The sequence below is a fragment of the Bradyrhizobium sp. UFLA05-153 genome (assembly GCF_054185185.1).
In genome coordinates this window covers 1-49,150 of the sequence record NZ_JBBIAM010000070.1, presented here as the reverse complement: position 1 = coordinate 49,150, position 49,150 = coordinate 1, and the positions used below count along the sequence as shown (strand labels likewise).

Below are 49,150 nucleotides of genomic sequence, written 5' to 3'. Positions count from 1 at the left end.
ACCCCATGGGGGTATAAAATCTCAAACACCAATCAGCCGACTCGGTCTAACCGAGGACAACCTCTTGAGGCTCCACATCTAGCTCTGCAGCACGTTGAGGAGGACCTGCGCGTAATAGAGCAAGGGCTAGAGCAGCTCCGACTGCCACGCGAGCACAAATCCGAAAGGTCGCGCGGGCGCGTTTAGGCATACGTCAACTCGAACATACCCGAACACACATCCTCCTGTTGGGGTAGCAAGTGTTCCAAATGGCGAACGTCCAGGGATCGGGAGCGGAACACTGTAGCCGCGGTTCATCTGCAAAGCTTGCGGCAGGCGTGGCGCGAATCCTGAGGGGCGGCAGTGAGCCGATCATGAGCATCTTCCCGATGCGCGATCGCGCTAGGGCTGGTTCATGAAGCTTACGCCGAACGTCCCTTCGCCAACCAGTAAGCCGCGCGCGCAAGCTCATCGAGCTCGCCACCGGTATCGAAGCCGTCCAGGACGGGATCCCACATCGAGAAAACCAATGCGCTCTTCCTACACGTTGAAAGGCAGCGGCCCGGAGTTCGGCGCAGGGATCAAGCACGCGGTCGAGCGCGATGGCTCGAGCTGCACGAAAGCGGGACTATGTCCGGCTCAATGCCGTAGATAACAAGCCCCCCAATGCAACGAATGACAGATCGGGGCTGGGGCCGCCCATTTGACGAGCCCATCAAAACTGGCGGCGACCTCGTGGCTGCGCGATGCCGGCGAGCACATTGCCGCGCTGCCGAAGAACGTGCACGACGTACCTGAATGGCCAGTTGCGATGGAAGATTGATCCTGACGGTGGCGGAGCAAGGTGGCCCAACGATGTTCGCCTGGATCGGCATCATGCGAGTCTTGGACCGCAGGAAGCCACCGCCCGATTCAGGACTACGACGCAAGAAAGCCAAGGCGTATTGGGTCGTCCGGTGACAGTCTTCGTTTACGTCAACACGAACATGACCCAGGCTATTGCCGATCCTCGTATCGCTCACATCGGGGATCGCCATGCCTCACCGTAGTGATCTCCTGGAAGTTGTTTTTCGGGTCACAGTGCAATAGCGCGTACTCCGACAGATACGGATATGCGACGCGCCAACAGATATTCACGCCCGCCGGCACCTCTCGCGGATACCCGCGTATCGTGTACATGCAGACATTGTTGAGGCCCGCATCTGACCTTTTGGGCGTCTCGGCCGTGCCTTGGGCATGAGCCTGGACTAGCGAAGCCAATGTGAAGAACGAGGCAGCGACAGCGCGCATTTTCGTCTCCTGTTGCTTTCAATGGCAGCAATCTGAGCTTAAGGCCCGGCTCGTGTCTGCACAAGGTATCCCTCTTATTACGACCTCAACATTCTGGTGGAGATTTGCTGCTACAAACCGACGTAACTTTAGTTCTGGCGCGGGACTGGATAGATACTTCACATTTTCGCTCTTGACCGGCGGGCCGCAGCGTCAAATGCCGCTGGGCGCCGGCCAATCTAGAATCGCAACACTCTATGGAACTTCTCGCTAGCCGTCGTTGTTGCTATTGAGACGGCTGCTCTACCCGCCGCTCCGAGCCGCGAGGAAGGAAAAATACCGAGCCAGAAGCTCGGCGTTTTCCGTATATATCCAGGCAGTTCCGTCCGACGTCGGTAGCAAAATTTTACCGGGATCGGCCGCACCAATCGCAACAAGCCGCTCGAGAATCGATGGGCCTTGGCTTTCCGGTGGTGCAGAACAGACGTGTGCCGCATGACGCGACCATGTCGCTGCGTCCAGGCGTTGGCTCTAAAGGACGCCGACGTCTATAGCATCTCGCGAGATAGCGGACAGCGGCGATCGTTCCACCAAACGAAGCAGGTGCTAACAGCACAGAAAGATCTTTGCTCGACACATTGTACCAATCTTCAAAATAGATTGGCCCGCCATCATGCGGTTGCCAAAGCCCGGCGGCCCGTGTCGAACACAACCTAGAACAAAGCGCGGGACTGGTGCCATCCGATTCGAGCCTAGCTTGCGAATCAGTATTGATCGGGCCCCCCACCATAAATTGGCAGCCCCACCACGATCGCGGGCTCCGACCACCGGTTCGATGCCCAGAACAGGAATTGGCTGACGCTATCGACCTGATCGTCGTGTCGGCCGTTGGGGAAGGCGAGGATCTCGCTGAGGAAATCGGCCAGCCAGGGCGCCTCGCGCGGCAGCAAGACCTGCCCCGCTTCGATCTTCGCCGACTGCGCCGCGAGCCGGTCCTGCTTGTCGCCCTTGGGCACGATCGCAATCGGATGGGGCATGCCGTACGGTGGATCATTCCTGAGATCCTGCAGCAGCGACAAGCCAAATCCGGCTTTCTCGATCAGGATTGTATCGGCGCCGAACTGGCGCGCGAGCTGTGGGATTTTGCGGCGCAGGTCGGGATAGGCAAGCCGGTCGCGAAAGACGTGGAGCAGATAGTAGCTGTTCTTGCGCTTGAGCCAGGTGGTGCCCACCGAGTAATCGTTGCTATCGCCAATCGCAGCCGCCACATCCCAACTCTGCACGATGCGGTCGCCAGGCTGTTGCACCGGGCATTGATCATAGACCAGGAGCCATTCGCGTTTGATGGCATTGCCGCCGTCAGGAACCGGCTGCTGCAGATATTGGGCGGCAAATCTCTGGCTGCCGGTCTCGCGCTGGACGGCTTCCAGCACGTGGGCGTCCTCACGCTTGGGCTGCAGCGGCTCGCCGCGGTGCCAGCGTTTGAACCGGTTCGGTCCGATCGCGATTCTGCAATCGTCCGGCGCGATGGCCGGCAAATTCAGGTGGTTCCAATTTTCGGTGCGGAGCAGGTGCCCGGATAAATCGTCAGGGTGCAGGCGTTGCATGACCACGATGATCTGGCCGTTCTGTTTATCGTCCAGACGCGACACTAACGTGCCTTGGTACCAATTCATGACCCGGCTGCGCGCCTTGCCCGAGAGGGCCTCATCCGCCTTGTGGGGGTCGTCAATGATGATGAGATTGGCGCCCCGACCCGTCAGTGTGCCCTCGACAGAGGTGGCGTAGCGGCAGCCGCCAAGCGTTGTCACCGCCTCAAGGCCGGTGTCCTTGGCAAGCCGCATGGCCGGAAAGGCGCGTTGGTACCACTCGGAGTCGATGACCATCTTGAATTGCCGGTGCAGCTCGAGGGCCAGTTCGTTGGAGTAACTGACGACGATGATGCGGCGTGTCGGATCATGGCCGAGCAGCCAGGCGACATAGGCGACCGACACGCAAATCGATTTTAGCGCCCGCGGCGGCATATTGATGATGAGGCGCTGCATCTTACCCTGCCGCACGAGCATCAGCTGGTGGGCCAATGCCTCTATGTGCCAATTCTCAACATAGGTCGCATCGCGCGCGATGGTGTTGAAGCACTTCCAGACAAACGAGTGGAAATCGGTCCGCAAGAGCACTGAGAAAATATCGCGTTCATGGAACATAGCTAACCTCGCGTCACCCGTTGGACGTATGCGTCGAGAATGGCTTGGTCGCTTGCATCAAGTGACTCGTCGACGGTTGCTTTTGGTTCGTCGTATTTTTCCCCGAGGCGGAGCAACTGTTCGAGGGCGCGCTGGTCTTTTGCCTGGAGAGCTTTGATGCGTAGCGTTTCCAGGCCCGCGCGCTGGGTCGTCATGTTGCTGGGGCGCCCATTCTTGGTGATTTTCACCGGCGTCTGCAGCGTTTCCTGAACATCGGTCTTGAAATTACGACTGCCCTTCGGGCGTCCCTTAGGATTGCCGGACTGTCCTGGCTTGAATTGGGAATGTTTGGGGGGCTTGCCGCGGCCTACCCCGTCGGATGATGCCCTTGTGGGGGCCACCGCGTCCACTTCGGTGGTGCCCGCCGTCTTCATGTTGCCTGAGTTTAGACGAATGCGCTTGATCATAATGAGTCTCCAGCCGATCGCTATGAATTTGACGCCGGGGCGCCGGCGGAAAAGGGCCGGCCGGTTTCGGCGTGATAGGCCGTTTTCCCGGTCAGGCGCTGCCAGCGTTGGATCGCCACGTCGACATAGCGCGGATTGAGCTCGAGCAGTCGTGCGCGACGGCCGGTTTTTTCAGCCGCAATCATCGTGGTCCCGGCGCCGCCGAACGGATCCAGAATGATGTCACCCGGATTGGAGCAGTCGCGGATGGCGTCAGCGATCATCGCAACCGGCTTGACGGTGGGGTGCAGGGAGAGTTTGCTCTTCGAGGTGCCGCTCAGCGCGCTCTGGCTCACATAATTCCAGACGTTGGTTCGGTTGCGCCCGTAACGACCAAGCACGATGTTGTTGACGTGCGGCGCGGTGCCGAGTTTATAGACGAAAACGAGCTCGTACTGCGAACGGTACAGCGAGCCCATGCCGGCGTTGCTCTTGCACCAGACACAAATGTTCTTGAGTTCGCTAAAGACGGCGTCGCCAGCGGCAAGCAATTCCGTTACGTGGCGCCAGTCCATGCAGACGTAATGGATAGCGCCGTCGCGGGAAAACTTCGCCACGTGACCCAAGGCTGTTTGCAGGAAGGTCTGAAACTCACAGGATGAGAGCTCGCCTCTTGCTATGGGAAAATCATGGTGGCTCGTCGCCTCCGACCGCGTTACATGGCCGCTGATCGGCACATTGTATGGAGGATCCGTAAATCCCATGCCGGCTCGCTCTGACCCGAGGAGTTTCGCAAAGCTCTCAGGATTAAGAGCGTCGCCACATCGTATAATGTGATCGCCACAGTTGAATTGGTCGCCGACCTGACATCCGGGAGCGGCCTGCCCGTCCACCGGCGGAAGCTCGTCCTCCTGGTCGAGCCCGCCATCGTTCAGCATGGCGTCGAACTCGCCAACGTCGAGGCCGAAGGTGACATCCAAATCGACCTTCAGGATCTCCTCGATCTCGAGCTTGAGCTCCTGGTCGTTCCACTCGGCGTATTCTGGGATCTTGTTGAGTGCTATCCTGAGCGCGCGCCGTTTGGCCTCGGACAGATCGGAGACACATACGACCGGATATTCGCGGAAGCCGAGCTGCCTTGCCGCGAGCACCAAGGCCCAGCCGTTGACCACCCGATCGTCTGGACCGATGAGAATCGGCAGCGCGACTCCGTAGGTTTGCAGGCTATCCACGATTTTCTGAATTTGTGTCGACGAATGCTGGCGGATGGCGCGCCCCAACGGCGGCTTTAGCTCGGCGAGGGCCTTGAGGGAGATCTTCAGCTCGCGAAGGAAAACGTCCGGTACTTGCGGCTTTTGTCTGATTGCTGTCGTCATTCAGTCGCTCCAATCCTCGCGATGGTGGTGTGTGGTCGATGTCCCGAGGATAGGCCGACGGGGTACATCGCGGGCGCAGCAACTAGTGCAATGCCGTAGTTGCCGCGGTTGCGGCGGGCCGCGCCGCCTCGACCGAATCGTGACCTGCGAGAAGCGGAGGCGCCTCTTTCGAATGCACGATCCGCGAGTGAGAGTGACTTGGCGCGCTGAGCTCGTCTGGCTTGCCCGCCCTTGATCAAACGGCTGGTGTGGCGCGGAGGGAACACTTTTTGACACGCGGTTTCGCATGTCGCTCGGCTGTAATCGCTCGTGGCGCTAGCCGACGAGCCTCTGGCGCGCGTGCTGGTCCCGATCCGCTGCGGGTGCTTCTCTGATTTTCTTGATCAGGAGTTTGCGGGTGGGGATTTGATCTTTGGTGTGCACGTTGCTCGCCAGGTTTGGCGCGCATCAGCGACAGATCCGGCGACCCATTTGGCGTGCCGCAACAAGGTAGTGCCAGGGCTGCTTTACTTGCGGCGGCCCGCGGCTCGCAAAATTGTGTCACGCCCTGACATAGGCAAGCCGTATTGCTTTAGCCATGTGATGACGCGGTCGACGAGACGATCGTTCGGCAGCTCACGCGGGGGCGGCACCCCGTCGGGCCAAAGCGTTTTAATGGCGATTTCTGCAGCCTCACGTTGGGGGCGTCCGCGATGTCTCTTTGCCGGTCGCACCGTCGGGCTCGCCGTTGGTCCAGCGCTGGACAACAATTTCGCCGTGACGTCGGTATTGGAAAGCTCGATTTGCTCCAAATGCCATGGCCCATGATGATAGCGCGGATGGTTACGAACAAACCAGGGCTTCGCCGGCCGTGAGTTCTCCCAATCGAAGTCACCTAGCTTGAGGTCGGTAGGAATTTCAAGCTGGTTGCCGCTGATGACTTCGGTTGATTTGATTGGTCTGATGGCATGCTTCCCCAACTTGGCGCGGATTCGAATGTCGCCGTCCGATACGGCGCCGCAGATATCGGATTGGGCTTGCTTATGCGAGCAGCCGGCTTTCACAAGCCGCTCGGCCGCCGCTGACAGACTTTCCCAGTGGGGTGTATAGGCCACAGCGACACTCGTTCATTCAGAGATATGGGAGACGACCCGCGCCGCGGGCTTGGATCCATGCTGGTACGACAAATCGAGAACTCAGAAGTTTAAGTGCCGGCGAGCCGCACCTTCCGGTCCGTCTCATTGTGGCCGCACGCGCCTCGGCATCGCTTTGCCTCCCGTGTCTGGGATGTGGCTCAAGCTAGCATGGCGGGCCATTATTGAAAGTCGGCAGATGCGGCGCGGCCACGGTCAGCTCCTGCTTCCAGCGGAACAGCAGGCGTGCCGCGATGCCATAGTGGCGGGCGACCTCCGACAAGCTGGCACCCCGCCGCATCGCCTCCTCGACGATCCGCCGCTTGTCCGCTTCGTTGAAAGTCCGCCGGTGTCCCTCGCGTGGTGGCGGGACCATCGGACCCGGTGGCTCGTTAGTCATATGACCAATGCTATGACTAAGCCTATGACTAAGGGTATGACCAACGCTCCCACGCCGATACAGCAGCTTCGGTGCCGGCGGCAGCGGCTCGGCTGTGAACTTCGCCCGCCAATTGCCGAACGCCTTCAGCGGAATCCTGTGCGCCTCACAATACTCGCGTTGATTCAACGTGCTCTGCTGCCACGCCTCATGGTGCGCCCGCCAGAACGCCTCGCCATATCGGACGCGGGACCTGTTCTCGTTCGCCATTCGGTTCTCCTCTCATGTGCAAATCGAGAGTGAGAACAGATCGCGTCCGCGTGCCGCGAAACAAGTGTGTGAGAAATGGACGCTTACATCGGGTCCGCGATTTCGCTGTTCAGGGCGTGCCTATTCCCTGATGCGATCCGAAAATTCCCTGTTAGGTGTTCGCACCTCCGCTGCCGCAAAAGCCAAGATTCCCCAGCCGTTTTCAGCATTTCTGGCAAGCCCCGCGGGCGCCTTGCCGAGGCCATTTCTCTGTAGAATTCCCTGCATAGCCGCGCCACCAGCCAATTCCCTGGTAACCGAGCGCTGCGCCGGGCGAGCAAGCCGCTTTGGCCGGGCCGGATCGCCTGACTGATCCGAAAACCAACAGCCCCTATTAGACGGCTTTCGTCCGCATCGATCGGGCCGAGCTGGCGGCCATGCCCAACATCCGGCTCTATCCCGGGATGCCCGCAACGGTGATGATTCCAACCGTTCAGCGAACGGCGTTCGAATACATCGTTGGGCCGCTCGTAACGTCGTTCAACCGATCGTTCCGGCAGAAATGAGAACGTGTTGGCGAACCACGCGACGAGTATGTGAGGATTGGACGCTCACGCGCTCACAACGGCTTTCCCTGCTTGGCGCGCGCGCAGCGGCGGCTGAAGCGTGTTGACGAGCGCTCCGCACTCGATCGTGCGCGGTCGATCTACGCTGCCTTGGCGGTCCTGACTGAGACAGCCTTCGCCGATTTCGCCGCCACAAGCGCGGCATGGTCCCGGATGGTCTGGCTGGCATAAAGCATGGCGAACGATGCAATCGCGTCGTCGAAGACTTCGCTCTTACCCATATAGCCCGCGATGGCGGCTGGGTCGCCGGATCGCGCATGTGCACGTGACAGTGTCCGGCCACAGAGTTGAGCATAACTGGAAAGCGCGTCCTCCTCGCTGATTTCGCTTATGCCGCCCAGTCTGCGATTTTTCAATGTTCGAAGATAGAACTGCCGCCCCGTGGTATCGTCCTGGGTTTGGCCGAGAAAGATATCGCTGGCGGCTTGCATCATCCGTTGCCCTTCAACGACGCGACGCCCTTGATGCCCTTTATACCTCATCTTGCTGCCGAGCCGCTCCAGCACGGAGTGCTGCGCCTGCTTGAGTTGCAGGAAAAGCGGTTCGTTATCTCCGGAGAGAAAAAGTCCGACGCAGCAAAATGTGCCGACGGAGCCGACGCCGACCGCCTTGAAGACGAGGTCCTTCATCGTGAAGCGGTCGAGCAATCGCAATCGATCTTGCGCAACGCCTTCCCGATATGCGGCGAACACTCTTTGAAAGCTCAGCCTGTGCCGGGCGTCGGCCTTGGGATTCAGGTGAAAGATCGTTGGTGGCTTATCCACGATCCGCATGTCGTCCTCGCCGACAAGATGCGGGAAGTTGTCGTCCTTCGACAGACCTTCGCCGCGCGCCTTGGCGACAACGCCGGCCAGCCTGCGTCTCAAGCTGCCGTGGGCGATCCGATCGATCTCTTTTTCCAGGTCGATTCGACTGTGCCATGTCTCCAGGGGAGACAGCTTGGCCAGCGTCGCCATATGCAACCGGTAGGCTGTGACGGTCGCTGCCGCATAGGCCCGGGCCTCCTTTTTAGGTGCCCCCGAACCCAGTGCTGCAATCGCGACGCTGGCGGCGAGTCGCTTCACGTCAACGGTGAAATCCACGCCAGGTAGCGTTTCATCAAAATCGTTGACGTCGAAGAGAATGTTGTTTTCAGGGGTCACGAAGGCGCCGAAGTTCATCAAATGGCTGTCGCCGCCGGCCTGCACCGGAATCCCGGCGGTCGGTTGACCGGCAAGGTCCGCTGCCATGACTGCGGCGGCTCCGCGCAGGAACGCAAACGGATCAGCGGACATGCGCGAATAGCGCTCCGGGACCAGCTCCGGCACTCGATCCTTGTCGCTTTCGGCCAGGATCGCGACGGCGTTGCGCGACAAATTCCCCTTTAACTCCGCGTGCGTTTCGCGCGGCGTTTCGAGGCGAAGCGCTTTACCCTGTTTGAACCGGTCGGAGCGCGAGCTAATTGGCATCATATGATTGCCTCCTTGGCTGACGGTGAACCCGTCAAAATCAAGAAGCTGACAGTACAATTTGACGCAGGGTGCCGCCACAGTCGAATGGCCGAGCCGGCCTTCCCCACGTCGTTCCGCCCCGGACTTGTCTGGTTCTGACGGCTAGACGGAACTCCGAAGACGCCCCTGCGATGTCGCTCTGTGCTGACGTGAACTGTTACTTCGCTTGGTCCGCACGGGCGCAAAGCACTTCACGGTGATCTGAGACTCGTGATGGAGCCTTGGCGCTATACTGATGTCGGGCAGGTTATCCGTGTTTTGCGGTCAAAGAACGTGTCCGAAAAGCCAAAAAGGGGCATGTTTACCGGAACCGGCCCGTGGATTGCGCTGGCAATCGCGGCGGGGCTGTTGCTCAGCATTGGCGAACCCACCTCGGCACAATTTTTCAATTTCGGCGGATTTCAGCAGCGGCCGCAGCCGCAACGCGGTGGCGGCTGGTTCGGTGGCGGCTGGTTTGGTAACGACGCGTATGATCCGTTCCAGCAGCGCGCGCCTCGCTGGGATAGACGGCAAACCCCACCGACCGTGCGCGAGGATTTTTCTAAGGCACCGTCGCCGGCGAAGCGCGACACCGTACCGGAGCGCAATGTGCTGGTGCTCGGCGACGCCATGGCCGACTGGCTCGCCTATGGGCTTGAGGACGCCTACTCCGAGCAGCCCGACATGGGCGTGATCCGCAAGCATAAGACGGTCTCAGGCCTCATCAAATACCAGCCCAAGGGGGAGTCGGCTGACTGGGCTGCGGCCGCCAAGGGCATTCTTGCCACCGAGAAGGCAGACGCGATCGTCGTTATGCTCGGCCTCAACGATCGCGTCGCGATCCGCGAGCCCGTCACCGAGAAGGACGACAAGAAGGCTGAGAAGAAAGGCGACAAGAAAGACGCTGGCGCCAAGCGTGACACCAAACTCGGCAACGCTGGCGCGGCCAAGGCGGACGACAAGTCCGTCGATACTGAAGCGTCGTCGGACGACGCCGACCATGACGCGCCACCGGCCTCAGCGCCCGAGAAGAGCGCGCGTTCGGCGAACGGCCTCTATGAATTCCGCGACCAACGTTGGATCGAGCTCTACAACAAGAAAATCGATGAGCTGATCGGCGTGCTGAAGAGCAAGGGCGCGCCGGTGCTGTGGGTCGGGCTGCCCGCGATCCGCGGCCAGAAGGGCACCTCGGACATGTTGTTCCTGGATGCGCTGTACCGGGAACGGGCCGCCAAGGCCGGCATCACCTATGTCGACGTCTGGGACGGCTTTGTCGACGAGGCCGGCAGCTTCCTGCAGAAGGGCCCGGACTTCGAAGGCCAGATCCGCCAGCTCCGCACCTCTGACGGCGTCTATTTCACCAAGGCCGGCGCGCGCAAGCTCGCGCATTATGTCGAGCGCGAGATCACGCGTCTCCTGACGGGGCCTTCGGTACCGATCGCGCTGCCGAGCGAGCCGGCGACACTTGACGCGAATGCCGTGCCCGGCCAGCCGGCGCCGCGGCCGCTGGCGGGACCGATCGTGCCACTGGTCGCCGCCTCCATTGCATCAGATCAACTGCTCGGCGGGCCCGGTTCGCGCCCCGCACCGGTTGATGCGCTTGCAGCCCGGGTCTTGGTTAAAGGTGAGCCTTTGACGGCGCCGGCCGGTCGCGCGGACGATTTTACCTGGCCGCGCCGCGAGTTCGGCGGCGAACAGGCCACAGGTGAGACGCCAGTGGCATCAGCATCGCCCGACGGCCTACGCGATGTCCACGCCCAGGTGAGGGCGCCGACGGCATGGCTAAAGCCGAAAAAGCCTCGCCGTTAGGAGACGTCACCCCGTGCGGTCGGACTATTGGCACGCTCAGGTTGTTGTCTGTCGGCTTCTGGCCCCTGGGCCGAAGATTGCCAAGACTGCAACAACTTCCGCATTTCAGAGGATTGTGTTGCAAAAATCCTCTTCCGCGTTGGGACCAATTTTCTAAGAGCCGGTGGTGTGTTTGGCGTTTGAGACGTGGGGATTGAGCTCGCCAACGTAGTGCCAGTAAGAACAGCAGACTATTGCTAAGCATCCCTTCGTTGACGGGAGCGCAGGGAGCCAGGCGCTCGCTGCGAGGCATTGAGCTTGCGATGCACGCTCCACTCGACGTGGCTCGTTGGGTGCCGTTTTGATCACAAGATGATTCACTGCGCCACAGCAGCGGACGGCTCCACGAGTTCGAGTGGTGGGCGAGGCTGAATGGCGCGGGCTGTAATTACCGCTCCTTGGCCCGCACAAATCGTCGGAAACGCTTGAACGCGGCCCCGGCATGAGGCGAGGCGCCTTCTCAGGTCAATCAGGACGTTCGCGCTCCGAAGCAATGGACGCTGAAGATCGCGTCAGCGTGCCGCGAAACAAGTGTGTGAGAAATGGACGCTTACGACGTTTACCGGATTCCCTGTTCAGGGCGCACTCATTCCCTGATCACATCCGAAAGATTCCCTGATATGCCTTCGCGCATTGGTTGGCCGCAAGAGCCGGGATTTGCAGGCGTTTTTTTGCATTTTCGCAGGCGCCCTTGGCGACTTTCAGAGGCCATTTCCCTGCAGAATTCCTTGTTACCAGGGAATGGCGTCTCATTGCCGATCCTTGCGCACGCCCGAGACGCGTAAGCCGGGCATTCTCATGGATGTCCATCCGGTTCCTCTCGTGGGGTGCTAAAGCTTCGACAACTTCAGCTTCCCCGCCCCGAGCCGGATGGGCAAAACCTATTGAAAGCTCGCACCTAGCTCTCCTGCCGGCGATGGTGCTGGAGGAGTGCGACCAGCTCCTGGAGGCTCTGTTCGAGGTTTGGGACCTGCAAAGATCCAGCATCCGGCTCAGGCCGATGAGTCTGGACCAAGTGCAAGTTTGCGGCGGAAGGCCTCGCGGGTTTCGCTGGCTTCGGCTCGTGAATGGATATGTCCTGAAACGAGCGTGTGATGTCGTGGTTCGTCCGAGGCCTTTTGGACATTGGCGGTTCAGGCGCAGCATGTCGCGCCCTCGTGCTTTCATCCGGCGACTGCTTGGGTTTGAGCGTAGGCGAAATGTAGGGTTGGAATTTCAGGTATTCGGTGTGTCGTTTGCGGGAGATCAGCTCGCGCGTGCCGTAGCCGGCAGCGAAGCCAATCGCGAGCAGAACAAATATGATAAGGAGCCCTACCATCAACTATACGCGCGCTCTCACGATTCTGCCCCAAAGCCAGCCTGCTGTCGTCTATTTCCTGTAATTGACTATTTGAAGGCACTTGTTTGCCGTGTCTGTGTTGGGCTGCGCTCGTCTTGAAATCGTGGTTTGATGTGTCGGCGCTGTCGATCGACAGACACTCCAACCTGGCCGGCGTCGTTAAGTAGCAAAACCACGAAATGCCGAGATCGCCGATCTTGTTGCTACAATCTCCAGGTTCCGCCATGTGCTCTGAGCTATCGCTATATTGAGTTTGGCCGTCAGCGCGATTGGCGGGCGTTGTTCTTGTTGCGCAGCTCAAAGGCCGACGAGCTTGCTGGCGCCCGGGTACCCGGTCGCGATCACGTGGAGTCCAAGCCCGTTGCATCGTCCTGAAGGAGCTTGCTGCGACACCTGCAGCCAGCGGTGTACCAGGTCTGGCTTGTCCAGGTCGCATCGATCAATCTTGCGCAGACAGTCTGTGCGCGCGGTTGCGCCCTGCCATGGCGCTGGCACGCAAGTTCGCGCTAGTCTCAAGGCCAGAGCTTCTCTGGGATGAATGGCCATGACCGATAATACTCACACAATCCGAAGCGGCGCGCTGACGGCGACCATCAAGGCGCAAGGCGCCGAGCTGTGCTCGCTGAAGCACGAGACGGGCGTCGAGTTCATCTGGCAGGCGGGGCCGGAATGGCCGCGCCATGCGCCGCTGCTGTTTCCGATCGTCGGCCGGCTCAAGAACGACGAGCTGCACCATGGCGGCAAGACCTATCGGCTGACCCAGCATGGCTTTGCGCGCGACCGGCGGTTCACCTGGCTCGAGCGATCGGCATCGCGTTGCGTGCTCGAGCTCACTGACGACGCGGCGACGCGCGCGCTCTATCCCTTCGCGTTCCGCCTGACTGCGACCTGCACGCTTGATGAAGCCGGTCTCGACCTCGCCTTCACGATCACCAATACCGGCGAGGACACCTTGCCGGCCTCGCTCGGCGGCCATCCCGCGTTCAACTGGCCGCTCGCGCCCGATATGTCGAAGGAGAGCTATGCGCTCACCTTCGCGCAGGACGAGCCGTATCCCATCCGCCGGCTCGAAGGTGGACTGCTGCGTGACGCGACGGAGCCGAGCCCGGTCCGCGACAAGGTGCTCGGCCTGTCCGAATCCCTGTTCGCCGCAGACGCGGTGATCTTCGACCGCCCGAACAGCACCTCGGTCCGCTACGCTGCCGGGCAGGGAGCATCTCGGGCATCTTGGGTGGAGATGTCCTGGAGCGGCTTCCGCGAGCTCGGCGTCTGGTCCAAGCCAACGGGCGCGCCGTTTCTCTGCATCGAGCCGTGGCGCGGCACTGCGAGCCCTGTGGACTTCGATGGTGCGTTCGATGAGAAGCCGGGCGTGATGCATATCGCGCCCGGCGCGGAGGAGACGCTGTCGTTCCGGATCCGGGTTGGGACCATGTAGCAGGCCGAGGCTTCAGCGGCCGCGCGGCTTCGCACGTGCTAGGCATTCGTGCGGTGTTCTCTCACCGCTGATATTGTTTGCGCGCGCCGAGGCGCGTACTATCGCGCCATGTTCGCTGGGGCTTTCGAATGCATTGTGAACGAGGGTTCACATCGCGACGCATTGCGTTGCGAGCGCATTTGCGCGGCTGGCTGCGTTCACCATTTCGATGACGTCGAACGTTCAGGGAAAGGCTGACGCCATGGCCGGCTCCGTATCCCAGGACTTGCGATCGCAAGACGCGCGTCGCCCGGACCGCATCGTCGTCGTCGAGGACGATCCGGTGACCCGCGCCATGCTGGTTGGCTATTTCAGCGAGAACAATTTCGATGTGGTCGGCGCCGGCTCCTGCGCGGAATGCCGCCAGGCGCTACGCGTCCGTACCGATCTCGTCTTGCTCGACGTCCAGCTGCCCGACGGCGACGGTTTTGAGCTTGCCAAGGAGATCCAGGCGCTCAGCAATGCCGGCATCATCTTCGTCACGCGCCGCGACACCGACGTCGACCGCATCCTCGGGCTCGAGATCGCCGGCGATCATTACGTGACCAAGCCGATCAACCTGCGCGACCTGCTTGCGCGGGCGCGCAGCGTGCTGCGGCGGCGCTCGATCGATCGCAAGGCGGCGCGTAACCACAACTCGATTGCTTTTGGTGATTGGATCATCGATCTGATGCGCCGCGAGCTGATGGACGGCGACAGCAAGCCGGTCGCGCTGACCCGCGCCGAGTTCGATCTGCTCGCCGCCCTCGTCGGCGCCGACGGCCGGGCGCTCAGCCGCGACTATCTCATCGAGGTCGTCAGCAACCGTCAGACCGACGTCGACGTGCGTACGGTCGATGCGCTGGTGGCGCGGCTGCGCCGCAAGCTGATCGGCAGCGGAACGCCGGTGATCGCAACCGTCACCGGCGTCGGCTACAAACTCGCGATCAGCGAGCGACTCTAGGCCAAGCGGCTGCAACGCTAGCCCATCCGCTTTGTGGCCAGAGCCGGCGCCGTGCCGTTGAGCGCTTGCTTGTGCACGCAAGCGACGGTGGAACCGGCGGCGCGGTTGTCCTCAACAGTTCTTGAAATGTAAGGTGGCTCACACCCCCGGGCCGGCAGATCGGGCCATCGTTTGCAGCGTCGATGGCAGCGGGCTTTGCCGCGGCGTCGATCCACCAGCCCATGGAGGCAACATTGAGCCACGCTGCAGACAAGGAAGATATCGTCCGCAAATTCCTGGCATCGCGAGCGTTCGACTTCGTCGCGTTCGGAAAGTTCGTCGCCGAGAACGGCGCGAGCCCTGCCAGCGGCCGCGACGGCGAATTCGGCTTCGTCATCGGTCACCGCGTCATCCGCTACTGCATTCCGCCCCAGGTGGAGGTGACCGAAGAGATCGATCCGGCCGTTCTCCGCAACGAAGTCACCCGCCGCTGACGCAGGCCTGATCGCCTAGCGCAGCTTTGGAGTCCACCGCGGCGCGTCAGCTCCGCGATCACCCACCGGGAGGCGGACATGCAGCACCCACAGGAAAGCAAGGTCGCGCTGGATCACAGGCGCGACGTCGACCTCGCTCAGGATCTGGACTTTCGACCGGACCTGCGACGACGTTTGCGGCTGGCGATGCGGATCGCCGCGCGCACGGTCCAGTTCCTCGGCGAGGACGGCTTTGACGGCTCGGATCTGCCGGAGGGCAATTTCGCCGCAGAGAAGCCGCTCGCGGAAACGGCCATGCTGCTCCACATCGCAGGCCGGCACGCCCCGCATCCCGGCATTCGCCACGCGATCGACGCGCTGCTCGCCGAACTCTTGCCCCACGCCCGCTCGCGGCAGATGCACTGGGACGTTGCGCGCTATCCATCGGTCTGTCTTCAGCTCGCGACCCCGCACATCATCCTGAGCACGTTCGGTCATCCCGACGACGCCTTCGACACGCTGCTCGCGCAAAGCTGGTCGGCGTCCGCGCGGCCGGGCCACGAGGTGGTGCCCTATCGCGAGCTCGAGATCGGCTGGTTGTTGTCGCTGTGGCTCGACGATCCACCCGGACCCGACTTCGCGCAGGTCGCGCGCAAGACCGCGCTCGGCAACGCAATCGATCTGCTCAACGGCACGCGCGAGGACGCCTACGCGCATACCCATGCGGTGATGTATTTTACCGATTTCGGCAGCTGGCAGCCCAGGCTGCCGCGGCCGCGTGAAGAATTCCTCGATGAGTCGGCGGCCGTGCTTGCCCGCGCGCTGGTGGTCGAGGATTACGATCTTGCGGCCGAAGCGCTGATGGCCTGGCCGCTGCTCTCGTCGGCCTGGAGTCCTGCCGCCGCGTTCGGCTTCCGCGTCGTGGCCTCGCTCGAAGACAAGGTCGGCTTCCTGCCGGCGGGACGATCGTCGGCGAGCCAGCTTCTGCGCCTGAGCGGTCACGACAAGACCAAATGCGCGCTCGCGACGTCCTATCACACGGCCTACGTCATGGGCATGCTGTGCGCGGTTGCGCTCAAGGCCGGCATGGCCTCGCCGTTCGCGATCGCCGGCCCGTGCTATCCGGATATGCTCGCGGCAGATCTCTACGCGCGCATTCCGAAGACCGGCGCGCATTGGGAAGAGGTGTTCGAGCGCCTGGAGGCGAACGAGCAGGCCGCGCTCGCACCCTTCCTGCTCGACGTCGCGCTGATGCAGGCGAGCCGCAGGAGCGATGCTGCCGAGATGGCCGATCTGCTTCACGTCGCCGTCACCCATGGCATGGCCAACACGACGCTATGCGCCCAGGCCGCCGAATTCCTGGCACGGCTCGGTGCACTCGTCGGTGGACGCTAGAGCATGATCCGGACCCGAAGGGCCGCGTTAGCGCAAAGTGCCAAGCGGTTTTCCCTCGCGACAAACGCGGAACGCGTTTGCGCGGAGATCATGCTCAAACAAGAATCCAAAGCGCGATGACGATTGATCCGATCTCATCGCGCTTTAGAAGCGTCAGCGCGCGGATGCCGCCTGGCCGCCCGCGAGCCGGTCGTCGACGGCATAGAGGCTGCAATCGGTCGCCCATTTGCCGCAGGCCGCGAGCGCATCGCGCTGCGCGTCGTCGGTCGTGGCGCGGCCGGAACGCCAGCCGAAGGCGCCTTTGGATGCGACCGCGAACGCCTTGTGCGGATTGATGCTGGCGAGATAGCGCGAAAACTCGTCCTTGCCCGAGCCGGAGAGCTGCCCGGGCGCCGGCAGCGGATCCGGCGGGCTCAACGTTTCGCGGCTGTCCAGCCCGCGCTCGCGCAAGAATGCGTCGACCAGCGGCGTCCACAGCGGGCGCGTCACGGAGGAATAGAGATAGTGGCCGTCATCGCCATAGGCGGGCGCATCGACGAACTTGGCATTGCCGCCGCCGCTGCGGAACGCGTCGTAGAAGCGATGCGCCAGCACTGGCGCGAAGAACAGGTCATTTGCGGCATAGACCCACAGCATCGGTAAGCGCGAGGTCTTGCCGAAGGTCGCGAAGGCCTGCACGAGGTCATCCGCATTGCAGACGAAATTGTCGCTGGACGAGCCGCGGCCGCCGGCAAAGTTGATCGCGCCGACGAGCCCGGGCGGTGCCTGCGCGGTCAGCGCCACCGTGGCAAGCCCGCCCGCGGAATGGCCGACCGCGATCATGCCGGCCGTCGTGACGTCGCTCCGTCGCGCCATCGCATCGATCGCGGCGCGTAAGTCGGCGACCGCAACCGCGGTGGCCGGCAGATAGGCGGCACGGGCGCAGGGGCCAAGGCTGTCGACCCGGTCGCCGGCCGAAGTGCCATAGCCGCGTCGCAGCACGATCAGCGCGGCAAATCCGCGCCGGGCAAACTCCAGCGCGATGGCATGGTATTTGTGCGCCGACATTGTCGCGCGGTCGTCGAAGTCCCGCGGCGTGCCATGGCTGAGCAGGGCAAGCGGATAGCGCCTGGACGCAGCGGGCCGCACCAGGAAGGCCTCCAGCCCCTGCGGCCCCGCTGCCGCCATCGGGATGCGGAGATCCTCGGTGTAGAACTCGGCAGCATTCGCGTGGGCCGCTACGCCCGCGATGGCGAGCAGGCAGAGCACGGGCACAAGCCGGCGCGCGAGGTCCATGGGCGGGATGATTCTCCGTGGCCGCGCGAGACCATAGCAGAGCCGCACGATCCGGCGAACGGGCGTTCACCGGATTTGCCGGCCGCCTGCCAGCTTCAATCGCTTACTTCAGCGTCTGAAGATAGGCGATGACGTTGCTGCGCTCGGTGGGGTCCGGCAGCCCCTTGAAGAACATCTTGACGCCGTGGACGTCGCCACGGGGATCGGCGAGGTAGGTGTCCAGGGCGCCCGGTGTCCAGACCTCCTTGTTGGCCTTCATCGCCTCAGAATAGGCGAAGTCGGGGACGGCGGCCGGCTTGCGTCCGACGACATTCCAAAGACTTGGGCCGACCTTGTTCACCCCGATCACGCTCGCATGGCAGTTTGCACAGGTTCGCTCGAAAACGGTCTTGCCGGCGGCCGGATCGCCCTCCGCGGCGAGAGCTGACGAGGCGACGCTCGCCAGCATGAGCGCGAAAATCTGACGTCCAATCATAATCTGCTCCCTTCGGGACCTGCCGGTGAAACTCCCGCAATTCTCGGCACTTCAGTGATCAAACGGGAAGCAGCGTGCCGATATGGCGTGGCAGCGTCTTTGTCCTGCATCAACCGACATCCGGCACCAAAGTACGAGATCGCCACTGCCGGTGGATCGTCCCGTGGCGGATGGGCGTTGTCGGTTGGTCGTTGGCTGGTGCGCCGCGCTGACGGGTCCGGCAACCGGCTTGGCGACGGCCTGACCGATGGTATGGTGTTCTAGGCTGTCGTTTGAAAGTGCGAGGAGTTGCAGTGGCAGAAGTCGATCCCGCGGCGGGTAAGCCGGTTGCGCCGAGCGCGCTTGCCAATGTTCCAAGGCTTGTCACGGCCTATTTCGCCAACAAGCCGGATCCGGCCGATCCGGCCCAGCGGGTGGCATTCGGAACGTCAGGCCATCGCGGCACCTCGCTGAAGAATTCGTTCAACGAGGGCCATATCCTCGCAACGACGCAGGCGATCTCCGACTACCGGCGTGAGAAGGGGCTGACCGGTCCCTTGTTCATCGGCATCGACACCCATGCGCTGGCCGAGCCCGCGCTGGTCAGCGCCATCGAGGTATTCGCCGCCAACGGCGTCGACGTCATGGTCGACCAGGCCGGCGGCTACACGCCGACGCCGGTGATCTCGCACGCGATCCTGTCCTACAACAAGGGGCGGACGAGTGGCCTCGCCGACGGCGTCGTCATCACGCCGTCGCATAATCCGCCGGAGGACGGCGGCTACAAATACAATCCGCCACATGGCGGTCCCGCCGACACCGACGTCACCGGCGTCGTCGAGAAGCGCGCCAACGCCTTGCTTGCCGACGGCCTGAAGGGCGTCGCGCGCATGGACTACGCGAAGGCGCTCAAATCCTCCTCCGTCCACGCGTTCGATTTCGTCACGCCTTACGTTGCCGATCTCGGCAATGTCGTCGATCTCGCGCTCGTCAAATCGGCAGGCGTCAACATCGGCATCGATCCGCTCGGCGGCGCCGCCGTGCATTACTGGCATCCGATCATCGAGCGCTACGGCCTGAAGGCGACGGTGGTGAACGAGGCGATCGACCCGACCTTCCGCTTCATGACGGTGGATTGGGACGGCAAGATCCGCATGGACTGCTCCTCGCCCTATGCCATGGCGAGCCTGATCCACATGAAGGACCGCTTTGACGTCGCCTTTGCCAACGACACCGATGCGGATCGCCACGGCATCGTGACGCCAACCGGCGGCTTGATGAACCCCAACCATTATCTTGCGACCGCGATCGCGTACCTGTTCGCGCATCGGCCGCACTGGGGCAGGGATGCCGCGATCGGCAAGACCGTGGTCTCGAGCTCGGTGATCGATCGCGTCGCCAAGAAGCTTGGCCGCAAGCTGGTCGAGACCCCCGTCGGCTTCAAATGGTTCGTCGATGGCCTGGTCACCGGCTCGTTCGGCTTCGGCGGCGAGGAGAGTGCAGGGGCCTCGTTCCTCAAGCGCGACGGCACGGTGTGGACCACCGACAAGGACGGTATCATCCTCGGCCTGCTCGCCGCCGAAATCCTGGCCAAGACCGGTCGCGACCCGAGCCAGCTTTTTGCGGACCTCACTGCCGAGCTCGGGGTGCCCCATTACGAGCGCATCGACGTCGCCGCCACCGCCGCCCAGAAGAGCGTGCTGAAGTCGGTAACCCCCGAGCAGCTCGGCCTGAAAGACCTTGCCGGCGACCCCGTCCGGGCCACGCTGAGCAAGGCTCCCGGCAATGGCCAGCCCTTCGGCGGCATCAAGGTCGAGACCGATTACGGCTGGTTCGCAGCCAGGCCCTCCGGCACCGAGGATGTCTACAAGATCTACGCCGAGAGCTTCCGCAGCACCGATCACCTGCACCGCATCCAGCAGGAGGCCCAGGCCGGGCTGAAGAAGGTGTTTGGGGCGTAACTCCCTAGACCGCGAGCCTCGCTCCCACCACGGCGACGCTGTGCTCCCTCTCCCGCCTGCGGGAGAGGGCCGGGGTGGGGGTGTCTCGCCGTTGGGATTATCCGAGATTTGCGGAGAAAATCCCTGGGCGGAGAGAGCCCTCACCCGTGCCTTCGGTACGACCTCTCCCGCAGGCGGGAGAGATCACACTGAGCCTGCGGCCAATCCATGCAACCTGTATACATGAAACGGCATAGAGGTATTTTAAAACCTCCAATTTTTCCGCTTTGCGTGCTATTGTATACATAACGTATTCATAAGCCCTTGGGAGAGAGAGCCGTGACAAAACCATTCCCGATGAATGCCTGGTACGCCGCCGCCTGGGACGCCGAGGTGAAGCAGGCGCTGCTGCCGCGGACGATCTGCGGCAAGCATGTGGTGATGTACCGGAAGGCCGATGGTGGCGTGACGGCGCTCGAGGACGCCTGCTGGCACCGCCTGGTGCCGCTTTCCAAGGGCCGGCTGGAAGGCGACACCGTCGTCTGCGGCTATCACGGCCTGAAATACAACGCGCAAGGCCGCTGCACCTTCATGCCCTCGCAGGAGACCATCAACCCGTCGGCCTGCGTCCGCGCCTATCCGACCGTCGAGCGCCATCGCTTCGTCTGGCTGTGGATGGGTGATCCCGCGCTGGCCGATCCTGCGCTGGTGCCGGACATGCACTGGAACGACGATCCGGCCTGGGCGGGCGACGGCAAGACCATCTACGCGAAATGCGATTACCGCCTCGTGGTCGACAACCTCATGGACCTCACGCACGAGACCTTCGTGCACGGCTCTTCGATCGGCAATGACGCGGTGGCCGAAGCGCCGTTCGACGTCACCCATGGCGAGAAGACGGTCACGGTGACGCGCTGGATGCGCAACATCGAGGCGCCGCCGTTCTGGGCCAGGCAGTTCGGCAAGCCCGGTCCCGTCGACCGCTGGCAGATCATCCGCTTCGAGGCGCCGTGCACCGTGACGATCGACGTCGGCGTGGCGCCGACTGGGACCGGCGCGCCCGAGGGCGACCGTTCGCAGGGCGTCAACGGCTTCGTGCTCAACACCATCACGCCCGAGACCGAGAAGACCTGCCACTATTTCTGGGCCTTCGCGCGCAACTATCGCCTTGGCGATCAGCGCATCACGACCGAGATCCGCGAGGGCGTCACCGGCATCTTCCACGAGGATGAGCTGATCCTCGAAGCGCAGCAGCGCGCGATGGATGAAAATCCGGATCGCGTCTTCTACAACCTCAACATCGATGCCGGCGCGATGTGGTCGCGGCGGCTGATCGACAAGATGGTCGCGAAGGAAAACGGGCCGCAACATCTTCAGGCCGCGGAGTAGGTCATGGCCGAGCGCGAGGTCGATCGCTCCGTCTCGCAGACCGTGAAGGCGCAGCTCGCGCTGCGCGACCAGATCCTGTCGGGGTCCTTGCGTCCCGGCGAGCGCATCTCCGAGCTCCAGGCGGTCGAGACCACGGGCGCCTCGCGCACGCCGGTGCGCATGGCGCTGGTGCGGCTGGAAGAGGAGGGCCTCCTTGAGGCGATCCCCTCCGGCGGCTTCATGGTGAAGGCCTTCTCCGAGCGCGACATCCTCGATTCCATCGAGCTGCGCGGCACGCTGGAAGGGCTCGCCGCACGCTTTGCCGCCGAGCGCGGCGTTTCCGCGCGCGAGCTCGAGCCGCTGAGGGAGTGCCACGCCGCGATCGACGAGCTGTTGCGCCAGGTGCCGATCTCGGTCGATGCCTTCTCGTCCTATGTCTCGCTGAATGCGCGCTTCCATGCGCTGCTCACCGAATTGTCGCGCAGCCCGCCCTTGATCCGGCAGATCGACCGCGCCTCGGCGCTGCCGTTCGCGTCCCCAAGCGGCTTCGTGATGGCGCAATCGGCGCTGCCGGAGGCACAGCAGATTTTGATCATCGGGCAGGAGCATCATCGCGTCGTCATCGACGCCATCGAGAACCGGGAAGGCGCCCGCGCCGAAGCCATCATGCGCGAGCATGCGCGGCTCGCCGTGCGCAATTTGCGGCTTGCGCTGCGCAACCGGACGCATCTGGACCTGCTGCCGGCGCTCGCGCTGATCAAGTCCGCAACCGAATAGGGGAGTGCCATGCGATTCATCGAAACCTGGACTCCGGCAACGCTGGTCGAGACCCGCGAACTTTCGCCCAGCATTCGCGAATTCCTGATTCTGCCGGATCAATTCGACGGTGCTGCCTATCCGGTCGGCAGCCACATCAACGTGGCCGTGACCATCAATGGCCAGCCGGAGACGCGGTCCTATTCGCTGGTCGGCGAGGCCGATCCCCGTGGTTTCAGGATCGCGGTGCGCCGTGCCGAGGATTCCCGCGGCGGCTCGCGCTACATGTGGTCGCTTCAGCCGGGCGCGCGGCTCGACGTTACGATGCCCTCGTCGCTGCTGTCGGTCGACTGGAGCCGCAAGCACTATTGCCTGGTCGCCGGCGGTATCGGCATCACGCCGATCGTCGGTGCCGCGCAGGCGCTGGTCCGTCGTGACGCCGGCGTGACGCTCCATTATGCGGTGCGCTCGCGTCAGGATGCCGCCTATATCGATCATCTCACCGCGCTATTGGGCGACCGTCTGGTCGTCCATGCCAGCGACGAGGGAGGGCGGCTCGATCTCGACGCGCTGTTCGCCGCACTGCCGCGGGACGCACTGGCGCTGTTCTGCGGCCCGATGCGCATGCTGGATGCCGCGCGCCATGCCTGGCTCGGTGCAGGGCGCCCGCTCTCCGATCTGCGCTATGAGACCTTCGGCTCCAGCGGCTCGCTGCCGACGGAGGCGTTTCGCGTCCGCCTGAAGGGCTCGGATGTCGAGTTCGAAATCCCGCGCGAACGCTCGATGCTGGACGTGCTCAACGCCGCCGGCCACGAGGTGATGTACGACTGCAAGCGCGGCGAATGCGGCCTGTGCGCGATCGACGTCGTCGACGTCCAGGGTGAGATCGACCATCGCGACGTCTTCTTCAGCGATCATCAGAAGCAGGAGAACCAGAAGATCTGCGCCTGCGTGTCGCGCGCCCGCGGCACCATCACCGTGGATACGCTGCACCGGGCGGACGCGATCTGACGCGTGTACATATAAACGCAACTTTGCCCCTTCGGCGCTCACGTCTGCTTAGCCCCCAACAGCGGCGCGAGAGCGAACAATCCGGGACCGCGGCTTTGGGGCCAGGAGCGGTTATTTCAAGCAAGTAGAGAGCGAATTAGCTTGCTATGCTTTGAGTCCTTTAGCACTCTCTGGGAAGGAGGCCGAGGCATGAAAATAATGACCGTCGCGTGCACTCTCGGAACGGCCCTAGTGCTGTGTAGCTTGGGGACGTCTGGTGCTGCAGCCCAAGTGCGGAAGGCCCAAGTCGTTCGCGAACCGCGGCAGAGGCTTGTCGTCACGGTGCCCGTGTTAAGGCCAACTCCTTGGGATTATTATATTGTTCCACGGTATCGCTATCGCCCTCAGGACGACCGGGTCGATCCAAACGGACCGCCACCAAGTCTTGGCTCATCCGTCCCGCCGCTGGCGTCGGATCTGCGCTTCTATGAGGGGTGGCCATACTACTGGTGAACAAGGATCGCGCCGAGGAAGATTGCATTCTGGGTGATGTGGTGATCGGCGACGCGGAACTGAATGGGAACGCCGGGATACAACCGCGTATCGTGATGCTGCTTAGTGGGTTCTATCTCGAGCGCTCGACCGCCGCAGTTTGCACTGGATAGCGGGCATAGAGCGTGTCGACGCGGTCCCGCCACATCGCGACGAACGCGCCCGAGGTGAGATGATCGACCGACTTCCATTCGCGCTTGACCACCGGCAGCGTGTTGCCCCAGATGGCGCGCTTGCACCATCGCTCGCCCTTCGCCGAGCCCTCCTGAGTTGCGCACATCGACTTCCACGCAATCCGCTGCGGATGGCTGATGTGTTGGGCGGCTCCTTCCCAGCCCTGCTGGTGGATCAGGTAGAGATCGGAAAACGTCGGCTGCTTGTGCGTTATTACTTCGAATAGCGCAGCCTCGGTGATGAACTTGTAGGCGGCGCCCATGGCGTTGTCGCGAGGATTGAGGATGTCGCCCGATCCGTATTTGCCGAACTCATACTTGCTCAGCTGGAACAGGCCGATATAGGAGCCGGTGCGTTGCTTGGGATTGAAATCGGATTCGATTTTGGCGACCGCCTTCATGAAATTGGCATCTATACCGAACGCCTTGGCCGCGTGTTCGATCTCTTGGATGGGCGTTCCGAGCGGAACGCCGCTCAACGCCGACAGGGCGATCTTCGCGGGTTTGTCCGGCGGCGGGATTTCCGAGTAGACGTAGTATTTGAGATACGACGGTTCGCCTTCGTCCGGATTGGGTGAGGCAGCGCGCGGACGGTCCTGCTGTGGCGTTGCCGAGTTCTCGGGCGGCGCTGCCTCAAGGCTGGCGACCTGCAACATTGGCTCTTGCCGCGGCGTACTGGTTGAATCGGACGGCATCACCGCGTCCGGCGCGGCAGCGCTGAATCCCGCCGCGACGATCGCATTAGCCGATGATCTCGTATCGAACTTGGTCTCGATGACCGGCGTCGGAAACGCTGCGCCGGCATTTGTCAGGACCGTCGTCACATTCAGCGGGATGGCGCTGAACGCATCGGCAACTCTCGCATTCGGCGTTGCGATGCTCGGGCGCGATACCGCGATCGGATGAATCGCGGCAAGCGAAGTCGCGGTCAGCGCGCCGGCAATGCAGCTTGCGTGCCAAATCTTCAATGTCGCCAGCCGCGCGGCCGCGGTCCCCCCGTTCAAATCCCCAACTTGGTACGCAGGTTAAGGAGGCGAAGGGAAGACAATATGGCGCACTTGTGGCGCAGATGCGGTCAGTCTCGGCCGTGTCGCCAAGATGTGCCTAAATTGGAAGTTGCTGTCCTGATGCGCCTCCTGCCGAGGAACAGGACGGGCGCCATGTCGCGTGACCGTCGCTAAACAACGCATCTTCGCGCGTTAGCGCGTCGAGACCGACGCCGTCCGGTTTGCCGCCGACGGAACATCACAATGGCTTAAGCACAGTGGCTTAAGCGCTGTTCGGTTTGGGCCAATCGCGCGCTGCACCAGGAGGCCTATTCGATCACCTCGTCGGCAATCAGCAGAAAGTCGCGATTGGCCGTCAAGCCGAGCGCCCTAGCCGTCTTCAGATTGATCACCAGCTCGAGCTTGGTTGGCTGCTGTATAGGCAATTCAGCCGGCTTTGCGCCTTTGAGGATACGGTCCAGATAAGTTGCGGTCGCGCGAGACAGACCGGGCAAGTTTACGCCATACGAGACAAGGCCTCCGAGGTCGACTGCTTCCCGCGCCGCATACATCGCCGGCAGGCGATTGTTTGCCGCGAAGGTTACGATGCGCGCGTACTGGCTGAACAACATCGGACTGGGAAACACAATGAGAGCATCAGCACGCTCTGCAGCCATCGCTGCGAAGGCACCGTCCAGATCAGCAGGACGATCCACCGGCACGAGTTGAAGTCTCGTTCCCAGGGATTGGGCGGCGCTTTCGATCTCCTTCAACATGCCGGCCATTGTGTGCTCGCCGTATGCACGGGGGTGCCACAGCACGACAACGCGAGAAAGACCCGGAACGATTTCCTTAAGCAGTTGTAGCCGCTTCGACACCAGTTCGGGGCCGAGAAATGTCGTGCCTGTTACATTGCCTTTCGGCCGCCCCAGGCTTGAAGCAAGCCCGTCCTCGACGGGATCGGCCATGCCTATGCCGACGATCGGGATTGTCGAAGTCGCTCGCCTCGCCGCGCGGACAGCCGGCGTGCTCAAGGCGACAATTGCATCAACTCGCTGCTCAACCAATTGCTGCGCCAGCTCGTTGAGCTTGGTCGCATCACCATCCGCAAATCTCCGGTCGAAGCCAATACTCTGCCCTTCGATATAGCCAAGCTCGCGCAGCGCCGGCACGAACGCGTCGAGAGTTGTCAGACTTGCGCCGGACTTGTCGCCGCGGCCAAACGACAGGACTCCTATCCGGGAATTCTTCGCCTGTTGGGCATGTGCCGCGAGCGGCCAGGTAGCAACTGCGCCTCCAAGAAGTGTGATGAACTCGCGCCGCTTCATCGCCGCACCCACGCTGTCAGTGCCGGTCACGTTCCCGCCGGGGTGCGAAAGACTTTCAAAAAGTCCCAGGCGGGCCCTGTTGATCATGGCAATCCCGACGATCGGAATGGTACTCGTCGCATGCTTTAAGATGACGGCGCCGATCGCAGGCGTTCCGACCAGCACGTCGGGCTTCGCTGTACCAATCTAAACGCACTACAAGTATCTGCCGTGAATGTCGATGGTCGAACGCACACCGATGTGGCAATAATTTGCAGCTAACCACTCCTCAGCGCAGGTACGGCCCACGTCGCGCAGATAGGTGAGAAACTCCCAGTCTGCATTGAACTTGGAGGCGACGCCGAGGTCTTTCATGAACGATTCCGCCTCTATGGCATGAATCAGCATCGTCTTTATCTCGTCGCGCAGCGCGCCTCTGCTAACGAGCTTGTTGGCGAAGGCAATTGCTCGCATCTCGCGCATCAGCGACGAATTGAAGCTGATTTCGTTCAATCGGTTTAATATATCGCTCGCCGTGCGAGGAATCTCCCCACGCACAATTGGATTGATGTGAATAACGATGACGTCTGTGGATTGGCAGCCATAGATCAGCGGGAAGATCGCTGGGTTGCCCATGTAGCCGCCATCCCAATAGGCTTCGCCATCGATTTCAATAGCCTGAAAGAGCTGCGGAAGGCACCCGGACGCGAGAACGGCCGAGACGGTGAGCTCATGGTTCTCAAAGATCTTCACCTTTCCAGTGCGGACGTTTGTCGCACAAAGGAACAGTTTGACGACATTCTCCCTGCGCAGTCGCTCGAAGTCGACGGTCTTCTCGAGCACGTCACGCAATGGGTTATAGTTCAATGGGTTAAACTGATAAGGTGACAGCAGTCGTGTCATCATGTCGAAGAACATGAAGGCCGGCGATCTCTCGATCGAACGAGTTTGCGACAGACGATCGAAAATGGAGGGCCGCAGCGGTCCGCAGGCCGCAGCTTCGCTGATGCGGCGCCAATATTCGGCGAGAGTGAGTTTTGCGCCTTCGCGGCCGCCTATCGTCAGGCCGTACGCCATGACCGTGCCGTTCATGGCGCCAGCGCTGGTAGCGCAGATCCCCTCGAACGACATCCGCTCATCTTCGAGCAGGCGATCCAAAACGCCCCAGGTGAAGGCGCCATGCGCACCGCCACCCTGTAAAGCAAGGTTGACCGTCTTGCTCGCCGTATCCATCAGCGCTTAGCCCCGACCACGCTGTGCGCGCCGCCTGGCAGCGTCATGAACTCGCGGCGTTTCACTGCGCAGTCCCTCCACTTCTTGCGAGTGATAGGATATCACAGGTCGATACGGCAGGAGACGGCCCGCTGCGAGATTTCGGGCCGGGCTATGACTGCTCTGGGGCATTCGCGACTGAGCCGGGCGGTGCTCGCTACCAATCGATATCCGCTTCGGTCCCGATAGCTCCAGCATATGAGCAAACGGAGCAATGACGCGAGGGGCCAACAACAGACGACCAGTGCAGGACAGGTTTTCGTTCGAAAACGCTACGTCGGTCACATCATGACCCCGGGCATGAAACAACGAATTTCGATCCGCCGCAGGTTGCCGCCGAGCGCCCAATAGTAGATGGGCCAGACCATGGTGCGAGCGGCGCGGTTCGGCTCCTTGATCACGGCCTCGTCCGGCACGTCCCACCATTGGCGCTCGATGCGCACGCGGTAGTGACCCTCTCTCACCTCCCAGTCGATGTCGGATAGCGCCTTGCCGTCGGCGTCGGAACAGCATGGCCCCTTGCCACTTTAGAGGCTCTCGAACCAGCTATCGAGTTCGGGACGGCTATGATCGTGTGCGTTCGCCGCGAAGTGCCAGACCAACAGCACGATCAAAGCTCTGATGGCGGTCATCAAAAATATCTTCGTCACTGCAATCTCCTTTGAAAAGAGATTTGCGCCACGACTTCCGAAATGACCTAGTTCAAACCGCCCGGGTTCTCTGATGTGAACCACTTCACATGTTGCGCCAACTCCAGACTAGCTGGGCGGCTCCTGAATTCCCCGGCTGTTGTTACGTCTGGGGTGCGGACACTAGGGTTCAAGCGGCGCGGTCATTGGACGCACCAGACGTCAGGTTCGGGTCAAAATGCGAAGAACTCAACGTGAGCAACTCTCGTCCGCTTCATGACGCTGAGCGGACCTCGGCAAGGCATATTGCCGCTTCGCTGATGGGCCAATAGCAGGCGACTCGGTGTGCCCCGGCGTCCCACGGCCATCAGGTCAAGGTTACCTTGCCGGTTTGATCGATCTAAGGCTGCTTTTCGAACTTCCGCATCGACGCGACGTGTCTGACCCATGGCTGAGCGGAGCGAGACCACCACTGCGTACGGGGGACGATCAGGTCGCGTTGACGAATGGAGCCCACACGGATGGCGTAAACCTTGGGGCCTGCTCCGACGGCCGTCGCGTAGATATGTGTTCCACATTCCGGGCAAAACGCCTGTGGCCTCTTGTTTCCGCTTTCGGCGGTCTTGACGTAGATTTTCGGTTCGCCCGAGAGCAACCTGAAAGCGTCTTCCCGCGTGAAGGCGTGCACGCGGAACGCGGAGCCGGAGAATGTCTGGCAGTCGGTGCAATTGCAGAGCAGGGTTTTGTCCGGCTCGATGTCGGCTTCAAATGTAATGTATCCGCAGTGACAACTCCCATCGATTTTCATCGTATCCTCCGCAGCGCGTTCATGCGCAACCTAAGGCTACCAAGCGCATCGATTGTCCGGACCTCGCTGAGCCGTGCGGTCACTTCGCCGATGGGCCATTTGGAGACCTCCTTAAGGTCCATTTGGTTTACGCTTCAGAGAGGATCATGCAACTCGTTGTCTAGGGCGACTTCGCACAGTCGATAGGCTCCGATCCCGACCAGTTGTGGCCTGAGCAACGGTTGCAGTTCGACGGGCTGGAGTCGGTTGTGCCATGGCGTGCCAAAGAGGGCACTGCGGACGGCGTCAGTGACGAAAATCCCGTTCTCCTCGCTCGTCAAGAGCTTGCTCGATGCACTCTGCAATTGCGAGGCAACCCAGACATCGCGACCATAGAGAAAGGAGCGGAATGCGTAGAGTGTGCCTCGGTGCAACCCGATACCGATCGTGCAGTCGAACTGCTCCACGGGCCGGATTGCCTCCCACTTACGGATCGAGCGCTCTGCCCCCGCCATGGCCTGCGCGGCATCGGCAAATGTTATGCAATAGGAATCACCTAGGTTGAATCGAACCGTGCCGCCGAATTCTTGTGCCGTCCCGTAGGTCACCCCATCGAGCATGTCGAGGATGCGCTCAATTTTGGCGACAGGCCCGGCATCCATGATCTTGCCGAAGCCGTGAAGATCTAAGAAAAGAATGTAGATTTCAGGAATAACGCGTGTGCGATGCCGCTGTTCGATGCGGTAGATCGGCATCGGTTCGACAAACCCCTTCAATGCAAAACTCTCAACGAGCGCGGTCTGGATCTCCGCCGATGTTAGAGCGAGTCGGGCTCCGGCCGTGAGGTAGATTTCGTCGGGCGGCGTTAGCGCTTCGACGCGGGTGACGAGGGCAAAAACGTCCCCGATGAAGTCGTCGTCCTGAACGGCGATATCCCCGAGTGAATTACGATGCGAATCGAGAGGCGATCGTGACCTCGGTTTACTTGGGTCAGTTGCAGCTCTTCCTGCACTGCTATCGCAGCTTTGGCCGCACCAGTGACGCTGAGGAATTCGAGCCAATAACCGTCTCCAGCGGGTTTGATGATACGGCCGCCGTGCTCGGCGGCACGGCGCGCCAGAAGCGCGCGATGTTCACCCAATAGCGCCTGGAGATCGGCGGTCAGAAGTTCACGGAAGCGTGACGTCGAGCCGCTGATGTCGGTCTTCATAACGACGGTGGTTCGAAGGGGATTCATCGTCGGATGATCCTGTGCGCAGAGAGCAGCCTACGACAATTCATCGTCGTTTGGCAGAGGAGTGGCGCGAGACCCGCGCGCACGGTCGCACTTCGCTGATGGGCCAATTTGGGAAGCTTCCGTTTCATCGATGCCAAGTGAAGACCCCTAAGGGGCCTCAACAAGAATATACCCGCGGTTCTCAACCGTATCGAATGTGCGCATACCCTTAACGAGGGTTGCAGCTGGCATCCACACCCAGCCAGCGCTCGCGGGGTTGACGTCAAGGACAAGGAACGAGTCGGATTCAGTGTCGTATGCGCCAAGCGGCGAGATGTGGCCAGGGCCCTGTTGTCCTACAGCCTTGCGCTGGTAGGCGACGATCACATAGTCACCCCGACGTTTGAGGTTTTCAACCAAATCAGTCTTAATGTCCTGCTCAGGCTTGCTGTCATCAACGATGACAAGCCGGGTCGTAAGACCATTCGCCCTTAGCATCTCATCGAGCTGACGAACCTGATATCCGAAATCCTGAATCTGCTTTCCATTGATCGTCACCGGTTCGCCGAGAACTTGCGCGCGTGTCTTTTGACCTTTGGTGATCACGTTGTCCTGTGTGAAGCGAGGGATTGAGGGATCGTAGCCGCTCGGAATGTATTTAAGATCTTCTGAGTGTAATCGGCTCCGGTCCCGCGGCAGATCAGGGCTCCGACCTCGAACGGCGTTGAGCACAATTGCCGCAGACGCGGGTCCACAGAAGGCTCCGTTGGACTCGGCTTCAAACTGATTGGCAAGGGCCGGAAAGTCCACCTTGGCGGTTGAGCGGGCCAGTCGCGCAAGCCCGTCGTCCGACGAGAATGGCACAAGATCCCGCGAAATGGTCGCTGGTGCGTTGTCTAGTGCAAATGCTGCCGGAAGTTGCGTAGTCGTCAACAGAAGCGCGAGTACAATTCGGGCAAGAGGTGACATGGTCAGCTCCTATTTCCTGCAAGCCCGACGCAATCTAATCTAGCGGATCCCAAGTTGGATACGGCAAGAATATTGCCGGGATTGCGTGCATGCCGCCCGGAGCCTGAATGTCCGAGGTTGTGGTCAAAAGCGGAAGGTTCAGAACGAGCCAACGTTTTGCCAGGCTTGCGGTAGCGATTGTTTGCCCCGGGTTGTGAGCGCGAGGTCCTTCTCCGGATTAATCGGTGGACCTCATCCTGAGGAGCCCGCTGGAAGCGGGCGCGCTCGGGGCACCATCACGGTGGACACCGGGTGGATGCGATCTGGATCAACTAATGTAAGCTTGAAGGTTCGCGCCGATATTCAACGAACGGCTGCACTGTTCGATGGCTTCTTCAAGTTGACGGAGGTGCAGGTGCGCAATGCAGAGAAGCCGCGCCGTGATGTTGTCCTGCAAGACGGTCAGATTTGTTCGGTCGCCGTCGAACCGATCTGACCAGATGTCGTGGGCGGTCTGAAGATCGGTTAGCGTTACGTTGATCCGCACCTGGTCTCCGTTGCGTCTCACCGCGCCGTGTACGGCCCAGCGGATACCGAGATCCGTCCCGACCTGCTTCAGATCAATCGACTTGTTCTTGTAGGTAAAGGCGGTCTCGCGTCCAATAACGAAAGTGGCTGGCGTTCGTGCGAGACCGGTCGTCAAATCTGTCGTGATGGCGTCGACAAAGCGCTCCTGCTCTCGATCGTTGTTGAGATTGGCGAAGGGCAACACGACGAGAGAGAGACGAGTCGCGATCTCGGGCCCGACTGTCGGTTGCCCCTGGATCTTTTGAGCTTCCCGAACTACGTCTGTACGGATCGTCTTCCAGACATTCCAATAACCGATAAGGCCGCCGGCAATTGCGCCGATGGTGGCAACCGACGCCAGCGCCCCGCCGACGAGCTTCATACGACCTCTGAGCTGACCCAGCCAGTCATGGAATCGCCGTTTGCTTACTGCTCTTTCAGCAAGATCTGGGACCGAAACCGCTGTGCTCCCTGCCGCGCGGGCAAACTTTGACGGTTCTGCGAGGGAGACCACCGCCGTTCTTGGGCACCGATCCTCTTCGTGTATGGCGCCCACGAAACGAAAACCCTTTCGTGGAAATGTTTTGATAAGACGTTGTTGCTCGCCGGAGTCGCCGATCGCGCGTCGGACGGCGTTCAGCCGGGTCGTCAGTGCCGAGTCAGATACAATCCGACCATTCCAAATCGCGTTTATGAGATCGTCCTTGCTGACGACGCGATCCCTGCTGCGGATCAAATATTCGAGCAGATCGAGAACCTGAGGCGGCGTAGGCACAACATCGGGCCCGCGCTGCAACTCGCGCTTGTCGGTGTCCAACGCACAGTCCTCGAAGAAATAGCGCATGGCACCATTCCCCAGGCTTGCCCTCTATCCCCCGAGAGCGCGGCCGCGATCGTGCGGCGAGATTAGGCCGGAAAGGAAAATGTAAGCCGAATATCAAATCCACAAATATGATCTCTTTCACACATGCGGGCGCAATCCTCAGGAGGACGGAGAAAAACGCAAGGTTGGCTCTACGCCGCGTGGGTCGCCCTATGCTTCTTCGGGCCGAGCAGCGCCAGAACCTGCTCGGCCGAGGCGGGGCGGCTGATGAGATAGCCCTGGACTTCGTCGCAATTGGTCTGGCGCAGATATTCGAGCTGATCAACCGTCTCGACGCCTTCGGCGACCACGCCGATATTCAAGTCCCGCGCGAGGGAGATCACCGACTTCACGATCGCGGCGCAGTCCGGCTGCGCCAGCATGTCGCTGATGAAGGACTGATCGATCTTGATGCGGCTGAACGGCAGCTTGCGCAAATACGTCAGCGACGAGAATCCGGTGCCGAAATCGTCCAGCGCCACCGTGACGCCGAGTTGCAGCAGCGCGTTCAGGATCGACGACGCCGAACCGTATTTCGACAGCAGCATCGATTCGGTGATCTCGATCTCCAGCCGGTGCGGGGCGACGTTGGCCTCAGTCAGTGCCTGCACGATGGTCTGGAGAATGCCCGTGTTGTGGAATTGTGCCGCGGAGAAATTCACCGCGACCCTGATATGGTCGGGCCACTCCGCCAGCGTCGCGCAGGCGCGCCTGATGACCCATTCGCCGATCTCGTGAATGAGGCCGGTTTCCTCGGCGATCGGAATGAACTCGCTCGGCGGCACCAGTCCGCGCACCGGATGCTTCCAGCGCAGAAGAGCCTCGAAGCCGGTGATCCGGTTTTCCCTGAGATTGAGGAACGGCTGAAAGACCAGGAACAGCTCGTCCCGTGCGACGGCGAGCTCCAGATCCGATTGCAGCGCCTTGCGGTCGCGCGCCGACTTGTCGTCGGCGGCCTCGAAGAAGCAGATCGTGCCGGGGCCGGCCTTCTTGGCGCGATAGAGTGCGGCATCGGCATGTTTGAGCAGGTCAAGCTGCGTGTCGCCGTCCCGCGGCGCCAGCACGATGCCGACGCTGGTGCCGCCAATGATCTCGCGGCCCTCGATCAGGAACGGCTTGGCGAAGGCCGTGACGAATCGCTCCGCGATCCCCAGGGCGTCCTCGGCCCGGGTGAGATTGGCCATGACCAGCGCGAACTCGTCTCCGCCGATGCGCGCGACGTGCTCGGCCGCCCGCGTGCAGCGTTGCAGGCGGCTGGCGACCTGGACCAGGAATTCGTCGCCGGCGGGATGGCCGAACTTGTCGTTCACCTCCTTGAAGCGATCGAGGTCGAGCAGCAGCACGGCGAACTCCTCGCCGGACAGGGCCAGCCGCTTCAGGGCGGCATCGAGTGTCTCGTTGAACGCGAAACGGTTGGGCAGGTGCGTCAGCGGATCCTGGCGGACCGACCGCTCCGCCTCGAGCTGCCGCATGATGCGTCGCATGAAGGTGAAGGAATTGACGAACACGCCGCGCAGCAGCACGGATCCGTAGACCACGACCAACACGGCCATCAGCAGATAGGCGGGATCACCGCCGCTGCCGAGACAGATCCCGATGCCGAGGAAGAGGGGAGTCGTGAATGCGATCGCCGCGATCGGGATGGTGGCGAACGCGAAGGCGCCGCCGGCCAGCATGCCGGCGCACAGACAAGTGATGACGAGCTGGCCGCCGGTGGAGGCGTTGGCGAAGAACGCGACCGGCACGATGCCCCAGGCGGAGCCGAGGATGAAGGCGTTGCGCACGAGACGGTGCATGGCGCGACGGGATACGAATTGCGGCTTCGTGATGCGGCGCGCGCTGTGGGATTGCACGCCGAACAGGATCGCAGCGCCCGCGACTGCACTCGCCCAGACCAGGGCGAACTTCCAGTCCGGCGAATGCCAGAGCGCGATGGCAAGCACGGCCGCATTGCAGGCATTGGCCAGCATGATGCCGACGGAATAGCCGAGCACGAGAGCCATCTGCTCCGCGCGGATATGTCCGGCGACAGCGTCGTCGGTTGCGGGTCCGCCGAACGCGGCGAGATCGCCGGCGAACAGCTTGGTCAGATAGGACGTCAGTCGGGACCGCATTGCAGAGCCTGCAGGCATGGGCCGTTCATATTCGGCTCAAGGTCGGAGAATTCGCTGCAAACCTTTGACGAACTATGAATTTATCGCCCGCGCCGGGATCGCTGCGGCACGATGTGCATAGGGAACCGCCGGTATCGGTAACAAATCAATACAAATGCCGCCGTCCCCGGTTCCCGCGCGCGGCATCAGCGCGCCAGCTGCTTCGGATCGTAGAAGAAGCGTTCCTCGATCAGCTCATTGCCGCGCCAGGTCTGCCACGCAATCTCCTCAAGCGTGCGCGTGACGCCTTCGGCATTGGTGAAGGCGAATTTCCAGCGCGTGGCGACATTGTCTCCGGCGATCAGGCTTGGCCCGAGGCGCACGGCCTTGACCTCCTTGAAGGCAGCCAGCACGCCGCGCTCCTTGGCCGCGAGCTTGTCGCGGCCGACCATCGGCTCGGCCTGGTTTTCATGGGTGGCGGCGTCGGCTGCATAAAACCGCTCGATCGCCCCGACGAAGTCGCCGTCCTCGAGGTGCTTGGCAAACGCTTCGACAATCTCACGGCTCGGCATGGCAGCACCTCACGACTATAAACCGACTGATAGTCGGTAAATACCGACCGTCAGTCGAAAAGTCAACTGGCAGCAGTTGCGGAATTCGACTACAGCAGGCGTTATGGCAAAGCAGGCGGAACGGCGGGCCGCGACCACCGAGGCGATCCTGACGGTGGCGCGCCGCCTGTTTGGGACGCAGGGTTTTGTCGCCACGACCATGGACGACATCGCCGACGGCGCCCGCGTCGCCAAAGGCGCGGTCTATCATCACTTCAAGACCAAGGAGGCGGTATTCGCCGCAGTGTTCGACGAGGTCTCGCGCGACCTCGTCGCCGAGATCAACCGCGCCGTCCGCGCCGAGAAGGACGTGCTTGCCGCGATGGTCGCCGGCACGCAGCACTATTTCGCCGCGACCGCCAAGGGGCCGACCGGCCAGATCATCCTGCGCGACGGCCCGGCCGTGCTCGGCTGGGAGCGCTGGCGCGAGATCGACGCGCAGCATTTTGGCGGCGAGATGCCGCGCGCGCTTGCTGCCGCGATGGACGCGGGCCTGATCGCGCGGCAGCCGATCGAGCCACTGGCGCGGCTGCTGCTCGGCGCGGTGACGGAGGCCGCGGTGGCCTGCGCCGGAAGAGCCGACATCGCCAAGGCGGGCGTAGAATATGCCCGCGCGTTCAAGTCGCTGATCGAGGCGCTGCGTCTGCGGCAATGAGTGTGCTATGGACCTTCGATCCGAAACGCCCACAACAACAATAAAAACCGGAAAAGCATGACCGCCCAACTGCAATCCGCCCATTCAAACGATCCCGAATTCGACTACGTCATCGTCGGCGCCGGCTCGGCCGGCTGTGTGCTCGCCAACCGTTTGTCGGCGAACGGCAAGCATTCGGTGCTGCTGCTTGAAGCCGGCCCGAAGGATTCCAACATCTGGATCCACGTGCCGCTCGGCTACGGCCGCCTGTTCAAGGAGAAGAGCGTCAACTGGATGTACCAGACCGAGCCGGAGCCCGAGCTCAACGGACGGCAAGTGTTCCAGCCGCGCGGCAAGACGTTGGGCGGCTCGAGCTCGATCAACGGTCTGCTGTACGTCCGCGGCCAGCACGAGGATTACGACCGCTGGCGCCAGCTTGGCAACGCCGGCTGGGGCTATGACGACGTGCTGCCCTATTTCAGGAAGGCCGAGAACCAGGCTCGCGGCGCCGATCAATTCCACGGCACCGGAGGACCGCTGCCGGTCTCAGATCTGATCCTGTCCGATCCGCTGTCACAAGCCTTCATCAAGGCGGGGGTCGAGACAGGCCTGCCCTACAATCCCGACTTTAACGGCGCCTCGCAGGAAGGCGTCGGCCTGTTCCAGACCACGACGCGCAAGGGCCGCCGCGCGTCCACGGCTGTCGCCTATCTCGGCCCCGCGAAGAACCGCGGCAATCTCAAGATCGAAACCTTGGCGCTGGGCCAGCGCATCCTGTTCGAGGGGCGCCGCGCCGTCGGCGTCGAATATCGCCAAGGCTCGGCCTTGCGCCGCGTGCGGGCGCGCAAGGAGGTGCTGGTCTCCAGCGGCGCCTACAACTCGCCGCAGCTTTTGCAGCTCTCCGGCGTCGGCCCGGCCGACCTCCTGCGTAAGCATGGCATCGATGTCGTGCTCGATGCGCCGGGCGTCGGCCACGATCTCCAGGATCACATGCAGGTCCGCATCGTGATGCGCTGCTCGCAGCCGATCACGCTCAACGATGCCATCAACCATCCGATCCGACGTACGCTGACTGGAATACGCTATGCACTGTTCCGCCAGGGCTGGCTGACGATCGCGGCGGGCACTGCGGCCGCCTTCTTCAAGACCAGTCCGCGTCTCGCCACGCCGGACATCCAGGTGCACTTTCTGCCGTTCTCGACCGACAAGATGGGCGAGAAGCTGCACGATTTTTCCGGCTTCACCGCCTCCGTGTGCCAGCTCCGCCCCGAAAGCCGCGGGAGCTTGCGGATCAAGAGTGCTGACCCGACGGTGCCGCCGGAAATCCGCGTCAACTACATGTCGACCGAGGCCGACCGCACCACGAACGTCGAGGGCCTGAAGATCCTGCGCAAGATATTGCACGCGCCGGCGCTAAAACCCTTTGTGGTGGAGGAGGTCGATCCCGGCCTCAAGGTCGCGACCGATGCGGAGCTCCTGGAATTCTGCCGCCAGCGCGGCAGCACCATCTATCATCCGACCTCGACCTGCCGTATGGGCAATGATGCGCTCGCCGTGGTCGATCAGCGGCTCAAGGTGAGGGGGATCGAGGGCTTGCGCGTGGTCGACGGATCGATCATGCCTGATCTCGTGTCGGGCAATACCAACGCGCCGATCATCATGATCGCCGAAAAGGCCTCCGACATGATATTGGAGGATGCGCGGTAATCCGCGCAAAAGGGGAGCATACGGCTTGGCTATTCGATTGCGGATCGGCACGCGCAAGAGCGCGATGGCGCTGGCACAGACGGAAGAGATCGCGCGCCGCCTGACCGCCGCCGTGCCCGATATCGACGTCGAGATCGTCAAGTTCGACACCACGGGCGATCTCGACCAGACCAGCAAGCTGTTACCCCATGGCGGCAAGGGCGGCGCCTTCGTCGCACAGATCCGTGCCGCGGTGCTGTCGCGCGAGTTACAGGCGGCGATGCATTCGCTCAAGGACATGCCGGGCAACGAGGACACGCCGGGCCTCGTGATCGGCGCCACGCTGTCGCGCGACCCGCCGAGCGATGCCCTGGTGCTGCGCGATGGTGTTATGCTCGATGCATTCAGACAGTCGCGCGGCAAGGGTTTCAAGATCGGCACCAACGCCGTGCGTCGCGCGGCCTATGCGCGGCGGCTGTTTCCGGACGCCGAGGTGATCCACTTCCGCGGCGCCGCCGACACGCGCGTGCGCAAGCTCGATAACGGTGAGTTGCAGCGGTTGCCGGATGGTGGCGCGGTCGGTCCCGCCGATGCGCTGATCATGGCGCGCTCGGGGCTCGATCGCGTCGGCCTTGCGAGCCGGATCGCCTACGAATTCTCGGCTACGGAGATGTTGCCTGCGGCAGGGCAGGGCATCGTTGCGGTGGAATGTGCAGCGCAGGACTGGCAGACGCGGCGCATCCTGTCTGCGATCGACGATCCCACCGCGCATGCCTGCGCTGATGCCGAACGCGAGGTGCTGTGGGTCCTCAATGGTCACTGCAATTCGCCGGTGGCGGGGTTCTCGACGATCGACGGCGATCAGATGTCGCTCACCGCATCGGTGCTCGATCTTTCCGGCAACACCATCATCGAAGCCTCGCGCGCCGGTCCCGCGAACCGTCCGCGCGAGCTCGGCCGTGCGGTCGGGCTCGATCTGCTGGCCAGGGGCGCGTCCGAGATCATCGAGCGCAGCCGGCCGCGCTAGGCCGCCGCAAATCGATCATCGGCCCGAGCGTAGGATCGTGCTCCTGTTTTGCCCGACGCCTCAAATGCCCTGGGCGCGGCCGGAGCGCCTGGCCGGCGGGGCCGTTCTACTTTGCATGGGGTTGTTTTCGAGCATTTTGCAAAGCACGCCCCGCCGCCGTCGGGAGGGAACGGACGGAGCGTCGATGCGTCAGCCGCGCACCCGCTTCAGCATCTGGTCGACATGGGCGATTGGGGTCTCCGGCTGGATGCCGTGGCCGAGATTGAAGATCAGCCGGCCTTGTCCGAAATTCGCCAGCACCTCGTCGACGGCGCGTTCCAGCGCATCGCCGCCGGTGATCAGTACCAGCGGATCGAGATTGCCCTGCACGGCGACGCGTGACTGCACGCGCTCGCGGATGAAGGCGGGCTCGGCCGTCCAGTCGATGCTCACCGCGTTGACGCCGGTCGCTTCCACATAGCCCGGCAGCAGCGCGCCGGCGCCGCGGGGAAAGCCGATGATCTTCGCATCCGGCGCCTTGGCGCGCACGCCCTCCACGATGCGCCGCGTCGGCTCGACCGACCAGCGCGCGAATTCGGCCGGCGGCAGCACGCCCGCCCAGGTGTCGAAGATCTGGAGCGCATCCGCGCCGGCAGCGAGCTGCCCGAGCAGATAGTCGACGGAGTTGCCGACCAGCGTATCGATGATCTTCGCGAAGGCCTCCGGATGCCGGTAAGCCATCATCCGCGCCGGCGCCTGGTCCGGCGTGCCCTGGCCCGCAACCATGTAGGTCGCGACCGTCCAGGGCGCGCCGCAGAAGCCGATCAGCGCGGTCTTCGGATCGAGCGCGCGGCGCACGATGCGCAGCGCCTCGAACACCGGCTCGAGCTTGCCGAAATCGGCGCGCGGCGACAGCGTCTTGACCTTGTCGGGATCATCCAGCGGCTCCAGCCGCGGACCCTCGCCGATCTCAAAGCGCACGGAACGGCCGAGCGCGTAGGGAATGACAAGAATGTCGGAGAAGATGATCGCCGCATCGAAGCCGAAGCGGCGGATCGGTTGCAGCGTCACCTCGGCGGCGAGCTCCGGCGTGAAGCAGAGATCGAGGAAGCCGCCGGCCTTGGCGCGCACCTCGCGATATTCGGGCAAGTAGCGGCCAGCCTGCCGCATCATCCAGACCGGCGGAACGGCCTGCCGCTGGCCGGAGAGCACGTCGACGAAAGGCTTTGCGGAGGAGGGTGGCACGAATGATCCCTGGGACATGTTGCGGTTCCTGATACACCGCCGCTCCCGCCGGGCCAAGCGGAACAGAGGAACCCCTCGGCAGGCGGCGACGTTGATCGGCCAATGGAGGATCTCATGGCTGAGAAATTCAACCCCGCGCCGCACGATAAGCACGCCGACGATCCACGCGAGGCGCTCGCCGCCGATCGCGAAACCCATGCCAGGCTCGATGCCGGTCTGGTCGATACCTTCCCGGCGTCTGATCCTGTCAGCGCCGCCCAGCCGACGCCATCGAAGGCCGATGCGGAGGCGGACAGCCATTCGCTGTGGGACAAGGTTAAGGCGATCTTCAGCTAAGGTCTCGTGCGGTCCGATACCCCCTCGACGCGCTAACCTGCCGTTAGCGATCAGATGATCGCGAGCACCGTAGGACTACGTAAATCGGCGCAGTTTGAGGCGAATTGCGCTGCGCTTTTCAGGATTCGATAACAGAAGCGGCGGAATTTCCGGGCATCGGAGAATCCTGTTCGCATGAACGTCATGAGCTATAGAGCCGGCTTGAGCCGCCTGCCCTTGCGGGCGGCGGCGTTCGTCGTGCTCACCTGCACGGCCATCCTCACCATCAGCGGCTGGCGTGAATGGAGCTCGCGCGACGCGCTGCTGCGCGGCACCGAGACGGAAATGGCGAACCTCGCGCGATCGCTGACCCAGCATGCGGAGGACAGCCTCGATCTGCTCGATTCCGGTGTCGTTGGCGTCGTCAGCCGCCTGGAAATGGACGGCACGGACCCCTCCACCATCGCCAAGCTTCGCAACCTCCTCGAAGTCCGCAAGAAGGCGATCGAGCGCATTCACAGCCTCGCCATCATCGACGACAACGGCAACTGGCTGACATCCGCCGGCGCCGTCACCTCCACGCTCAGCGACGACGAGTTCTTCAGGCATCACAAGTTCTCGCCGAAGCGGGAGGCCTATGTCGGACGCCCGATCAAGAGCCTGGTCGACGGCGAGTGGGTGGTCACGCTGTCGCGCCGCTTCAACAAGCTCGACGGCAGCTTTGGCGGCGTCGTGCTTGCGACCATCAGTGCGAACTATCTGTCACATTTCTACCAGCAATTCCTGATCGGTCGGAACAGCTCGATCACGCTGGTGCACGGCGACGGCATCATCATTGCGCGCGACCCCAGCAATGACAAATTCGTCGGACGCAGCGTGGTCGACGGGTCGCTGTTTCGCCAATCGAAGCTGCAGCCGAGCGGGGCCTATAATTTCAGGTCGCTGCTGGATGGCGTCGATCGTGTCAGCTTCTACAAGCGCAGCGGCCGCCTCCCGCTGCTCCTGATCGCGACCGTCGATCGCGATGAATTGCTGGCGCCCTGGCGGGCGGCAGCCATTTCGCGCATGCTGTATGTGCTCGCGCTGGTGTTGCTGATCGCGATCATCGGCGCTGTGCTGGTCCGGCAGTTGCAGCGCGGCCAACGCATGGCGACGGCGCTGGTGGAGAAGGAAGCGCATTTCCGTCTGCTGGCTGAAGGCTCCAGCGACATGGTTACCCGGATCGGGCTCGACGAGCGGCTCCGCTACGTCTCGCCCTCCAGCGCGCGGGTCGTCGGCTGGCGCGCCAATCAACTGATCGGCACGCCCGCGCTCGCCGGCATCCATCCGGAAGATCTGCCGGAGATCCAGGCGATCGTGGACGCGCTGAAGCGCGGCGAAAGGGAGGAGGCGCGGGTCACCTATCGCAATGTGCACCGGCAGAAGTCCGAGATCTGGCTGGAATCGACCATGCAGATCACCCGCAAGGTTACCGGCGAGGTCGAAGGCGTGGTCGCGATCTCACGCGACATCACCGAGCAGAAGAACCTGGAAAACATGCTGGAGACGCTCGCGACCGAGGACAGTCTCACCGGGCTCGCCAACCGCCGCTGCTTCGATGAGCGGCTCGCGGAAGAATGGGCGAGGGCCTATCGCGACCGCTCGAGCGTTGGTCTGTTGATGATCGATGTCGATCACTTCAAGGCCTACAACGACGAATATGGCCATCCGGCGGGCGATGCGTGCCTGCGCACCGTGGCGAAGATCATCGCAACGGAGGCCCAGCGCGTCAGCGATCTCGCCGCGCGCTATGGCGGCGAAGAGTTCGCCGTGCTGCTGCCGAACATCGATGCGGCCGGCTGCGCCCGGATCGGCGAGCGGATCCGCCAGGCGATCCGCGCCGCGGGGCTCGTACATAGCTGCAATGAATCCGCCGGCTGCGTCACCGCCTCTGTCGGCGGTGCGACCTGCCGCCCGTGGCTGGAGCGAACCGGTGGGCCGGGAACGCTCGTCGAGGCCGCCGACCGTGCGCTCTATGGCGCCAAACAGGACGGGCGCGACCGGCTGGTGATGTCGGTCGAGGTCTTCAATCTGCTGCCGATGGCTTCAGGGCAGTAGAGCATGATCCGGACCCGAAGGGCCGCGTTAGCGCAAAGTGTGAAGCGGTTTTCCCTCGCGACAAACGCGGAGCGTTTGCGCGGAGATCATGCTCGAACAAAAACCTAAAGCACGATGACGCTTCATCCGAATCGCATCGCGCTTTAAAGCCCGCCCCTCAGTAATGCGGCGGGCGCTCGTTGCCGGGGCCGGGCGCGTTGGCTTCGGCCTCCTGGAGACGCTCGCTCAGCGCTGCGATCTGCCGCGTCAGCGTATCGATCTGCTTCCACTGCGCGGTGATGGTCTGGTTGAGCTGCTCGATGGTGTCATCCTGATAGGCGAGCCGTGCTTCGAGCGTGTCGATGCGTTCGCTGAGCGTCTCGATCTCATTCATCGGCGGAGGCGTCCTTCTGGCGCTCGCGCAAGCCATGGCCGAGCGCTACGCGCTCGTCGAACACGAAGCACTCTCCGCGCCAGCGGCTTTGCTCCTCCGGCACATCCTCGAGATATCTGAGAATGCCGCCCTTGAGGTGGTAGACCTCGGCGAAGCCGCGCGCGAGCAGATGTGCGCTCGCCTTCTCGCAGCGGATGCCGCCGGTGCAGAACATCGCGATCCTGCGATGCTTTGCGGGATCGAGCTGCTGCGCGGCAAAGTCCTTGAACTCGCCAAAACTCCTGATGCCGGGATCGACGGCGCCTTCGAACGTGCCCATCGCCACCTCGAAGGCGTTGCGGGTGTCGAGCACCAGCGTATCGGGCTCGGCGATCAGCGCATTCCACTTCGAGGCATCGACGTAGGTGCCGACCTGACGCGTCGGGTCGGCGGCGGCGTCACCGAGCGTGACGATCTCCTTCTTCAGCCGCACCTTGAGCCGGCCGAACGGCATCGCCTCGCTGGTCGAGAACTTCAGTTCGAGATTGTCGAGCCGTCCGCCGAACATGTCGCCGTGCGCGAGCTCATGGGCAAAGGCATCGATCGCCTCCGCAGTGCCAGCGACAGTGCCGTTGATGCCTTCCCGTGCCAGCAGCACGCTGCCCTTGATCCCTACGCCGGCGCAGAACGCGGCCAGCGGCTCACGCAGCTCGCGGTGATCTGCGAGCGGCGCGAACTGGTAGAAAGCGGCAACCTTGAAAGCCTTGTTCTTGGAAGTCATGGCGGCCCGTTTAGCAGGCGGCAGCCGTCCAGAAAACCCGCAGAAATGCGCCCCCATTCGCACAGCGGATGGCAGCCATTTCCGTGGTATGCCAGCATTGCCCGGCGGGGTCCGAATGTGTCATGTAGACCCGGATTTTCGAGAGGGCGCGACGTGCGCGGCCCGCGGCAAGAGAGCAGAACAGGCAATGAGAAGCTTCCATTTCCCCGGCAGGTCCACAGTCCACGCCCAGAACGCTATGGTGGCGACCTCGCACCCGCTGGCCGCGCTCGCGGCGGTCGAGGTACTGCGTGAGGGTGGCACGGCGGCGGACGCGGCGGTCGCGGGCAGCCTGCTGCTCGGGGTGATCGAGCCGCAATCGACCGGCATCGGCGGCGACTGCTTTGCACTGATCCAGCCGCGAGGCGAGGGCAAGATCACTGCCTATAACGGCTCGGGCCGGGCGCCGAAGGCCGCCAATGTCGAGTGGTATCTGGAGCGCAAGATCAATTCCGTGCCGCTGACCTCGGCGCACGCGGTCTCGATCCCCGGCGCGGTCGACGCCTTTGCGACCGTGCTGCGCGACCACGGCAAGTTCGGTTTCGACCGTCTGGCCCAGCCGGCGATCAAGGCGGCGGAGGAGGGCTACGTCGTCGCCCCCCGCATCGCCTTCGACTGGAAGAACCAGTTCGAGAAGCTGAAGAACGGCACCAACACCGAGCGCTATCTGCTGCCGCACGGCAGGCCGGCGGTGGCCGGCGACGTCATCCGCCAGCCTGAGCTCGGAAAGACGCTGCGCGCGATCGCCAAGGACGGCCGCGACGCTTTTTACAAGGGCGCAATCGCCGAGGACATGGTCGAGACGCTGCGCTCTATCGGCGGCCTGCACACGCTCGACGATTTCGCCGATCATACCACCGAGGTGACCACGCCGATCGGCACGACGTACAAGGACTACGATGTCTGGCAGTGCCCGCCCAACGGGCCTGGCATCACCATGCTGGTCATGCTGAACATCCTGTCCCGGTTCGACCTCAAGAAGTTCGCGCCGCTCAGCGTCGAGCGCTTCCATCTCGAGGCGGAAGCCGCGCGCATCGCCTACATGATCCGCGAGATGCATGTCGCCGATCCCGCCCACATGAAGATCGACGTCGCAAAAATCCTCGCGAAGGAATTCGCCGACGAGTACATCGCAAAAATCCGCATGGACGGGTTGCTCGACCTGCCCAACGTCGCGCCGCCGATGAACCCCTCGACCATTTACATCGCCGTGGTCGACAAGGATCGCAACGTCTGCTCCTTCATCAACTCGATCGCGCATTCCTTCGGCTCGGCGATCGTGTCGAACAAGACCGGCGTGCTGCTGCAGAACCGCGCCGGCGGCTTCCGCATCCAGCCGGATCACCCCAATTGCATCGCCGGCGGCAAGCGCCCGCTGCACACGATCATTCCGGCGCTGCTCACCAAGGCGGGCCGCGCGATCATGCCGTTCGGCGTGATGGGCGGGCAGTATCAGCCGGTTGGCCAGACGCATGTTCTGACCAACATCCTCGACTATGGCTGCGATGTGCAGGAGGCGATCGATATGCCGCGCGGCCTGCATTACGAGGGCGTCTATCAGCTCGAAGACAGTGTGCCGGCGGCGGTCGTCGATGGCCTGAAGAAGCTTGGCCACAAGACCACGAGTCTTGTCGGCCCGCTCGGTGGCGGCCAGGCGATCTGGATCGACTGGGACAAGGGCACGCTGACCGGCGGCTCCGATCCTCGCAAGGACGGCTGCGCGCTCGGCTATTGAGTGAGGCGCCCTCGACGGGCTGGCCAGGCCCGGCGCGTTGCGCTAGACACCTCCCGCTCCAAACGGAAGGTGTCTTATGCAGCGTGTCCAGCGTGCACTCCTCACCCTCATGTCGGCGCTCGCGATCACGGTGATCAGCGCAGTGTCGGCATTCGTCTCCACCCCGGCATCGGCCCAGACCGCAGGAAAAACCATGACCACAGCTTCAGGCCTCGAGATCATCGACAGCGTCGTCGGCACCGGCGCCTCCCCCAAGCCCGGCCAGATCTGCGTGATGCACTACACCGGCTGGCTCTATGAGAACGGCAAGAAGGGCAAGAAATTCGACTCTTCCGTCGACCGCAACGAGCCGTTCGAGTTTCCGATCGGCAAGGGCCGCGTGATCGCCGGCTGGGACGAGGGCGTTGCCACCATGAAGGTCGGCGGCAAGCGTACGCTGATCATCCCGCCGCAGCTCGGTTACGGCGCACGCGGCGCCGGCGGCGTGATCCCGCCGAATGCGACGCTGATGTTCGACGTGGAATTGCTCGGGGTGAAGTGACGGCAGGTACCAGCGCGAACAAAAAGACCGGCCTTGCGGCCGGTCTCCTCGTTTTCAGTCCCACTCGTTTTTCAGTCCCGTGCGCCTTACTCTGCCGTGCGCTTGGCGTTCGCCGCGGCGCGATCGATCGCTTCCTTCGCGGCGTCCTTGGCATCGCCCATGGCCTGCTGGCCCTTGCCCTTGATCTCCTGCACGGTGCCTTCGCCCTTCATGCGATCGGAACCGGTGGCCTCGCCAATGCCCTGCTTGGCCTTGCCGATCGCCTCGTTGCTGGCGCCCTTGATCTTGTCGGTCGCGCTACCCATGAAAATCTCCTTCCATCTTGGTTGCAAGGACAACGCCACGCGCCTAAGAGCGTTCCGATTTTGGTATGGCTTGATGCCGCGGCTTTGGTTAGCCTGCCGTGCACGGAACCAATGGAAAGCAGACACATGAGCGGCCACGACCACACGCACTCTCATCATCACGATCATGACGATCGCTGGAAACATGACGGCGTGCGGGTGATCCCCGGCAACCAGCTCGATCCCAATGTTCCCTCGACGCCTGGCATGGACCGCAAGGCCGCGATCAATTTCGCGCGCGTCGGCGCGCAGAAATTGTGGGCCGGAACGGTCAGCATCAAGCCTGATGCGAAGACCGGCGCGCATCATCACGGGCATCTCGAAAGCATCATCTTCGTCGTGAAAGGCAAGGCGCGCATGCGCTGGGGCGAGCATCTCCAGTTTACCGCCGAAGCCGGCCCCGGCGACTTCATCTACGTGCCACCTTACGTGCCGCACCAAGAGATCAACGCCAGCCCCGACGAGGTTCTGGAATGCGTGCTGGTGCGCAGTGACGGCGAGGCGGTCGCGATCAATCTCGACATCGAGCCGGTCGAGAAGCCCGAAACCGTGCTGTGGATCGACCCCGTGCACCGCGATCCGAACGAGGCGAATTGAACTGATCTCTCTCCGCCGTCATTGCGAGGAGCGAAGCGACGAAGCAATCCAGCATCCTTCCGCGGATGCATTTCTGGATTGCTTCGCTGCGCTCGCAACGACGGAGAACTCGGCTGACGCCTTCCGCTACGTCTGCTAGGCTTCGCTGGAGCCTACATGAAGACGAGGCGACGGAGGTCATCATGGCGAAGCCCGATCATTTGCTACCGCGGCGTAGACAGATCAAAGGGGCAGGCGCGAGCATCGTAGGTGCCGCGCTCACCAACGCACTCCCCGTCGCGGCCGCCGATCAACCCTCCGACATCTGGTCCAGCGAATACTGGGCCAAGAAGGGCGATGTGCCCTTGTGGATGTACCGCAAGCGGCTCGGTGCGCCCAAGGCGGACGAGGTGGCGCGGCCGGTCGTGGTGTTCGTGCACGGCTCCTCCGTCACCTCGCGGGTGTTCGATCTCAGCGTGCCCGGCAAGGGCGAATACTCCACCATGAACGAGTTCGCCCGCTACGGCTTCGACTGCTGGACGCTGGATCACGAGAACTACGGCAAGTCGGGGCGTACCTCTAGCAATTCAGATATCGCAAGCGGCGTTGCCGATCTGAAGGCCGCGGTGGAGGTGATCACGCGCGAGACCGGGCACAAGAAATTCCATTTCGTCGGGGAGTCCTCGGGTGCGTTGCGGGCCGGCGCTTACGCCATGGTCGCGCCAGAACGTATCGACCGGCTGGTGTTCGCGGCCTTCACCTACAAGGGCGAGGGCTCGCCGACGCTGACCAAGCGCGCCGAGCAGGTCGACTATTACCGCACCCACAACATGCGCAAGCGCGACCGTGAGATGATCCGCTCGATCGCGACTCGCGACAAACCAGGCACCAGCGATCCCGCCGTCATGGACGTGCTCGCCGAGGTCGAGCTTCAGTTCGGCGATCAGATCCCGACCGGCACCTACCTCGACATGACGGCCAATTTGCCGGTGGTGGACCCGGAGAAGGTGCTCGCACCGGTGCTCCTGGTGCGCGGGGAGTTCGACGGCATCGCGACCGTCGCCGACCTCGAGGCGTTCTACAACAAGCTGCCGAACGGCGACCGGCAATTCGTCATCCTGCCGGGAACCGCGCATTCGGTGGTGCTGGCGATCAATCGGGCGCTGTTCTGGCATGCCACGCGGGCATTTTTGACGATGCCGACGCCGATCGCGACCTGACGAAAAATTGCGCGCGGGCGTTCGGTGCGACAGAACCCCGCAGTGTGACAGTCCGAAAAATATTCGGAAGCCGTGTCGGATGGCTGCTGGGCCATCCGTCCTTGGGCAGAACCCCCGCCCAAGGAGCTTCCGATGCCCAGGATGATCTTCGTCAATCTGCCGGTGACCGATCTCAAGCGCGCAACCGTCTTTTACGAGGCAATAGGCGCGACCAGGAACCCGCAATTTAGTGACGACACGGCGTCCTGCATGGTCTTTTCCGAGACCATCTACGCGATGCTGACGACCCACGACAAATTCCGCCAGTTCACGCCGAAGCCGATCGCAGATGCAAAGATCTCGAACCAGGCGCTGTTCTGCTTGTCCGCCGACAGTCGGAGCGAGGTCGACGATATCGTCGGCAGGGCCGAGGCTGCGGGCGGGGTGGCCGATCCCAGCCCGAAGGACGAATACAGCTTCATGTACGGCCGCAGCTTCGAGGATCCCGATGGTCATATGTGGGGTGTGAACTGGCTGGACATGGCGGCGGCGCCGACCCAGCCCGGCATGGCGAACGCCTGATCGAAGCCCAGAGGATCGAAGAGGAGCATTCACGATGTCCAAGCTCGTGCCCTGCATGTGGTTCAACGGCGATGCCGAGGAAGCCGCCAAGTTCTACGTCTCGCTCGTTCCGAATTCGGCGATCACGCACGTCCAGCGCAACGTTTCAGACAATCCGTCCGGCAAGGAAGGCTCCGTGCTTGTCGTCGAGTTCACGGTGGCCGGCCAGCCCCTGGTCGCGCTCAACGGCGGCATGAAGATGGAATACACGCACGCGCTCTCGTTGATGATCCATTGCGACGACCAGGCCCAGGTCGACAGCGTCTGGAGTGCGTTCCTGGCTCATGGCGGCAGTGAAGGGCAGTGCGGCTGGCTCAGGGATCGCTACGGCGTGTCCTGGCAGGTGGTGCCGAAGGTGATGTTCGAATTTCTGTCGAGCCCGGACAAGGCCGCCGCCGCACGCGCGATGCAGGCGATGATGAAGATGGTCAAGCTAGATGTGGACGTTTTGCGCCGCGCATTCGAGGGTAAGTCCGCGGCGTGACCTCAAGGCAGGTGCAGTAGGGTGGGCAAAGGCGCGTTCGCGCCGTGCCCACCATCTGTCCTCGATTAAGAGAGATGTGGTGGGCACGCTTCGCTTTGCCCACCCTCATATGGGGCGTTTTGAGTCAAGGCTGTTGCGGGAGAATGGGTCAGGGTTTTGCTCTGGGAGGG

General features: G+C 62.5%; 44 protein-coding genes. 20 read left to right on the top strand and 24 right to left on the bottom strand.

Annotated features, from left to right (window positions below):
* Window positions 1-2,012: 2,012 nt before the first annotated feature.
* The 6 genes from terL to Q2941_RS32170 all read right to left on the bottom strand — a co-directional run bounded on the left by terL (window position 2,013) and on the right by Q2941_RS32170 (window position 9,070).
* Window positions 2,013-3,452, bottom strand: coding sequence for a phage terminase large subunit (gene terL / locus Q2941_RS32195; protein ID WP_458194925.1), 1,440 nt, complete (start codon window positions 3,450-3,452; stop codon window positions 2,013-2,015).
* A 2-nt stretch (window positions 3,453-3,454) separates the two neighbouring features.
* Window positions 3,455-3,898 carry a DUF5681 domain-containing protein gene (locus Q2941_RS32190; RefSeq protein ID WP_458194924.1) on the bottom strand — a complete coding sequence of 148 codons (444 nt, stop codon included), beginning with the start codon at window positions 3,896-3,898 and terminating at the stop codon, window positions 3,455-3,457.
* Window positions 3,899-3,918: 20 nt separating this feature from the next.
* Window positions 3,919-5,157 carry a site-specific DNA-methyltransferase gene (locus tag Q2941_RS32185; protein ID WP_458194923.1) on the bottom strand — a complete coding sequence of 413 codons (1,239 nt, stop codon included), beginning with the start codon at window positions 5,155-5,157 and terminating at the stop codon, window positions 3,919-3,921.
* A gap of 602 nt (window positions 5,158-5,759) precedes the next feature.
* Entirely contained in the window at window positions 5,760-6,347 is a 588-nt protein-coding gene (locus tag Q2941_RS32180; protein ID WP_458194922.1) for a hypothetical protein, read from the bottom strand.
* Window positions 6,348-6,531: 184 nt separating this feature from the next.
* Complete coding sequence (tnpA, locus tag Q2941_RS32175; RefSeq protein WP_458194921.1) at window positions 6,532-7,014, bottom strand: IS66 family insertion sequence element accessory protein TnpA; 483 nt, start codon at window positions 7,012-7,014, stop codon at window positions 6,532-6,534.
* A gap of 685 nt (window positions 7,015-7,699) precedes the next feature.
* Entirely contained in the window at window positions 7,700-9,070 is a 1,371-nt protein-coding gene (locus Q2941_RS32170) for a DUF2252 domain-containing protein (protein ID WP_458194920.1), read from the bottom strand.
* Window positions 9,071-9,406: 336 nt separating this feature from the next.
* Here Q2941_RS32170 and Q2941_RS32165 point away from each other — a divergent pair, with 336 nt between their 5' ends.
* From Q2941_RS32165 to Q2941_RS32145, 5 genes are all read left to right on the top strand, one after another.
* Window positions 9,407-10,897: an SGNH/GDSL hydrolase family protein gene (locus Q2941_RS32165; protein ID WP_458194919.1), complete on the top strand. Its 1,491-nt coding sequence runs from the start codon at window positions 9,407-9,409 to the stop codon at window positions 10,895-10,897.
* A 1,922-nt stretch (window positions 10,898-12,819) separates the two neighbouring features.
* On the top strand, window positions 12,820-13,710 hold the full coding sequence (locus tag Q2941_RS32160; RefSeq protein ID WP_254108022.1) for an aldose 1-epimerase family protein: 891 nt from the start codon (window positions 12,820-12,822) through the stop codon (window positions 13,708-13,710).
* Window positions 13,711-13,951: 241 nt separating this feature from the next.
* On the top strand, window positions 13,952-14,692 hold the full coding sequence (locus Q2941_RS32155) for a response regulator (RefSeq protein WP_458194918.1): 741 nt from the start codon (window positions 13,952-13,954) through the stop codon (window positions 14,690-14,692).
* Between the two features lie 182 nt (window positions 14,693-14,874).
* Window positions 14,875-15,165 carry a hypothetical protein gene (locus Q2941_RS32150; protein WP_027522733.1) on the top strand — a complete coding sequence of 97 codons (291 nt, stop codon included), beginning with the start codon at window positions 14,875-14,877 and terminating at the stop codon, window positions 15,163-15,165.
* A 78-nt stretch (window positions 15,166-15,243) separates the two neighbouring features.
* On the top strand, window positions 15,244-16,539 hold the full coding sequence (locus Q2941_RS32145; protein WP_458194917.1) for a DUF6895 family protein: 1,296 nt from the start codon (window positions 15,244-15,246) through the stop codon (window positions 16,537-16,539).
* A gap of 153 nt (window positions 16,540-16,692) precedes the next feature.
* Here the strand turns inward: Q2941_RS32145 and Q2941_RS32140 are convergent, their stop codons facing one another.
* Entirely contained in the window at window positions 16,693-17,814 is a 1,122-nt protein-coding gene (locus Q2941_RS32140; protein WP_458194916.1) for an alpha/beta hydrolase family protein, read from the bottom strand.
* A 103-nt stretch (window positions 17,815-17,917) separates the two neighbouring features.
* Window positions 17,918-18,289, bottom strand: a complete 372-nt coding sequence (locus Q2941_RS32135) for a c-type cytochrome (protein WP_458194915.1) — start codon at window positions 18,287-18,289, stop codon at window positions 17,918-17,920.
* Window positions 18,290-18,582: 293 nt separating this feature from the next.
* On the opposite strand from Q2941_RS32135, the gene pgm reads away from it, so the two are divergent.
* From pgm to Q2941_RS32115, 4 genes are all read left to right on the top strand, one after another.
* A complete protein-coding gene (gene pgm / locus Q2941_RS32130; RefSeq protein WP_027522737.1) occupies window positions 18,583-20,229 on the top strand; it encodes a phosphoglucomutase (alpha-D-glucose-1,6-bisphosphate-dependent) in 1,647 nt (548 codons plus the stop codon).
* Between the two features lie 318 nt (window positions 20,230-20,547).
* Window positions 20,548-21,597, top strand: a complete 1,050-nt coding sequence (locus tag Q2941_RS32125) for an aromatic ring-hydroxylating dioxygenase subunit alpha (RefSeq protein ID WP_458194914.1) — start codon at window positions 20,548-20,550, stop codon at window positions 21,595-21,597.
* 3 nt (window positions 21,598-21,600) lie between these two features.
* The gene (locus tag Q2941_RS32120) at window positions 21,601-22,353 is read left to right on the top strand and encodes a GntR family transcriptional regulator (protein WP_458194913.1); all 753 of its coding nucleotides are present in this window, start codon (window positions 21,601-21,603) and stop codon (window positions 22,351-22,353) included.
* Window positions 22,354-22,362: 9 nt separating this feature from the next.
* Window positions 22,363-23,343: a PDR/VanB family oxidoreductase gene (locus Q2941_RS32115; protein ID WP_458194912.1), complete on the top strand. Its 981-nt coding sequence runs from the start codon at window positions 22,363-22,365 to the stop codon at window positions 23,341-23,343.
* Window positions 23,344-23,947: 604 nt separating this feature from the next.
* On the opposite strand, the gene Q2941_RS32110 is transcribed toward Q2941_RS32115, so the two are convergent.
* From Q2941_RS32110 to Q2941_RS32055, 12 genes are all read right to left on the bottom strand, one after another.
* Window positions 23,948-25,015 carry a transglycosylase SLT domain-containing protein gene (locus tag Q2941_RS32110; RefSeq protein WP_458194911.1) on the bottom strand — a complete coding sequence of 356 codons (1,068 nt, stop codon included), beginning with the start codon at window positions 25,013-25,015 and terminating at the stop codon, window positions 23,948-23,950.
* A 347-nt stretch (window positions 25,016-25,362) separates the two neighbouring features.
* Window positions 25,363-26,547, bottom strand: coding sequence for an ABC transporter substrate-binding protein (locus Q2941_RS32105; protein WP_458194927.1), 1,185 nt, complete (start codon window positions 26,545-26,547; stop codon window positions 25,363-25,365).
* 9 nt (window positions 26,548-26,556) lie between these two features.
* Window positions 26,557-27,573, bottom strand: a complete 1,017-nt coding sequence (locus Q2941_RS32100) for a patatin-like phospholipase family protein (protein ID WP_027522742.1) — start codon at window positions 27,571-27,573, stop codon at window positions 26,557-26,559.
* Window positions 27,574-27,893: 320 nt separating this feature from the next.
* Complete coding sequence (locus Q2941_RS32095; protein WP_458194910.1) at window positions 27,894-28,055, bottom strand: hypothetical protein; 162 nt, start codon at window positions 28,053-28,055, stop codon at window positions 27,894-27,896.
* An 84-nt stretch (window positions 28,056-28,139) separates the two neighbouring features.
* Window positions 28,140-28,262 (bottom strand): hypothetical protein, encoded by a 123-nt coding sequence (locus tag Q2941_RS32090; RefSeq protein WP_458194908.1) that lies wholly within the window; start codon window positions 28,260-28,262, stop codon window positions 28,140-28,142.
* Window positions 28,263-28,641: 379 nt separating this feature from the next.
* The gene (locus Q2941_RS32085; RefSeq protein WP_458194907.1) at window positions 28,642-29,049 is read right to left on the bottom strand and encodes a GFA family protein; all 408 of its coding nucleotides are present in this window, start codon (window positions 29,047-29,049) and stop codon (window positions 28,642-28,644) included.
* Window positions 29,050-29,183: 134 nt separating this feature from the next.
* The gene (locus tag Q2941_RS32080; protein ID WP_458194905.1) at window positions 29,184-29,804 is read right to left on the bottom strand and encodes a nucleotidyl cyclase domain-containing protein; all 621 of its coding nucleotides are present in this window, start codon (window positions 29,802-29,804) and stop codon (window positions 29,184-29,186) included.
* Between the two features lie 89 nt (window positions 29,805-29,893).
* Window positions 29,894-30,238 carry a nucleotidyl cyclase domain-containing protein gene (locus Q2941_RS32075; RefSeq protein WP_458194903.1) on the bottom strand — a complete coding sequence of 115 codons (345 nt, stop codon included), beginning with the start codon at window positions 30,236-30,238 and terminating at the stop codon, window positions 29,894-29,896.
* Between the two features lie 174 nt (window positions 30,239-30,412).
* Window positions 30,413-31,213 carry a phytochelatin synthase family protein gene (locus Q2941_RS32070; protein WP_458194902.1) on the bottom strand — a complete coding sequence of 267 codons (801 nt, stop codon included), beginning with the start codon at window positions 31,211-31,213 and terminating at the stop codon, window positions 30,413-30,415.
* A 307-nt stretch (window positions 31,214-31,520) separates the two neighbouring features.
* On the bottom strand, window positions 31,521-32,603 hold the full coding sequence (locus tag Q2941_RS32065) for a winged helix-turn-helix domain-containing protein (RefSeq protein ID WP_458194901.1): 1,083 nt from the start codon (window positions 32,601-32,603) through the stop codon (window positions 31,521-31,523).
* Window positions 32,604-32,773: 170 nt separating this feature from the next.
* Window positions 32,774-34,735: a putative bifunctional diguanylate cyclase/phosphodiesterase gene (locus tag Q2941_RS32060; protein ID WP_458194900.1), complete on the bottom strand. Its 1,962-nt coding sequence runs from the start codon at window positions 34,733-34,735 to the stop codon at window positions 32,774-32,776.
* 185 nt (window positions 34,736-34,920) lie between these two features.
* A complete protein-coding gene (locus Q2941_RS32055; RefSeq protein ID WP_458194899.1) occupies window positions 34,921-35,286 on the bottom strand; it encodes a nuclear transport factor 2 family protein in 366 nt (121 codons plus the stop codon).
* A 103-nt stretch (window positions 35,287-35,389) separates the two neighbouring features.
* On the opposite strand from Q2941_RS32055, the gene Q2941_RS32050 reads away from it, so the two are divergent.
* Genes Q2941_RS32050 through hemC form a run of 3 tightly spaced genes read left to right on the top strand, consistent with a single transcriptional unit; the run spans window position 35,390 to window position 38,672 of the window.
* Window positions 35,390-35,980 (top strand): TetR/AcrR family transcriptional regulator, encoded by a 591-nt coding sequence (locus Q2941_RS32050; RefSeq protein WP_254107996.1) that lies wholly within the window; start codon window positions 35,390-35,392, stop codon window positions 35,978-35,980.
* A 57-nt stretch (window positions 35,981-36,037) separates the two neighbouring features.
* Window positions 36,038-37,666 (top strand): GMC family oxidoreductase, encoded by a 1,629-nt coding sequence (locus Q2941_RS32045; protein WP_458194898.1) that lies wholly within the window; start codon window positions 36,038-36,040, stop codon window positions 37,664-37,666.
* A 25-nt stretch (window positions 37,667-37,691) separates the two neighbouring features.
* Window positions 37,692-38,672 carry a hydroxymethylbilane synthase gene (gene hemC / locus Q2941_RS32040; protein ID WP_458194897.1) on the top strand — a complete coding sequence of 327 codons (981 nt, stop codon included), beginning with the start codon at window positions 37,692-37,694 and terminating at the stop codon, window positions 38,670-38,672.
* A 189-nt stretch (window positions 38,673-38,861) separates the two neighbouring features.
* Here the strand turns inward: hemC and hemE are convergent, their stop codons facing one another.
* Window positions 38,862-39,896, bottom strand: a complete 1,035-nt coding sequence (gene hemE / locus Q2941_RS32035; RefSeq protein ID WP_458194926.1) for a uroporphyrinogen decarboxylase — start codon at window positions 39,894-39,896, stop codon at window positions 38,862-38,864.
* A 114-nt stretch (window positions 39,897-40,010) separates the two neighbouring features.
* On the opposite strand from hemE, the gene Q2941_RS32030 reads away from it, so the two are divergent.
* Together Q2941_RS32030 and Q2941_RS32025 are read left to right on the top strand one after the other, a co-directional pair.
* A complete protein-coding gene (locus Q2941_RS32030) occupies window positions 40,011-40,232 on the top strand; it encodes a hypothetical protein (protein WP_027522752.1) in 222 nt (73 codons plus the stop codon).
* A 174-nt stretch (window positions 40,233-40,406) separates the two neighbouring features.
* Window positions 40,407-42,308, top strand: coding sequence for a sensor domain-containing diguanylate cyclase (locus Q2941_RS32025; RefSeq protein ID WP_458194896.1), 1,902 nt, complete (start codon window positions 40,407-40,409; stop codon window positions 42,306-42,308).
* Between the two features lie 157 nt (window positions 42,309-42,465).
* Here Q2941_RS32025 and Q2941_RS32020 read toward each other — a convergent pair whose 3' ends face one another.
* Window positions 42,466-42,681: a SlyX family protein gene (locus Q2941_RS32020; protein WP_458194895.1), complete on the bottom strand. Its 216-nt coding sequence runs from the start codon at window positions 42,679-42,681 to the stop codon at window positions 42,466-42,468.
* The gene (gene trhO / locus Q2941_RS32015) at window positions 42,674-43,441 is read right to left on the bottom strand and encodes an oxygen-dependent tRNA uridine(34) hydroxylase TrhO (protein WP_458194894.1); all 768 of its coding nucleotides are present in this window, start codon (window positions 43,439-43,441) and stop codon (window positions 42,674-42,676) included. The genes Q2941_RS32020 and trhO overlap by 8 nt, the downstream gene beginning before the upstream one ends.
* A 187-nt stretch (window positions 43,442-43,628) precedes the next feature.
* Between trhO and ggt the strand changes: the two genes are divergently transcribed.
* Together ggt and Q2941_RS32005 are read left to right on the top strand one after the other, a co-directional pair.
* Complete coding sequence (gene ggt, locus Q2941_RS32010) at window positions 43,629-45,215, top strand: gamma-glutamyltransferase (RefSeq protein WP_458194893.1); 1,587 nt, start codon at window positions 43,629-43,631, stop codon at window positions 45,213-45,215.
* A gap of 76 nt (window positions 45,216-45,291) precedes the next feature.
* Complete coding sequence (locus Q2941_RS32005) at window positions 45,292-45,756, top strand: FKBP-type peptidyl-prolyl cis-trans isomerase (RefSeq protein ID WP_027522757.1); 465 nt, start codon at window positions 45,292-45,294, stop codon at window positions 45,754-45,756.
* Window positions 45,757-45,842: 86 nt separating this feature from the next.
* Here Q2941_RS32005 and Q2941_RS32000 read toward each other — a convergent pair whose 3' ends face one another.
* The gene (locus Q2941_RS32000) at window positions 45,843-46,061 is read right to left on the bottom strand and encodes a CsbD family protein (RefSeq protein WP_458194892.1); all 219 of its coding nucleotides are present in this window, start codon (window positions 46,059-46,061) and stop codon (window positions 45,843-45,845) included.
* A gap of 126 nt (window positions 46,062-46,187) precedes the next feature.
* On the opposite strand from Q2941_RS32000, the gene Q2941_RS31995 reads away from it, so the two are divergent.
* The 4 genes from Q2941_RS31995 (at window position 46,188) to Q2941_RS31980 (ending at window position 48,980) form a co-directional block, all read left to right on the top strand.
* Window positions 46,188-46,697, top strand: coding sequence for a cupin domain-containing protein (locus Q2941_RS31995; protein ID WP_458194891.1), 510 nt, complete (start codon window positions 46,188-46,190; stop codon window positions 46,695-46,697).
* Between the two features lie 182 nt (window positions 46,698-46,879).
* Complete coding sequence (locus Q2941_RS31990; RefSeq protein ID WP_458194890.1) at window positions 46,880-47,896, top strand: alpha/beta hydrolase; 1,017 nt, start codon at window positions 46,880-46,882, stop codon at window positions 47,894-47,896.
* A gap of 132 nt (window positions 47,897-48,028) precedes the next feature.
* The gene (locus Q2941_RS31985; RefSeq protein ID WP_027522761.1) at window positions 48,029-48,457 is read left to right on the top strand and encodes a VOC family protein; all 429 of its coding nucleotides are present in this window, start codon (window positions 48,029-48,031) and stop codon (window positions 48,455-48,457) included.
* A 34-nt stretch (window positions 48,458-48,491) separates the two neighbouring features.
* Window positions 48,492-48,980: a VOC family protein gene (locus Q2941_RS31980; protein ID WP_027522762.1), complete on the top strand. Its 489-nt coding sequence runs from the start codon at window positions 48,492-48,494 to the stop codon at window positions 48,978-48,980.
* The last annotated feature ends 170 nt before the right edge of the window (window positions 48,981-49,150 follow it).

Bases quoted from the DNA above. Each gene is read 5' to 3' on its own strand.
- terL (WP_458194925.1), bottom strand. From the start codon at position 3,452: ATGTTCCATGAACGCGATATTTTCTCAGTGCTCTTGCGGACCGATTTC.
- Q2941_RS32190 (WP_458194924.1), bottom strand. From the start codon at position 3,898: ATGATCAAGCGCATTCGTCTAAACTCAGGCAACATGAAGACGGCGGGC.
- tnpA (WP_458194921.1), bottom strand. From the start codon at position 7,014: ATGGCGAACGAGAACAGGTCCCGCGTCCGATATGGCGAGGCGTTCTGG.
- Q2941_RS32170 (WP_458194920.1), bottom strand. From the start codon at position 9,070: ATGATGCCAATTAGCTCGCGCTCCGACCGGTTCAAACAGGGTAAAGCG.
- Q2941_RS32165 (WP_458194919.1), top strand. From the start codon at position 9,407: ATGTTTACCGGAACCGGCCCGTGGATTGCGCTGGCAATCGCGGCGGGG.
- Q2941_RS32160 (WP_254108022.1), top strand. From the start codon at position 12,820: ATGACCGATAATACTCACACAATCCGAAGCGGCGCGCTGACGGCGACC.
- Q2941_RS32155 (WP_458194918.1), top strand. From the start codon at position 13,952: ATGGCCGGCTCCGTATCCCAGGACTTGCGATCGCAAGACGCGCGTCGC.
- Q2941_RS32150 (WP_027522733.1), top strand. From the start codon at position 14,875: ATGGCAGCGGGCTTTGCCGCGGCGTCGATCCACCAGCCCATGGAGGCA.
- Q2941_RS32145 (WP_458194917.1), top strand. From the start codon at position 15,244: ATGCAGCACCCACAGGAAAGCAAGGTCGCGCTGGATCACAGGCGCGAC.
- Q2941_RS32140 (WP_458194916.1), bottom strand. From the start codon at position 17,814: ATGGACCTCGCGCGCCGGCTTGTGCCCGTGCTCTGCCTGCTCGCCATC.
- Q2941_RS32135 (WP_458194915.1), bottom strand. From the start codon at position 18,289: ATGATTGGACGTCAGATTTTCGCGCTCATGCTGGCGAGCGTCGCCTCG.
- Q2941_RS32120 (WP_458194913.1), top strand. From the start codon at position 21,601: ATGGCCGAGCGCGAGGTCGATCGCTCCGTCTCGCAGACCGTGAAGGCG.
- Q2941_RS32115 (WP_458194912.1), top strand. From the start codon at position 22,363: ATGCGATTCATCGAAACCTGGACTCCGGCAACGCTGGTCGAGACCCGC.
- Q2941_RS32100 (WP_027522742.1), bottom strand. From the start codon at position 27,573: ATGGATACGGCGAGCAAGACGGTCAACCTTGCTTTACAGGGTGGCGGT.
- Q2941_RS32085 (WP_458194907.1), bottom strand. From the start codon at position 29,049: ATGAAAATCGATGGGAGTTGTCACTGCGGATACATTACATTTGAAGCC.
- Q2941_RS32075 (WP_458194903.1), bottom strand. From the start codon at position 30,238: ATGAAGACCGACATCAGCGGCTCGACGTCACGCTTCCGTGAACTTCTG.
- Q2941_RS32070 (WP_458194902.1), bottom strand. From the start codon at position 31,213: ATGTCACCTCTTGCCCGAATTGTACTCGCGCTTCTGTTGACGACTACG.
- Q2941_RS32065 (WP_458194901.1), bottom strand. From the start codon at position 32,603: ATGCGCTATTTCTTCGAGGACTGTGCGTTGGACACCGACAAGCGCGAG.
- Q2941_RS32060 (WP_458194900.1), bottom strand. From the start codon at position 34,735: ATGCGGTCCCGACTGACGTCCTATCTGACCAAGCTGTTCGCCGGCGAT.
- Q2941_RS32055 (WP_458194899.1), bottom strand. From the start codon at position 35,286: ATGCCGAGCCGTGAGATTGTCGAAGCGTTTGCCAAGCACCTCGAGGAC.
- Q2941_RS32050 (WP_254107996.1), top strand. From the start codon at position 35,390: ATGGCAAAGCAGGCGGAACGGCGGGCCGCGACCACCGAGGCGATCCTG.
- Q2941_RS32045 (WP_458194898.1), top strand. From the start codon at position 36,038: ATGACCGCCCAACTGCAATCCGCCCATTCAAACGATCCCGAATTCGAC.
- Q2941_RS32030 (WP_027522752.1), top strand. From the start codon at position 40,011: ATGGCTGAGAAATTCAACCCCGCGCCGCACGATAAGCACGCCGACGAT.
- Q2941_RS32025 (WP_458194896.1), top strand. From the start codon at position 40,407: ATGAACGTCATGAGCTATAGAGCCGGCTTGAGCCGCCTGCCCTTGCGG.
- Q2941_RS32020 (WP_458194895.1), bottom strand. From the start codon at position 42,681: ATGAATGAGATCGAGACGCTCAGCGAACGCATCGACACGCTCGAAGCA.
- trhO (WP_458194894.1), bottom strand. From the start codon at position 43,441: ATGACTTCCAAGAACAAGGCTTTCAAGGTTGCCGCTTTCTACCAGTTC.
- ggt (WP_458194893.1), top strand. From the start codon at position 43,629: ATGAGAAGCTTCCATTTCCCCGGCAGGTCCACAGTCCACGCCCAGAAC.
- Q2941_RS32005 (WP_027522757.1), top strand. From the start codon at position 45,292: ATGCAGCGTGTCCAGCGTGCACTCCTCACCCTCATGTCGGCGCTCGCG.
- Q2941_RS32000 (WP_458194892.1), bottom strand. From the start codon at position 46,061: ATGGGTAGCGCGACCGACAAGATCAAGGGCGCCAGCAACGAGGCGATC.
- Q2941_RS31995 (WP_458194891.1), top strand. From the start codon at position 46,188: ATGAGCGGCCACGACCACACGCACTCTCATCATCACGATCATGACGAT.
- Q2941_RS31990 (WP_458194890.1), top strand. From the start codon at position 46,880: ATGGCGAAGCCCGATCATTTGCTACCGCGGCGTAGACAGATCAAAGGG.
- Q2941_RS31985 (WP_027522761.1), top strand. From the start codon at position 48,029: ATGCCCAGGATGATCTTCGTCAATCTGCCGGTGACCGATCTCAAGCGC.
- Q2941_RS31980 (WP_027522762.1), top strand. From the start codon at position 48,492: ATGTCCAAGCTCGTGCCCTGCATGTGGTTCAACGGCGATGCCGAGGAA.